The organism is Pelosinus sp. sgz500959 (assembly GCF_042610375.1).
Taxonomy (GTDB): domain Bacteria; phylum Bacillota; class Negativicutes; order DSM-13327; family DSM-13327; genus CTSoil-075.
In genome coordinates, this window is record NZ_JBGJZL010000007.1 from 115,344 (window position 1) to 173,014 (window position 57,671).

A 57,671-nucleotide genomic window follows, 5' to 3' on the forward strand; every position below is an offset into this window, starting at 1 on the left:
TACTGTCAAGTTGAGGTTTGTTGTAACGGATACAGGGGTTGGAATCGCTGATAATAAATTAGATAAACTTTTTAAACGCTTTAGCCAAGTGGATGATTCTCATACGAGACAATTTGGCGGTACAGGACTTGGTCTCGCCATTTCAAAAAAATTGATTGAGATAATGGATGGAGAAATAGGTGTAGAAAGCAAAGAAAATGTAGGAAGTCGTTTCTTTTTTACTGCTGTCTTTGGGTTTGGAGAAGAAAAAAATGTAAGAGAGGTTGTTCATAATGAGCTTATTGAACATCAAGTTCTAGAGAATAAAAAAATTCTACTTGCTGAAGATGATTTAGTGAGTCGGGATATTATGACAATTCTTCTAAAGCGAAAAGGTTTTGAGATTATTGCAGTGGAAAATGGAAAAGAAGCGATCACTGCTTTTGAAAAAGAGTCCTTTGATCTCATTTTCATGGATATTAATATGCCTTATTTAGACGGTTACGCTGCAACGAGTATCCTACGATTAAAAGAGAAGAATACACAGTTCTCCACACCAATTATTGCGATGACAGCCTACGCTTTGAAAGGAGATCGAGAAAAATGTTTGCAGGCTGGTATGGATGATTATATTTCAAAACCTATTGAGATTAATGAACTGAATCAGGTGATGAGTAAGTGGTTAGGTATTAAATAATTGTTTAAAATCTACAGCATTCAATAAAAGATCATTTCCCAATAATCTAACATATTGCATTTTGACCAGTAATGATATAATATCAATTCTTAGGTAATATCCCTCAGTCTTTAAAGAATGATTGTTATTGATTGTAATCAATGAGAAGATATCTAATAAATAGAGGGACTTTTGAATAGAGAAATAAATAAGATAGGGAGCGTTGGGATGAAAATAGGAACAAAAATCAGACTTGGTTTAGGGATTATTTTATTGTTGATATCAGTATTAGGGGGGAGTTTCTATTATACAGCCCATGAAAATGCAGTGAGTCTTACTGCCATTGAAGAGGCAAATGCAAAAGCCCTTCTTGCATCAAAAGCTGAAAATGTCTATACGGGAGCAGTGCTTGAGATTAGACGGTTTATTGCCGATGGCAATGAAAATAACCGTCAGGGTTTTATTGATCGCATGAATACTGTATTAGAACTAGAAAAACAGATTCTTGCTAAAGCAAAACCTGACCAAAAGCCAGCAATTGAAAAATTAATCGGTGATACAAATACATATTATACAGGTGTTAAGGACAGGCTTATTCCTAGCCTCAACGATGGACATACTGCGCGGAAAAGTGGCGATGGAATTAAACAGGCTCAAGCTGAAGCGGTAAGTAGTGCGACCACGAAAGAATTGACTCCTTTTGCACAAGAACTTCAAAAAGCATTATCAAAGATCGTAGATGAAAATTCTAAAATTGTAAATGAGCAAGTTCTACAATCTGAAAAAAATGCTTCAGTTGCTCGAAACTTGTCCATGACCTTGTCTAGTATTATACTTTTGATCGGTATAGCTCTAAGTTTATTCTTAACCAAGGTGATTACTGCACCGATAAAAAGAACAATTATCTCTCTTGATCGTATGGCGGAGGGGGATTATTGTGCAGTGATTGATCAGACGCTTATTTCTCGCAAAGATGAGTTCGGCGCAATCGGCCAATCGTTAGCCAGCTTGCGAAACAGTATGAGAACTTTGATTGGTAAAATATTGGAAGAATCAGAGCAACTGGCTGCATCAAGTGAAGAATTGACAGCGAGTGCAGAACAATCTTCCCAAGTTGCTAACCAAGTCGCGGCATCAATTAGTGATGTAGCTACCAGTGCAGAAGAACAATTGACTGCTGCCAATGAGACGACTATTGTTGTAGAGCAGATGTCAACTCGTATTCAGCAAGTCGTGGACACTACGAATGAAGTCGCTAAGCAATCGGAGCAGACTGCCAATAAAGCAAATGATGGTAGTGCGTCAATCAATCAAGCAGTTAGTCAAATGAACCAGATTGAAGAGACTGTTAATACTTCCGCTCAAGTCGTAGCTGAATTAGGTCAGAGATCGAAGGAAATTGGTCAGATTATTGATACGATATCAGGTATTGCTGGACAGACTAATCTATTAGCACTCAATGCTGCCATTGAAGCTGCGCGTGCTGGTGAGCAAGGGCGTGGATTTGCTGTGGTAGCAGAAGAAGTGCGTAAATTAGCTGAGCAATCTCAAGAAGCTGCAAAACAAATTGCCCTATTGATTGGTGAGATTCAAGGTGATACTGATAAAGCTGTATTGGCGATGAATCATGGTACGCGTGAAGTGAAACTTGGAGCAGAAGTTGTTACGATTGCTGGACAGGCTTTTAAAGAAATCGTAGCCTTAGTCAATCAAGTATCGCTACAGGGGAAGGAAATTTCAACTACTGTTGGTCAGATTTCAGTTGGTAATCAACAAATTGTAGCATCTGTACAACGTATTGATAATTTGAGTAAAACGACTGCTGGAGAAGCTCAAAACGTATCGGCAGCCACAGAAGAACAATCAGCATCTATGGAAGAAATTGCTATTTCAAGTCAAAGTCTTGCTAAATTAGCAGCAGATCTTCGAGAAATAGTTGGTCAGTTTAGCCTTTAGTGATTGTTTAGCTTCATTTCAATAGTATAATCCATCATAAAAAGGACGGTTAAAACATAAGGTTTTAACCGTCCTTTTTCGAAAGACAAAAATAGGATATATTTTTATACGACTCCTTGACGTAGTAAGTCAGTCAAATGAATCATACCAATGACATGCTCATGATGATCAACGACGGGGAGTACAGTGATAGGTTTTGGCTTATTACTTTCCATCATGTTTAGAGCTTGCGCTGCTAATTTATCGGCGCTGATGGTACGGGGACTTGTAGTCATTAATTTATCTACTTTTTCATTAAGGAAATCATGGCCTTTTTCTAAACTGCGCCGAATGTCACCATCGGTAATTAGTCCTAATAAACGATTATTTTCATCTACGATGGAAGTCGCGCCTAAGCCTTTCGCGGTGATAACAAATAAGGCTTCTTTGACAGTTTGATGTAAGGTAACTGTTGGATTTTCTTGTCCAGCATGCATAATATCTTCAACTTTGAGTAGTAACTTTCTGCCAAGAGCGCCGCCAGGATGAAAAACAGCAAAATCTTCAGGAGTAAATTTACGGGCAGACATTAAAACGACTGCTAAGGCATCTCCTAGCGCCAATTCAACAGTCGTACTTGTTGTTGGTGCAAGTCCGAGAGGACATGCTTCTTTTTCTACGAAAGCATCAAGAAAAATATCTGCATTTTGAGCCAATGTAGAATGTTCTCGACCGCAGATCGCAATGATTTTGGCTCCGATCCGACGAATGGGTGCTAAAATATTAACAATTTCAGTAGTTTCTCCGCTATTGGAGATAGCCAAGACAATATCGTCCTTCGTGACCATGCCCAAATCTCCGTGGATACCTTCTGCTGGATGTAAGAAAAAAGCTGGTGTACCAGTACTGAGTAATGTGGCGGTGATTTTTTGACCAATATGCCCAGGTTTACCCATACCTGTTACGATAACCCGACCTTTTCCTTCGAGGATCATATTAACAGCTTTGACAAACTGTTCATCAATGCGAGATATAAGGGTTTCTATAGCATCTGCTTCTATTCTTAATACTTGCTTTGCTTGTTCAATCATTAAGAAAACCTCCATCATACATGTTTATTTCTTCTCATCTATAGTATATAAAGTATTTACAAATTACAAGGTTTTTTACATAAAAACTCAACAAAGTTAAGAAGAAGTAGTTAAAAAAAGTATTACATTTACTATTGTTTATTTAAGGGAATGTATATAAAATGATCATTGAGAACATGAAAAGTAATATAATCTAGATTTAGTTGCAATGAAGGTGATGAATGGATTGGAAATTCGGCAATTAAAAACATTTATGAGTATTGTAAAATTAGGGAATTTCTCGCAAGCAGCCCAATACTTATCTTATACTCAATCGACAGTGACAACTCATATTCAACTGTTAGAAAAAGATTTGAATACTCTTCTTTTTGAACGATTTGGACAGCAATTGATGCTGACAACAGATGGGGAAAGATTGTATAATTATGCGGAAAAAATTATTAAATTAGCTGAAGATGCGAAAAATGAACTAGATACCTGTGTTGTACCAAAGGGGCCTATTATCATTGGAATGCCAGAGTCTTTGTGTATATCATCCTTAAATAATTTATTAGAAGAATATATATCGTTATATCCGGAAGTTGAGTTAAAGATTAAATTTAGTGTCGATCATGATTTTCGTAATTTATTGCGTAAGAATATGATGGACTTAGCTTTTTTTCTTGATCCTAACATGACGGATAAAGATTTAGTGAGTCAATTTTTGTGGTCGGAGCCCATTGCCATGGTTGCTTCACCAAACCATGTTTTGTCTAAACTTGGCAGTATAGAAATAAAGGATTTACAAGAACAAAGGCTTATTTTTAGTGATTCAGGAACCAGTTATCAACGGATCTTGATCGAAAGTTTGTCCAAAGCTGCTATTCAGCCAAAAGCTATTTTAGAAATATGTCATAGTGAGACCATCAAAAAATTTGTGATGAGTAATTTAGGGATTAGTTTATTACCAGTTTCTGTTGTAAAAGAAGAACTAAAAATCGGAGCGTTGATTGCATTGCCATGGAAGGGGCCTGATTTTCAAACCAATGCATATGTGGTTTATCATAAAGATAAGTGGATTTCTCATGCCATACGAGCATTTATCAAATTAATAGAAGATCGATTGCTTAAATAAGTTGTACCCCTTTTTTAAATGATTTTCTGCCAAAAATAAGGGATTGTTTTTGGGCGAAGGATATGTTAGAGTAATCTATAATTTTAAATAATGATATAGTAAAGAAGTTGACAGTTATAGTGTTAATTTGCCGAAGACATGGAATCAGGTTTAGATCGATCTTCCGTGTTTACTGTTCAAAATCTTTCATTTAGCATAGTTAGCAATGGGGCTATAGATGTGATGCATCTATATGCCTCTTTTTGGTTTATTTTAACTTATTTTTTAGTAGGGAAAATTTAATGAATCGAGTTGAAGTATACAATGAATCAGGATATCAATGGAGTGAAGCTGCTAGTTGCAGGTGAACATGGATTAATCCTTGAATTTGGGGCGACTATTTCCCCTGAAATCAATGCACTTGTTCAGCAATGTACTAGATTATTGAATAGGAAGAAGATCGCGGGGATTATTGAATTGGTACCGACCTATCGATCACTAGCCGTCTATTTTAACCCATTAGTCGTGACACGTCAGGAGTTATCACAGATTATTACAGAAATGATTAGTGAACTTCATCAACTCGATAAGGAGTGCTTAGGAGCTAAGATTGTTCAGATTCCTGTTTGCTATGGAGGTGTTTTAGGCCCAGATTTAGAATTCGTAGCTCGATCAGTTGGTTTATCAGCTCAGGAAGTCATTAAAATTCACACTTCAAAACCATATTTGGTTTATATGTTAGGTTTTACACCTGGATTTCCTTATCTAGGAGGGCTTCCAGATCAAATTGCCGTGCCACGGCAGGAAAAATTACGGATTAATATTCCAGCAGGATCTGTCGGGATTGGTGGTAATCAAACGGGCTTCTACCCGACGGAAAGTAAAGGAGAATGGTGGCTCATTGGGCGTACCCCTATTAAAGCTTTTAACTCTAAGGATAACAATCCTTTTTTAGTTTCCTCAGGTGATTATTTACATTTTGTTCATGTTGGAATTGATGAGTATTTTGCCATTCGCCAGGAAGTAGAAAAAGGAAACTACAAGCCTAAAATCAGTCAAATATAAGGGCGGTGACTAAGGATGATTACAACCATTCAACAAGGGGATTCTACAACCATTCAAGACCGAGGGCGTTTTGGGTATCAGGCTTATGGTATGCCTGTTGCTGGAGCAATGGATCAATATGCTTATGCTGTTGCCAATTTATTGGTTGGCAATCGAGACGATGCTGCCATGTTCGAGATGACTGGATTTGGAGGCGCATTCAAATTTGATGAGAAGCAATTTGTCGCTGTATGCGGTGCTGATATGCAAGGAGAATTAAACGGCGTTTCTATAAAAAATTGGTCATCCTTTATCATTCCTAAAGGCGGGGAAATTCGCTTTAATCGAACGATCATTGGCTATCGTACATATTTAGCTGTGGGCGGAGGGCTTGAGATTCCCATGATTTTAGGTAGCCGATCTACTTATGCACGGGCAAAGGTGGGAGGATATGAAGGCAGAACTTTGCGGCAAGGAGATGTATTTTATGTTGGAAATGATCAGGCTGGTCAGGTACAGCCACGTAATTTAGAAGTCGAATTTATTCCTCAATATACAGAGGAAATTAGGCTCAGAGTTTTATTAGGCCCTCAAGATGATCTGTTCACTGAAAGCATGATTCAGACTTTTTTACAAAGTGTTTATGTTGTATCAGAGCAAGCAGGGAGAACAGGTTACCGTCTTAAAGGTCCAATGATTAAGCCTAAAGGGAAAGCTGATATTGTATCTGATGCCATATGGCAAGGTGCGATTCAAATATCGGATAATGGTATGCCGTTTATTATGACAGCTGATCATCAAACGACAGGAGGGTTTGCCAAAATTGGATCAGTCATTCGTGTAGATTTATCAAAGTTAGCGCAGGCACGACCAGGTGATCGTATTTCTTTTATGCTAGTGACTGAGGAAGAAGCCATTCATGCATTACGCTATGAAAAACAGTCCTACTTGCGTATTGCAGCATCAATGAATTATTTATCCTAAAAAATCAGGAGAAAATATGCTCAATAGGGTACTTCAATAAAATTGAAGTACCCTATTGTTTTTTTCAAATTTACATCTGAAACCTTGGATGGTATTATGAGTTCAAGGTTCACACAACCATATAATAATAGGAAGCAAAGGCGCTTCAGGCAAAGAGAAATCTTTGTTTGAAGCGCCTTTTTACTGTAGGTACTAAACAAGGAGAAAAGAGGGATTTATATGTATCGGGTAGATTTGAACTGTGATTTGGGAGAAAGTTTTGGTGCTTATACCATCGGAGTCGATGAAGACATCCTACCTTTTTTGACGTCAGCAAATATTGCCTGTGGATTTCATGGAGGAGATCCCAGTGTTATGCGTAAAACTGTACAACTTGCTCTTCAAAATAAAGTGGCAATTGGAGCTCATCCAGGCTTTCCTGATCTCATTGGTTTTGGTCGGCGAAATATGGATGTTTCTCCTCAAGAGGTCTATGACATGGTTGTCTATCAAATTGGTGCCCTTGCTGGTTTTGTTAAATCTGAAGGGGGAACAATGCAACATGTAAAACCCCATGGTGCTCTCTATAATATGGCAGCCAAGAAACAAGATTTTGCTGAAGCCATTGCGCGAGCCGTTTATAAGGTTGATCCGAGTCTGATTTTATTTGGTCTTTCGGGAAGTGAACTCGTTTCTGCAGGAGAAAAAATCGGACTCACAACAGCTCATGAAGTATTTGCTGATCGTACCTATCAAATGGATGGAACCCTCACGCCGAGAACTCAATCAAATGCACTGATTACTGATGATGAACAAGCCGTTTCCCAAGTTGTTCGCATGATTAAAGAAGGCAAAGTCTTGTCTCAGCAAGGAAAAGATATTGTAATACAAGCAGATACAGTTTGTATTCATGGTGATGGTTCTCATGCCCTCATATTTGCTCGTCTCATTCGGCAATTTCTTGAGAAATCTAACATCGATCTTCAGGCAGTAGGTGCTAAATAAGAGAGAACTTTAAATTTTAATAGAATGAGGTAATGAAATTGAGCCAAATAAGTATTAATTTTGATTCTGATATAGAGATCATTCCCTTTGGTGAATCGGCTATTTTAATTGAATTCGGAAAAGGTATTGACCCGAAAATACACCAAAAAGTTAATGCATTAACCGAGTATCTTGACCGCCATCCCTTGCCGGGAATGATTGAATATATAGCAGCATTCTCAAGTGTAACCATCGTTTACGATCCAATTCAAGTTAAAAAGTTACAAGTTGATGCCGTTTTAGGTAAAGATCAACTTTCTTATACGATCCTTTCGACTAGCGTAAGGGAAATACTTGCTAAGCTCAGTCATAAAGTTGATCATACACCAAGAATTGTCGAGATTCCAGTCTGTTATGGTGGGGAATTTGGACCCGATTTAGAATATGTGGCCGAATATAATCAACTGCCTATCGATGAAGTCATTAAGATCCATACAAATGGTCAATATTTAGTGTATATGATTGGATTTGCTCCTGGATTTCCTTATGTAGGTGGTATGTCTGAAAAAATTTCGACTCCGAGGCGTCAATCACCTCGTATGTCAATTCCGGCGGGATCAGTAGGGATTGCTGGAATGCAAACAGGTGTCTATCCTATCGAAACGCCAGGTGGATGGCAGTTGATCGGTCGCACCCCTTTAGAGCTTTTTCGTCCCAATGATAATCCGCCAAGTCTTTTGCAATCAGGAGATGTCATTCGATTTTATCCCATTTCCCAGAAAGAATATACAGAATATAAGGGGGAAGAGCAATGAGCATAACCGTTCTTAGGCCAGGTCTTCTTACCAGTATTCAAGATTTAGGGAGATATGGATATCAAAAATACGGAGTAATCGTTAGTGGTGCTATGGATTCTTACGCTCTGCGTGTTGCCAATCTTTTAGTGGGTAATAAAGAGGGAGAGGCCACCCTGGAGATGACTTTAATGGGACCTTCGCTGCTTGTAGAAAAAGATATTCTCATTGCCATTACTGGGGGAGACTTATCGCCAACAATCAATGGAGAGCCAGTTCCCATGTGGAGACCAGTTTATGTAAAGAAAGGAACTATTCTGCAATTTGGAGCTTGTCAATCTGGTTGTCGTTCTTATTTGTCTGTTGCAGGTGGATATGAAATTCCTGAAGTGATGGGGAGTAAAAGTACCTATCTGCGGGCTGGAATCGGAGGCTTTCAAGGGCGGGCTATGGCGAAGGACGATGTCTTGAAATTGGGATCACCCCAAGAAATATCTCTTCGAATAGTGGAATCTCTTATGAAAAAATTGTCATCCCATTCATTTGCTTCAACAGCCTGGCATGCAGAAAAGATATCCATCCCTCATCATTCTCAGCCTAGTAAGATCCGGGTAACGGTGGGGAGTCAGTTTGAACATTTTACATCAGAGAGTAAAAGTCAATTTTTTCAATGTCCTTTTCAAGTCACAAACCAATCGGATCGAATGGGCTATCGCTTAACAGGGCCAAACTTACAGTTGGCAAAACCACTAGAAATGGTTTCTGAAGCCGTTACTCTTGGGACAATTCAAGTGCCGCCAGATGGAAATCCGATTCTATTACTCGCTGATCGACAAACCGTAGGTGGATATCCTAAGTTTGCTCAGGTGATTACAGTGGATAGTTCTATCGTTGCCCAAACTAAACCAGGAGGCACGATCCTCTTTCAAGAAATTTCTTTGGCAGAGGCTGAGCAGTTATATATTGCAAGAGAAAAAGAAATTAAAAACTTGGGAATTGCAATTCGTTTCAAAATGTCATAGTGAAGATTCAGCGTTAATCGAAGACTGTTTTTAAAGAGAAAAAGGAGTGGAAATGTCATGCTTACATTTGAAGAAATCAGAGAGATTATCAATCTAATCAATCAGTCATCGATACAACATTTTGAACTGGAACAGGAAGAAACCAAGATTGTTATCTCAAAAACGGCAAATCATCTTGGTCAAGAAGGATCACAGCAAAAAAAGAGTGCTAGTGATTTGAAAGTTGATTCTCTAACAACTGTTCCTTCAGTAGGAAAGGGGGAGCAAGTGATTGAAAAAATTGCTAACGATAATAAAAATTTACATGAAATCGTATCTCCAACAGTAGGCACCTTTTATTCGACTCCTGAGCCAGGAGCAGATGGGTTTGTCAAAATTGGTGAGCAGATTCAGCCAAATACCATTGTATGTGTATTAGAAGCCATGAAATTATTTAATGAAGTTGAAGCGGGCGTATGTGGAGAAGTGGTGGAGATGCTCGCCCACGATGGAGATTTTATTGAATATGGTCAACCTCTATTTCTGGTAAAAGTTAAATTATAAATAAAAATAGGTAAAGGGGGAATTGAATATGTTAACACTACTTGGTATTGCGGTCGTTATTGTTGGCTTTGTATTGAGGTTTAATCCATTACTTGTTGTGGTTGTAGCTGGAATTGTAACTGGTTTAGCAGGAAATATGCCAATGGAAAAAATACTGACCATTTTTGGTGAAGCATTTATTAAAAATCGTTATCTTTCTTTATTTATTCTGACTCTACCCGTTATTGGACTTTTAGAAAGAAATGGCTTAAAGGAACAAGCCCAGGAGTTAATTGGAAAAATAAAAGTTGCAACGACTGGACGTCTTTTGATTCTCTATCTTTTTATTCGTGAATTTGCAGCGGCGATCGGTTTAACGGCCTTAGGAGGCCATGCGCAAATGGTTCGACCACTCATTGCTCCGATGGCAGAAGCGGCGGCAGAAAATAGGCATGGAACCTTGCCAGAAAGTACACGTAATAAAATTAAAGCTTTTGCGGCATCAGCCGATAATGTAGGAGTATTTTTTGGTGAAGATATTTTTATTGCCTTTGGTGCAGTTTTACTCATGAAAGGTTTCTTTGAACAAAATGGAATTATACTTGAACCATTACAAATTGCCGTATGGGGTATTCCGACTGCAATTGCTGCCTTTATCATTCATGGTGTGAGATTATATTTACTTGATCGTATGATTGCTCGTGAAGTGCAGGGCGGAGTCGCTGAGCATGTACACGTAAAGGAGATGAAATAATATGATTGTCAGCTTAAATTATATTTATTACATTGCAGGTATTTTTATCGCACTGATTGCTTTGTTAGCATTTAGAGATAAAGGCAATCCAAAACGAATATTAACAGGAGCCTTTTGGGGATTTTATGCTATTTCATTTTTATTTGGTACGTCGATCGATCCTAAATATATGGGGATCATTGTAATCTTAATGGCTATCATTGCTGGATTTGGCGGTGTATGTATTGGTAAACATGATGAAGCAACGGTAAAACAACGTTTGGAAAAATCGAAAAAAATGGGAAACTGGTTATTCCTCCCTGCGCTCTTAATTCCCATCATTACTGTATTTGGAACAATTGGGCTCAAGGATATTAAGATTGCAGGCTTGGATTTATTAGATAAAGGAAATATCACTCTTGTTAGTTTAGGTGTTGCATGTATCATTGCATTAATAGCAGCAATGGTGTTGACCAAGGAAAAAGGAATACGTCCGATTAAAGAGTCTAGACGCTTGATTGATGCAATTGGTTGGGCGGCTGTTTTACCTCAATTATTAGCAACATTAGGAGCGTTATTCGCAGCTGCAGGTGTAGGGCAGGTCGTTTCTGATTTGGTCAGTGCAGCCATTCCTGTTGATAATCGATTTATGGTTGTTTTTGCTTATACTGTAGGCATGGCCTTATTTACCATGATTATGGGTAATGCTTTTGCGGCTTTTCCTGTGATGACTGCTGGAATTGGTTTACCTTTGATTGTTAAATTACATGGAGGAGATCCTGCCATTTTATCGGCCATTGGTATGTTTTCTGGTTATTGTGGTACGCTGATGACACCAATGGCTGCAAATTATAATATTGTACCTGCGGCATTGCTCGATTTACCTGATAAAAATGGTGTTATCAAAGCCCAAGTGCCGACGGCAATTATGTTGCTCATTGTAAATGTATTTTTAATGTACTTTCTTGTATTCTAAAAAATTCTTGATTCCAAGCAAGGACGTAGAAAGCTTGGCGTAAGCCAAGTTTTCTTTGATCCTAATTGGAATCACAAAGGGGAATAAAAAAATGTTTAAAAAAGTGCTGATTGCCAATCGAGGAGAAATTGCGGTAAGAATTATCAGAGCTTGTCGTGAAATGGGAATTGCAACAGTTGCTATTTATTCAGAAGCAGATCAGCATGCATTACACGTAAAAATGGCAGATGAATCTTATTGCATTGGACCTACGCCTTCTAAAGATAGCTATTTAAATGTAATCAATATACTAAGTGTTGCTCAAAAGACGCAAGCAGATGCCATTCATCCAGGGTATGGATTTCTTGCTGAAAATGCAGATTTTGCAGCAACTTGTGCTGAGTATGATATCACATATATTGGACCAACAGCTGATGCTATTAGTAAAATGGGTGCGAAAGCGATTGCCAGAGAAACCATGAAAAAAGCGGGCGTTCCCATTGTTCCTGGCACTGATGGACTTATTGATGATGTAGAAGTTGCAATCAAAGTTGCCCACCAAATTGGTTATCCCGTCATTGTAAAGGCAACAGCTGGTGGTGGCGGTAAAGGCATGCGGGTTGCAGTCGATGAAGGAGAACTGTTAAAAGCCATTCGTCAGGCACAGAAAGAAGCTGAACTTACTTTTGGTAATGCTGGCGTCTATTTAGAAAAATATTTAGAAGAGCCGAGGCATGTTGAGATTCAGCTTATGGCTGATCAACATGGACATGTCGTCTATCTTGGTGAAAGAGATTGCTCGATTCAACGTCGTCACCAAAAACTTGTGGAAGAAGCACCATCTCCTGCTCTTAATCAAGAATTGCGGGATAAGATGGGGCGTGCAGCAGTACTCGCTGCTCATGCTGTAACTTATCATGGAGCAGGAACGGTAGAATTTCTTCTCGATAAACATAATGAATTTTATTTCATGGAAATGAATACTCGAATCCAAGTTGAACATGGTGTCACTGAAATGGTAACAGGGATTGATTTGATCCAAGAGCAAATTTCTGTCGCCGCAGGAAACCCTCTATCCTTTGCACAAGATGATGTAAAAATGAATGGCTGGGCTATAGAATGTCGAATTAATGCAGAAAATCCAGCAATGAATTTTATGCCTTCACCAGGAAAAGTGGAAAAGTATCTTCCACCAGGTGGTTTTGGAGTAAGAATTGATAGTGCAGTTTATTCTGGATATGAGATTTTACCTTTTTATGATTCCATGGTGACAAAAGTCATTGTCTGGGGAAAAAATCGCCATGAAGCCATTCAAAAAATGAAACGAGTCCTAGATGAGTTTGTGATTGATGGAATCCATACGACCATCCCTTTTCACAAAAAATTATTTCTTCATGAAAATTTTAAAAGTGGAGACTTTAATACTGGTTTTTTAGATAAATATAGTCATATGTTTGATGAGAAAAAAGATCAGAGATAGGCTAGGGAGTAGAAAAATATGAACAAAAGTTCTGGACAGGAAATCATAAAGATGTTTACGGAACTGGCCCCTTATATTAATGAAATATTTGTGGAAGATGTCGGTATATCAGTTATCGAGAATGGGCTATATACAGCCTATGTACCAGGTAAGTCTTTTGATCTGGGCGTTAAGGCAGGAGAGCCGATGAAAGGCCAAGTTTGTGAACAATGCATAACGACGGGTAGCCGAGTTGTCCGTATGATATCAAAGAAAGAATCAGCCTTTGATATTCCATACATCGCCTGTGCACTTCCCATCAAAGAGGGAAATAAAGCAATTGGTTGTCTTATCACGACTCAGGCAGTGATGAATCAAGAAAAAGTTCATAGTATAGCTGGGAATCTTGCAGCTTCTTCTGAAGAGTTTACTGCGAGTATGGAGGAATTGGCAGCGAGCGCAAATGAGCTATCAACAATTTGTGCTGATTTAGGTGCACTGAGTAACGAATTAGCTGATACGATTCAACAGACAGATGAAATTGTTACTTTTATAAAAACCATATCGAATCAGACAAATTTGCTAGGCCTTAATGCTGCAATTGAAGCAGCCCGAGTAGGTGAGGCAGGTAGAGGTTTTGGCGTAGTCGCAGAAGAAATCCGAAAACTGGCAGCTGTAAGTGCTCAATCAGTAAAAAATATTAATTCTTCTTTGAAAAAAACTCAAGATTCTATTGGCAATATGAACAAAAAAGTAGTTACGATTGATAATACCGTTCAAAACCAAGAACACTCTATACAAGAAATGACAAAGGTAAGTCAAGAATTGGCAACGATGGCTGGAGAACTATCCAGCGTTTCTGACAGTATGATAAATGGCGCAAATGAAAAATAGTAAAAAAGTCCTGTTCAGATTTCTTCAGGAAATCTGGCAGGACTTTTGTCTGTCCGCACGGAAATTATAAGTAAGTACATGGACAGAAGAGGATTTTCTCATCAATGGATGGGGAAAATGCTTACGAGGTGAAAAATGATAAATCAATTTCTCAGAATTACGCAAACTAGAGTAAGGGCTCTAGGGTTAGACATGAGGTGCTATAGTGATTTTGAATGATGGAGTTGAAGGAAGTATGAAAAAAAATCAACGATGCTATTTAAAACTGTTATCAGGACAATATCCTTCGATTCAGGCAGCATCAAACGCAATTATTAGTTTATCGGCACAACTTGAGTTGCCAAAGGGAACCGAACATTTTCTCTCTGATTTGCATGGTGAATATGAAGCTTTTCAACATGTTGTAAAAAATGGTGCAGGATCAATTTGGCTTAAAATTAAAGAATTATTTGGGAGTACGCTCACAAAGCAAGAGCAACGCAACTTAGCGACTCTTATTTACTATCCTGAACAAAAAGTATCTTTGATGCTGCAAACTGTACCTGACCAAGGTGAATGGTGTCGTTTAACGTTGATGCGCCTGATCAAGCTTTGTCGTATGCTAACTTCCAAATATCAGCGTACAAAAGTTCAAACTTTTTTACCACCTGATGTAGCACCGATTATTGAAGCATTATTATATGAACGAGAAAACATTGCCAATAAGTCGGAATATTATCAAAATATGATTGAGACCATTGTTTCAACGGATAGTGCTCAAATTTTTATTATTACCCTCTCTGAACTCATCCAACGTTTAGCCATATCAAGACTTCATGTGATTGGCGATATCTATGACCGTGGTTATGGTTCACATTTGATTATGGATGCGTTGATGGAATATCACCAAGTTGATATACAATGGGGTAACCATGATATTCTATGGATGGGCGCAGCAACAGGGAGTGAAGCTTGTATTGCCAATGTTATTCGTATTTGTTTGCGTTATGGTAATATGGAAACCTTAGAAAATGGATATGGCGTTAGCCTACTCCCTTTGGCTTCATTCGCTCTTGAAACCTATGAAAATGATCCTTGCGACTGCTTTACACCGAAAGTGATGAATAAAGAAGATTTTACCGATCGTGAAATTCAGTTAATGGCTCAGATGCATAAAGCGATGGCGATTATACAATTTAAACTTGAAGGGCAGATGATCAAAAGGCGACCTCATTATCAGATGGAAGATCGATTATTGCTTGACAAGATCAACTATGAAAAAGGTACGATCATACTCGACAATATAGAATATCCTTTGATTGATCATCATTTTCCAACGATTGATCCAAATGAACCTTATGAGTTAAGCCCTGCGGAGCAGGTAGTGATGGAAAAGTTAAGAATATCCTTCATTAATAGTGAGAAACTGCAACAACATGTTCGTTTTCTCTATTCTAAAGGTAGTATTTATCTGATTCATGATGGTAATCTCCTCTATCATGGTTGCATTGCCATGAACGAAGATGGTTCTTTTCAATCTTTTAATGTAGATGGGCAAGCATACGCTGGGAAAGCCTTTATGGATCGCGTTGATCGTTTAGCTCGTCAAGCTTATTTTACTAAGGATAATATAGAAAAAAAACAATATGGTATGGATGCCATTTGGTACTTATGGTGCGCTGCTCAATCGCCACTGTTTGGTAAAGAAAAAATGGCGACCTTTGAACGTTATTTTCTTGCTGATCCAGCTACCCACAAGGAAAAACGCAATCCATACTATGTTTTTCAAGATAGAGAAGAAACAGCATGCAAAGTATTAGAAGAATTCGGTCTTGATCCAAGGACCGGTCACATCATCAATGGACATGTACCTGTAAAAGTCAAAAAAGGTGAACGACCAGTCAAAGCGAATGGCAAATTAATTGTTATTGATGGTGGCTTTTCTAGAGCTTATCAAAGGCAAACTGGGATTGCAGGATATACTTTGATTTCCAATTCTAAGTGTCTATTATTAGCATCTCATCATCCTTTTGAATCTATGAGCAATGCTCTATTAGAAGAAAGTAATCTTGATTCTGAAACGGAAATTATTGAGACCCATCCGATTCGAATGCGAGTAAAGGATACTGATCGTGGTCGTGAGATTCAACAACAGATTGATGCCTTACAAGACTTATTACAAGCTTATCGTGAGGGAATGATTAAAGAAGAGTAAATAGGATCACCACTCTTACAAGGCCTTCAAAATCCTACAGATTGTTATATCTGTAGGATTTATATATTGTCCGAATTTTGACAATATAATGCAGGAATCGCTCTACCGATCTAGAAATATTGTTTTAATATCCAAATAGCAAAGAGAGAGGTATATGCGATGAAAATTAGTACCAAGATTTATGGTGGTTTCAGCCTGATGCTAGTGATTATGCTTGTGATTGTTGGAACCTTTTATTATCAATATCAAATTGTTGAAAAACTTAATTCGAATATGATCAATTATCGCGCACCACTACAAAGTCATGCTCAAGACTTAGCTTTAGGAGCAGCGCGAGAAGCCGCCGCTATACGAGGATACTTAGCGACTGGTAATCCCAAGTTTAAAAAAGATCTTGATCAAGCAATGCAAGAAGTAGAGGCTAATCTTAGTTATTTAAATGAAAAAGGTAAAATAAAAGAAGTTCTGAAACCTGTCAATGATGCCAATACAAAATTTATCCCCCATTTGAAGAAAATGATCGAATTATATGATACCCAGGGACAATTTGCTGCAGCTGTATATATGTCAACTTATGCTGCTCCAGATAATGCTGCTTTTCTAGGGGAGATCGATAAATATGTAGATCGGCAAGAACAAAGTATTAATGATGATAAGAAAAAAATTACTGAACAAGAAGGTACGATGCTGACTTCTGTATTAACGATTTTATTCATCGGAATTTTCCTTGGAGGGGCCAGTTCGCTATTGATTACTAGGCCTATTTTAAAATCCATTGATCAAGGAGTGGATTATGCTCAAGCAATGGCCCAAGGACAATTCAATCAGCAATTAGAGGTTAAGAGCAATGATGAAATGGGAATTTTATTACAAAACCTTAATACTGCATCGGCTAGTTTACGTTCTTTGATTAAGCAGGTAGCAATTTCGGCGCAATCTGTTGCTGCATCTTCTGAAGAACTGAATGCGAGTGCAGAGCAATCAGCCCAAGCAGCCAATCAGGTGGCTATTACCATTACAGAAGTAGCAGACGGAACGGAAAAGCAAGTATATGCAATTAATATGACCACTGGGGTTGTAGAGACAATGTCAGCAAGTATTAAGAACATCGCAATGAATGCGAATGTCGTAGCAGGCATTTCGGGTCAAACCGCTGATTCAGCTCGTGAAGGAGGCAAAGCCATTCAGGCTGCTATGAACCAAATGAGCAATATTGAGCAAACCGTCATTAATTCGGCACAAGTGGTTTCCAAACTCGGAGAACGATCAAACCAAATAGGGCAGATTGTTGATACCATTTCTGGAATCGCCGGTCAAACGAATTTACTGGCTCTCAATGCGGCCATTGAAGCGGCGCGCGCTGGTGAAGAAGGTAGAGGGTTTGCTGTTGTAGCTGAGGAAGTACGTAAATTGGCTGAGCAGTCTCAAGAGGCTGCTAAACAAATTGCAACTCTTATTACAGAGATTCAGACAGATACAGATAAAGCTGTCATAGCAATGGGGGATGGGACACGTGAAGTTCAAGTTGGGACAGAGGTTGTAAATACAGCCGGATCTGCTTTCGAGCATATAACGATACTGATTAATCAAGTTTCTGATCAGATTAAGAACATTTCAGCAGCCATTCAAGAAATGGCATCAGGAAGTCAGCAAATTGTCGCTTCTGTTCATGATGTTGAGACGATTAGCAAAGAGAATGCGGGGCAAACTCAGACTGTATCTGCTGCAACAGAAGAACAATCTGCATCTATGGAGGAAATTGCTTCAGCTAGTCAAGCCTTAGCAAAAATGGCAGAGGAACTACAAACTGCTACTCGAAAGTTTACGATTTAGTCTTTTGGAGTGATAAAAAACTATCAAATTTTTAATTTGGTAGTTTTTTTATAAATAAAGTTTTTATAATTTATGTTAATCAGAAATGAGGTACATTACTATGAAAAGTGAAGAAAGAATCAGGAGATTTTTTTTCAACCCATTTGATTGGGAAGACTATTTAGTCAGTTTATTTTATATTGGATGCTCCCTCAGTCTTTTTTTGATTTTAGATCTATTTCAATCCTACAATCATTTACTTTTTCATTCTATTGCTGAAATGATGAGTATTAGTTCTTCATTGATCATTTTTATCGTTACATTGCACATGTGGAAACAATTAGATAATAATAATTATCTTTCTTTTTTGGGTATTGCATTTTTCTTCATTGGATTAACAGATACACTTCATATGCTTGCGTATAAAGGAATGCCGATTTTTTATGGCTTTGATTCAGATCTATCTACTCAATTATGGATGTTAGGACGTTATCTACAGGGCTTTTCCTTATTAATTGGTGCCTTATTGATTAAAAGAAATAAGCAAATCAATCAGTTGGCTATAGTTAGTGTGTATACTTTCATTGTTGGAGTTTCATTAATTTCAATTTTTGAATGGAAAATATTTCCTAAGTGTTTTATTGAAGGATATGGACTAACAAATTTTGCGATCATGAGTGAATATGTAATTTGTATTGTATTAATTGCAAGTGCCATAGTCATGTGGAAACAGAGGTTTTCTTTTACTCGAAAGATACTCATGCTATTGTTCTCTTCTATTTTGTTTCAAATCTGTGCTGAGCTGACGTTTATTATTTATAATCATATTTATGCATTTTCCAATTTGTTAGGTCATTATTTTAAAATTATATCTATAATGATTTTTTGTAAAGCGATCTTAATTACAGTAGTAAAAAGTCCTAATCATTTTTTCTATGCAAGATTAAAGAGAAAACAGGAACAACTAAAAGAAGCTCAACGCATCGGAAATATGGGAAGCTGGGAATTAAATATAGTAACGAATCATTTTAGATGTTCAAGTCAAACTGTACGCATTTTAGAATGGGACTATTGTAAAGGAGAAGTATCCTATGAGCTTTTTTTAGAAATGGTTCATCCTGAAGATCGGGAGCAACGTAACGATATATTTGCAGCAGCGATAAAAAGTAGAAAGATCTATGAAAATATTCATCGTTTGTTGCTGCCTAATGGATCGAGTAAGGTTGTCCATGAACGGGGAGAACTTTCTTATAGTGAAAGTTTTCATCCGATAAAAATGAATTGTATTATTAAAGATATTACTGAGAGTCGACGCGTGCATGAAAGGTTAGAAAAATATAAAATATTAGCTGAAAAAACCAATGATGCCATGCTGTTTGTTGACAAAGATGGAAGGATTCTTGAAGCGAATGACGCTGCGATAAAAATGTATGGATATACAGTTGAAAGTCTCTTATCCATGTCCATTTTTGATTTAAGGTGCAGTGAAAAAAATGCATGTGTAATTGAGCAGATGCAAATTGCAGATCATGAAGGAATTACTTTTGAAACGATACATTATCGGCAAAATGGCACTGCGATTCCTGTTGAAATTAGTTCCAAAGGGACTTTTCTAGGTGATCGAAAAGTTTTTCTTAGTATCATCCGTGATATTACCGATCGCAAAAAAGCTGAAGAAGAAATTTTGATTGCTCTAAAAAAGGCTGAAACAGCAAATGCTGCTAAAAGTCAATTTCTTGCTAACATGTCTCATGAGATTCGAACGCCTATGAATGGAATTATGGGTATGACAGATTTAGCACTGATGACAGAACTTAGCGAAGAACAAAGAGAATATTTGTCAATTATTAAGTCATCAACAAACTCTCTTTTGCGCGTAGTCAATGATATACTAGACTATTCAAAAATTGAAGCGGGGCAAATTGATATAGAGCAAGTACCCTTTGATTTGCGAAATACAATTCATGAAGTGATTGATTTATTTGCTATCGGTGCAAAAGAGAAGGGTCTTTCTATTCGATTAAACTTTAATGAGATGATACCTCGATATATCATTGGTGATTCAGTTCGATTACGACAAGTGCTTTCAAATTTAGTTGGCAATGGTATTAAGTTTACATCCGAAGGGGAAATTATCATTCATGTTGATCGAGAAGAACAAGACAGTCATAATGTGAAAATTAGGTTTGCGGTTAGCGACACAGGTATTGGTATTCCTGAAGACAAACGCGATAAGTTATTTAAACGTTTTAGTCAGGTTGATGACTCCAATACGAGACAATTTGGTGGGACTGGGCTTGGACTTGCAATTTCGAAAAAATTGATTGAAATGATGGGGGGTCTGATTGGTGTAGAAAGTGAAGAAAATGTAGGAAGTCATTTTTTCTTTGAAGTTGTATTTGGGATTCCAGTAAAAAAGGATGATTGTATCATAAGCAAGGATGTTATTTATAAACAATCACTTCAGTCTAAAAACACAGTTATGAAAAAAGTATTACTTGTTGAAGATGATACAGTGAGTCGAGATATGGTAACCATTATGCTGGAAAGAAAAGGTTTTACCGTACTTACAGCCGTAAATGGTAAAAAAGCTGTTTCTGCTTTTGAGAAGGAGCAATTTGACATCATCATCATGGATATCAATATGCCTGATTTAGATGGCTACGCAGCAACAGCTATGATTCGGTTAAAAGAAAGAACTCTAAAAACTCGGACGCCAATTATTGCAATGACTGCGTATGCATTGCAAGGTGATCGAGAGAAATGTTTGCAGTCTGGGATGGATGATTATATTAGTAAGCCGATTGATTTTAATCAAGTCATAGAAGTCCTTGATAAACATATAAAAATGGGATCTACTGAGAATTATGAAGTTCAAGATAAAGATACTTGAAAGTCGTTTTATTTTCAGTCAAACTTTGTCTAAAGAGAAAACTGTGATTTATCTTGTGGTTTATAATCCCATAAAAAAGTCTCTACCATGTAAAAATGGTAGAGATTTTTTAATTTATACCATTAATTATATATGAAGTGGAGGGATTTTAAATTGATATAAGCAAGAATTTCCAGTAGAATAAGAAATAGTAATAAAAAATATTTGTAGAAGTTTGTAATTTTATGTAGAGGATTGAAAGAAGTATGTTAAAAACAAAGTTAATTTTCGGAATTACGATTGGGATAGTATGTATCTCTTTTGGTGTATTGGCAGCAACACCTGAAGTTGACGGTGATATTCGTATTCGCATCCAAAGTCGTACTGGTGATGCTAACTCTCTAATGAAGGGGACAGTAACCATTACGCGGGTTCGGTTAAATGCTGATTTTCCAATACATGATCAAGTAAGTTTATATGGCCGTCTAGCAGTTGAGCAGGCAGGTGATAAGGTTCATAATAATGGATTATATGATACTGCTGGGGTGTTTGATCGCTGGGGAATGAATTGGAAATATAAAAATGGTATCGTGAAAATCGGTCGCCAGGATGTAGTGATTGGACAAGAAGGATTGGTGTTGACTACCCTCATTGATGCTGTCGGGGAAAATAATCAATTAACGGGTGTAACAGCCATCTGGAAAGAGGGGGAGAATTCTTTTAAGTTAGTAGGTGGTCGGTTGGGGGAAGGATTATTTCAGCCTTTGCCAAAAGTAAAAGCTAATCTCTATGCTCTGCAGGTAGATCATAAAGTAAATCAGAGGCTTAGCATTGGTGCTACTTATCGCCAAATTGCAACCATTGATCATTATTCATCCGCAATGGCAGGAGTTTATTTATCAGCTTATCCAGGTGTGATCAAGACCTATTCCTTATTAGGGAGTTACTATCTTGATCATAAAACTATAGGGTATACTGAATTTGGCTATTCAAATGCCCAGCAGTACAATGGTGGTTTTGGTCTTGGAGTCGCTCATATGATTGATAAAAAGAATAGTTACAGTATCAATTACTTTAATCAAGGTAAGAATTCAGGGTTATTCCGTAATTGGGGAGCACCAGATTTTGCTCGTAATATCTCCAATGCCAATACTTCCTGGATCGGGTATGCTTTATATTATCGTCATCAGATGAACCGCAAAACCCTATTAGAAATCAGTGATTATTATGAGCAAGGTAATGTTAATAGCGGAGCTAACCAGTTTCGTGTAGCGCTCTTGACTAATTTCTAATGTCTGCTATGAAGATCATTATAGTGAGTCAAGGATGTTTGGGTTAAACGTTGAGGAGACGATATCATGGCAATATGGGAGTATATAAGAAAGAAAAAAATTGGTCTGCAAATGATCGGTGTCGTAATGGCGGCCATGGGGTTATTGATTTATGTATGTCAAATTGATGATGTAGAGAAAGCACCTCAAGCTGTCCATGGGGTAATGGATCTCACGCAGTGGGATTTAGTCGATAAAGGTACAATCAAACTCGATGGTGAATGGGAATTTTATTGGGGAGAACTTCTAGAGCCCTCTGATTTTCTAGGAAATAAAAAGTTAAGAACGGATACTTATTTTTCAGTGCCGAATAAATGGAATAATTATAAACCTGGAGATAGTTCAACTGGTGATGGTTGTGCTACTTATCGATTGAATGTGAAACTTCAAGAAGCAGGCAAGTATTTAAGCATACAGATACCTGATGTGGCTACAGCCTATAAATTATATATTAATGGAAAATTATTAAGCGTAGTGGGGAGCGTAGGTCAGGAGGCAGCTACTAGTAAACCACGATATTTCCCTCAAATTGTGAGTTTCTATACTGATCAGCAAAATATTGAATTGGTTATTCAAGTATCTAATTTTGCTCATCAAAAAGGTGGTATTAAATCGAGTCTTTTATTAGGTCTGGATCAGAGTGGGCATAAGTGGCGAGAGAAACAAATGGGTTTTGAAATGTTTATATTAGGTATTTTTTTTATTATGTCCATCTATCATTTTGGACTTTATTTATTGCGTACAAAAGATAAAGCTGCACTCTATTTTGGATTGTTTTGTTTGCTCATTGCCATTCGAACTATAGTAACTGGTGAAATATTACTCATGTCCATCGTTCCTAGCTTAGATTGGCAATTATTAATTAAAATAGAATATCTATCTTATTATTTATCCGTTCCTGTTTTTGTAAAGTTTATTTATCATTTATATGCATCGAATACTTCGCCTAAAATTAGCAATAGTATTAAGAGTATGAGTTTAGTTTTTAGCGGCGTAGTTATTTTTATGCCAGTAAAAAACTTTGCTAAAACTTTAATATGGTATGATGTGATTACATTATTAGCGTGTATATACATTGGTATGATGTTGATTCGAGCTGTAAGGAGTAAGCAAGAAGGTGCAGGCCGTTTTATTTTTGGTGTATTTATTTTTTTAGGGACTGTTATTAATGATATGTTTTTTGCTCAAGGATTATTGCGAACTTGTGAGATGGTGCCGGTAGGATTATTTATATTTATCTTTTTTCAAGCCTTAGCGTTATCGACTAAATCTTCAAGAGCCTATGCAAAACTGGAAAAAGTATCAATGGAGTTACAGCAGAGCAATGATAAAGTCATTCATATTCTTGAAAGTATTATGGATGGATTTTTTGCTCTTGATAACCAAGCTCGATTTACTTATGTCAATCGGGAAGCGGAATTCTTATTGCAAAAATCTCAAGAGCAATTGTTAGGCAAAGTGATATGGGATGAATTTCCTGGATCTGATCAATCCTTAGCCTATGGACAGTATCGAAAAGTAATTATGAAAAAAATACCAGCCCATTTTGAAATTTTCTTGGATCGTTTAGGCTTATGGTTAGAGGTTAGTGCCTATCCTTTACAGGATGGACTATCTGTTTTTGTTCGTAATATTCAAGAACGTAAGCAGGCTGAAGATCAAATTAGAGACTATACTGAAAAGCTTAAAGAGCAAATCAGATTACTTGATCTTGATCCAGATTATACCTTTGAATGGAATTTGGATGGAATCATTGTTTTTTGGAATCATGGTGCGGAACTTGGATACCAGTGGACGAAGGATGAAGCTTTAGGGAAAAAAGCTTCTGTATTACTAGAGACTCAGTTTCCCCAACCTCTGCAGGAAATCAATGATGAATTAATGGCTAATGGACGTTGGATGGGGGAGATCATTCAAAGGAGACGCGATGGTACGACTGTGGTGGTGCGGAGTTGTCGGTTACTTAAACGAGGGGTAGATGGCAAACCGAGTGGAGTGCTGGAATTTAATAAAGATATTACAGAGCAAAAGAATATTGAAAAAGAGATGGCACGGTTGGATCGACTCAGCCTGATTGGACAGATGGCGGCAAGTATTAGCCATGAAGTTCGAAATCCAATGACGACAGTGAGGGGCTTTCTTCAATTGCTTGCTAAAAAAGAGTCTAATGTTAAATATGGAGAATACTATGAATTAATGTTGAGTGAACTAGATCGAGCCAATGAAATTTTGAATGAATATTTATCAGTAGCTAGGGGGCGGGAACCTAACTTTAGATTACAGTCTATGAATGAGATTTGTAGTTCTCTAAAACCTCTCTTAGAAGCTGATGCTTTTAAAGCCGGTAAGGATATAGAGTTTGATTTAGGGAATATACCAGACTTAGTACTTGATGGTGGTGAAATTCGTCAATTAATTTTAAATTTATGTCGCAATGGTTTAGAGGCCATGGTCGATGATGGTCACACCATGAGGATCGCTACTTTTCTTCAAGGAGAAAATGTCATCTTATCCGTTTGTGATGAAGGAGTGGGCATTCCAAAAGAAGTGATTGGCAGGCTAGGTACGCCATTTTTAACGACAAAAGATAAGGGAACAGGCCTAGGGCTGGCAGTTTGTTATGGTATTGCAACAAGGCATAAGGCGAGCATTGAAGTTTCTAGTCATTTAAAAGGTACAACATTTACTATCAAATTTAAAAAAAGTGCTCGTCATCTAGCGTAAGAAGAAACTCATCAGCCTAAATAGGGCAAATGAGTTTCTTTTTCTTGTAAAACAAATAATATAGAGTTTTTTAAACAGTAGGAAAAATTTATCTTATGTTCATTATAAACTGTAATGATAAGCATAATGAACATAAGAGATTGCAAAAAAATCTATTGACCTCTTAATTAATTCAGAAAATTATGTGATTGCATCCTAAAAAATAACAAAACAAGAAGGTATAGAAGGAATTGGTGTAGAATATTGAAAAAATAGCTCTACATAAGGGAGGAGATGAGGGTTAGGACAAAGCTCTATTAAGCGAAATAATTGCAATAATTAGACGATATGTTTATCCTTGTAAAAAATGTTGACTTGAATCGCCATAGGATCGAGATGTTCTGTGCTTAATCATGTTGGACGATTTAGGTATATACATAAATCCAGAGGAGGAATTTTAGATGTATACGATGGGTAATGTTACAAGAAACACGATAGCAATGGTTTTGGCAGGGGGCAAAGGAGAGCGACTCAGTCCTGTTACATTAAACAGACCGAAACCTTACGTTCCTTTCGGCGGAAAATATAAAATTATCGATTTCGTATTAAGCAATTTATTTAATTCAGGTCTTAAGAGAGTTTATATCCTAACTCAATATCGAGCTTATTCTTTAAACAAACATATTAAAGAATGTTGGTCTAAATGGACGGGACTCGGCGAGTTTTATGATACGATTTCACCAGAAACAAGTAGCGGCAGTGAAGCGTGGTTTAAAGGCACCGCTGACGCTATATTTCAATTTTTACGATTTATTGAAAATTCAGATGCTGAGTATGTAGCCATTTTCGGTGGAGATCATATTTATAAAATGGATATCAGCCAGATGATCAGTTATCATATTTTAACAAAGGCAGATATTACAATTGCTGCGATTGAGGTATCAGCAAGAGAGGCAAAAGAGTTTGGAATTATTTCTGTCGATAAAGAGTGCAGAGTGACTGAATTTATAGAAAAACCAAAAGAACCAACTCCAATTCCTGGTCGGAAAACTTGTTTTGCATCAATGGGTAATTATATTTTTTCTGTAAAGAAATTAATTGAAGTATTAAAAGAAGGTAAAAAGCTGCATGAAGATCTTGATTTTGGTAAACATGTCATTCCCATGATGCTTAATAACGGTGATCGGGTTTTTGCATATAATTTTATGGATAATTCCATACCAGGTATGAACGCAGAAGAAAAAGGTTATTGGAAGGATGTTGGAACTCTTGATTCTTATTATGAGGCCAATATGGATCTCATCAGAGTCGATCCCCAATTAAATCTTTATAATTATAAATGGCCAATTCTTACGAATCAGAGCAATTCTCCCCCTGCTAAAACTGTCTTTGAGGAAGGTGGTCGATGCGGAAAAAATATCAATTCGTATGTATGCGGTGGATGTATTAATAGCGGGGGTATTGTACGTAGATCGATTATTGGACCACGCAGTAAAGTTCATAGTTATAGCCTTATAGAGGACTCTATTCTATTTGAAAATGTTGAAGTTGGCCGAAGAGCAAAGATTAAAAAAGCCATTATCGATGAAAATGTTATTATTCCTGATGGTGCAGAAATTGGTTATGATCACGAAGCCGATCGACAGAATGGATACACAATTACTGATTCGGGAATTGTTATTGTAACAAATTAGTAAAATTTAGCAGGTAAATGAATACAATAGGTCGAAAATACCCATAACTTACTTTTAAAAGTAGATTATGGGTATTTTTACGTGAAAAATCTCATGTTAGTAAAAAAGCTGATTCACCTTAAAGGAGGTATTTATGCCGGAGATCATTCGTATTTTGGTTATCGACGATGATGAGATTGATCGAAAAAATTTGAAGAGACTTCTTAAAGGTGGAAATTTTACTGTTGAAGTTGTTGAAGCTGAGACTGGAGAAATTGGCCTTGAATTATTAGTGACTAAAATTTTTGATTGTATCTTTATTGACTATATGTTGCCTTATAAGGATGGAATACAAATATTACGTGAGGTTAGAGCGAGAGGTATATGTAATCCGATCATCATGTTGACTGGATATGGTGGCGATATGATCGCCACTGAAATGATGAAAGAAGGCGCAACGGACTATATTCCTAAGAATCTATTAACACGAGAGCTATTAGTAAAAACAATGCAAGCTGCTATGCAAGTGAGTGTGATTGAAGAGGGAAAGAAAAAAGTTCAGGCGAGTGAAGAACGATTTCGACGTGCGATTGCTAGTGCGCCATTTCCTCTTATGATTCATGCTGATGATGGCGAAATTATTCAGATTAGTAAGACATGGACAGAAATAACAGGCTATAGTCATGAAGAAATTCCAACGATCAAAAAATGGGTTGAAAAAGGATATGGAGAAAATTGGAGAAAAGTAGAGAGCAAAATTAAAGCTCTCTATACTATATCCGAAAGAGTCGAAGAGGGGGAGTTTCTTGTTCACACTGCGTATGATACCGTTCGTACATGGACATTCAGCTCTGCGCCGCTTGGTATCCTATCTGATGGACGCCGAGCAGTCATTAGTATGGCAATGGACGTTACTGAGCGCAAACGTCATGAGGAAGCACTACACAGAGCAAAGGAAGAAGCTGAACGAGCCAATGCTGCTAAAAGTCAATTTCTTGCTAATATGAGCCATGAAATTAGGACACCCATGACTGGGATCATAGGAATGACGGATCTGACTTTGATGACGGATTTGTCAGAGGAGCAAAGAGAATATCTGGAAATTGTACAATATTCGACTCAGTCCTTGCTTAGAATTCTAAATGATATACTTGAATATTCCAAGGTAGAAGCTGGTAAAATGAGTTTGGAAAAAATACCATTTCGAGTGACTGAAGTTGTTGACGAAGTGATTTCATTATTTTCAATTGTTGCTAAACAAAAAGGATTAGCCATTCATGTAAGAGTGAGCGAATCCATACCAGAAACTGTACTTGGTGATTCTTTTCGTCTTCGGCAAATTTTATCAAACTTGATTGGTAATGCTGTGAAGTTTACCAATCATGGTTATGTTCATGTAACGATTTCTTTGGAAGAGTTGAGTGAAAGCACTATTAAATTAAACTTTGCAGTACGTGATACGGGAATGGGGATTGCGGAGGATAAAATTGATCGTTTATTTAAAAGTTTTAGTCAAGTGGATGATTCGAGTGCGCGACAATTTGGCGGTACTGGACTTGGTCTTGCAATTTCAAAGAAATTAACTGAATTAATGGGTGGAGAAATAGGAGTTAACAGTACAATTGGAGAGGGGAGCCAATTCTATTTTACAGCCTTATTTGGAAGAACGGACAAAAAGAGTCTAGAGCAAAAGGATGAGTTAGAAAATACATTATTCGATGATCAAGGAAGTAAAAAAGTATTACTTGTGGAAGATGATGACGTAAGTCGCAAGATCGTTGAAATTATTTTGCGAAAAAAAGGTTTAGAAATATGGACTGCTCAAAATGGAAAAGAAGCCATTGAGATTTTTGATCAAGAAATTTTTGATTTAATTATTATGGACATTAATATGCCATATATGGATGGCTATTCAGCTGCTACATTATTGCGAGAGAAAGAGGTAAAAATGAATCGGCGTACAGCTATTATTGCAGTCACAGCATATGCAAGTAAAGATGATCGTGAAAAATGTTTAGCAATCGGCATGGATGACTATGTCTCTAAACCAATTGATATTCAGCAACTGAATATAGTGATCAACAAATGGCTTGGAATACCCAAAGAATAATTCAATAATAAAGGACTAATAACCAGTTAAGGCTATCAGTCCTTTGTCCAATCGGAAAATGCTCATGTTATTACTAAAAATCTTTTATGGAATAAAATAAAATAACTGTACTAAATCGCCACGGACTAAACAATCAAAACCGAAGTCGATATTCTCACCTTCGATACTATAAGTAGCTTTATATTGGAGGCGTCCATTTACGAAGACTTGAAATAGGCAATTAGTAGGATAATCTGCTTTTACAATGCTAATGCGCTCTGTAACGCGAAAGGCTTGTTCAACAATATTCATTTAATAACCCCCTTAGTTAATTCCACAATAAAAACTCAATCATGATACTTTATTCTTCATTTTTGAAAGAATTCCTCTTATAAGATTATTTTATTCTCTGTAAATCTATCATATACAAAAATGTATATGCTTATCAATCTTTGAAATTTTATCAATCATAAAAAAAATACATAAAAAGTATTGACGTATATAAAAAGCTCTGATATAATTAACTCTCGTCAGCAGTAATACAAATCGGGGCGTGGCTCAGCTTGGTAGAGCACCTGGCTTGGGACCAGGGGGTCGCAGGTTCGAATCCTGCCGCTCCGACCAAAATTTATGTTGAAGAGATGCGGGAATAGCTCAGCGGTAGAGCATCGCCTTGCCAAGGCGAGGGTCGGGAGTTCGAATCTCCTTTCCCGCTCCATTTTGTGGCGACATAGCCAAGTGGTAAGGCAGAGGTTTGCAAAACCTTCATCCCCTAGTTCAAATCTGGGTGTCGCCTCCAATTTATTTATGCCGGGGTGGTGGAACTGGCAGACACAAGGGACTTAAAATCCCTCGAAGAGTGATCTTCGTACCGGTTCGATTCCGGTCCTCGGCACCATTGAATGTAAGGCTTCGCAGTGATTGCGAAGCTTTTTTATTTTGTAGCTCATGAAAGTTTGATCACCTTTCAACAAAAAATGTTATCATTCACTTCAACAATAACTGGAAATGCTGCTGATGGCAGTATATGATGATCTTATGTGATTTAATTTTGAAAATATAGGTGTATTATGAATCAGACATATTCTGTGCAAGAAAAATTACGGCAATTGATGATTTTACTCATTCCTATTTTAATGACTCAATGCTCTTTATTTGGGATGACTTTTTTTGATACTATGATGTCAGGTCATGCTAGTTCTAATGATTTAGCTGGGGTTGGAATTGGGGCGAGTATTTGGATGCCTGTATTTACAGGTTTAAACGGTATTTTATTCGCATTAGTTCCGATAGTAGCTCAATTTTTGGGAGCCAAGCGTAAAGCTGATGTACCTTTTGCAGTCATTCAAGGAGTGTACCTAGCTCTTGCTATGTCAGCGGTCGTTATCATCTGTGGTACGGTTGTTGTGACTCCTATTTTAGATGGTATGAACATTAATACTGAGGTCTATCGCGTTGCTCGAGATTTTCTAAAGGGGATCTCTTTTGGCGTTATCCCTTTGTTTTTATCGACGATTTTTCGTTGCTTTATTGACACTCTTGGTTATACAAGGGTGACCATGATCATTACGATGGCTGCCTTGCCCATTAATATTATACTAAATTATCTATTGATATTTGGTAAGTTTGGTTTTCCTCGCTTAGGTGGAGTTGGAGCTGGCTATGCTTCAGCTCTTACTTATTGGTGTATTGCGTTGATTAGTTTTTATGTAATACAACGGATGAAACCTTTTCGTGATTATAATGTATTCAGCCGAGTGTATCCAATTTCTTTGCCTGCATGGAAGGAACAACTTAAAATTGGGATACCCATTGGTTTTGCGATTTTTTGTGAAACAAGTATTTTTGCAGTTGTTACTTTGCTCATGAGTCAATTTAATACAGTCACTGTAGCTGCTTACCAAATCGCTATTAATTTTGCTTCATTGCTCTACATGATACCATTGAGTATTTCCATGTCATTGACGATTGCCATCGGTTTTGAAGTCGGTGCAAAACGGTTTAAGGATGCTAGGCAGTATAGTTATGTTGGAATTGGTGTTGCGTTGATAATGGCTATCTTATGTGCAATTGGATTATCTATTTTTAGTGAACAGGTTGCGGGGATCTATACAGAAGACTTAGATGTTTTGAAGTTAACACAACAATTTTTGATTTATGCCATATTTTTTCAGTTATCAGATGCCATTGCTGCACCGATACAAGGTTCATTACGTGGCTACAAGGATGTAAGAGTTACATTTATCATGGCTTTAATTTCTTACTGGGTCGTAGGGTTGCCTCTAGGATATATTTTGGCTGGCTATGGTCAGTTTGGTGCTGTTGGCTATTGGATTGGTTTGATTTTGGGATTAGCTTTTGGTGCGATTTCCTTATCGGTTAGGCTGATTGCTGTACAACGAAAAAATAAGTAAGAAAAACCCCGGCCTGAGTGAATGCTAACACTCGTCGGGGTTTTTACGTTAGAAAGAATAGTGACTTATAGAGTTTCACTAATGATAGCAGACCAATTTTTCCCTTTGTAGGCATTGTAGCCTCTCGTATGAGCATAACCATAAATTTTTCCATTGCCACGTTGATCGACTTCTAACGTATAACCATAGGTTTCGCCTTTCATACAACGTTTGGCTGCTTCTAGATTTTTTAGGTTATCAACTAAGATGCCTTTGCGACTGCGACAGGCAATCACATAACCGTCTTTATTGACAAGAAAAATATCTCCATTTTGGCCAATGCGCGCCGAATCTAAAATATCGTAGATAAAATCCCAATTAAAGCGGGATGAAAAGTAACCAAGAATTTGTCCGTTTTCACTGCGGATTGGACAAGAATAGGCGACAGTATGACGATTTTCAATGGCTGAAAAGTATAAATCTGTAACGGAAATTGTATTGTTTGCTTTTACTTCTTTAAACCAGTCGCGGTCAGCTAAATTTTTACCAATCAGTTCTTGATGTACCCCAGCTGCTACGATTGTTCCTTCCGTATCAAGGACATAAAGATCAAAATACACTTCGTATATAGCGACAAGGGTTCTGAGCAGTTCATTGGCTTCTTGAATGTTGCCTGGATTTGTAGAAGTAAAACAGTTTTTTACCTTATCAAAACTGGCCCAGGCCTGGGCATCACAATTGCGTTCAAACAGATTACGATCCACTTTGTCGATGGTGTCATAGGCCATATCCGCTGTGCGGGCAGCCATGACTTCATTTGCTTTATTTTGAATGTTCTCAATAATTTTTGCACTTTCTTTTGTAGAGTCAAAACTACGTGTTGCCAGTTTTTTGATTTCATCAGCGACAACACTGAAACCTCGACCGGCTTCACCAGCTCTCGCCGCCTCAATTGCTGAGTTTAGCGAGAGGAGATTTGTTTGTTTGGCAATTTCTTGAATGGCAGTAACGACTTGGCGCATCTCGTGATTGGCAGCTTTGAGTTCGCTGAGTAAAATAGAAGCATCAATAATAGTTGTATTGTTATTCGACATTTTTACCACCTTAGTTAGGTAGAAGCCTATGTGAGAATGCATCGACTTCGTTACCATAGATTCCTTAAATATTATAGTAATAGGTTGAGATTGTTGTCAATGTATTTGTCAAGAGGACTAATTTATTCCACTTATAGGGGGCAATTTCTGCAATCTGTCGATTGTTTGTGGTAAAATATCTGTAAGATAAAAAATAGGTATTGTAAAGATTTATTTTGATTGTGAGGTAGATGTATGGCGGGAAGTAGTATTCAGGTTTTTGAATATTTATTAGCGTTGAAAAATATAACCGTTCCTATTGTCAGGGAATTTGAAGATTATAAGGATGTATACTGGTGGCAAAAGGAATTACCAGTTGATGAGGGGTGTTTGCTCAGCCCAGATACAAAGTCATCAGAAGCATGGCTAGAAGTCTATAGGCAAGGTTCTTCACCTATAACAGAAGAACTTTCTTCAATGCCGATTCAAGGATTATATGGGGATTTATTTGCTCTTTATCAACGCTTGCAGCGCGAAGGAGACAGTATTGAACTCGTTTGGGGCCATGGGCTATTAGTCTGGAATTTAAATGGAACGCAGGTTTGCCGCCCTGTATTTACGACAAGGCTTGAACTGTTATTTGATTCTAAAAAAGGCCTTTTTACTCTAAGTCCTACAAGTAGTGGAACGACCTTCGAACTTGATATGTTAAATAATAATGAATTACCTGATCCAGCACATATCCTAGGAATGGAACGTTTTATTCAAGATGCAGGAATAAACCCGTGGGATGAAGTGAGTATAAAGCCTTTTTTAAAAGAATTAATCGAAAGTTTATCACCAGAAGGCAAAGTCATTGATGAACTTATGTCAGGTCGTGATGTATCAGCAATGCCTTATCCTACTATTTATAATGCCCCAATCATCTTTGTACGTAGTATGTCTGGACGACAATGGCATACTGAACTGCAGGCCGTGATTGAAGCGATACGCAATGAACATTATGTTCCTGAGTCTATAGAGGCTTTGGTCTCTATGGATTTATCCAGTCATTGGGGGCCGCGGCAGGAACAGGAACGGTTAGAGTGGCAAGGGATCAGTGATGATATTTTATTTCCTCTTCCTGCCAATGAAGAACAAAAAGATATCTTATGTAAATTAAGTAAAAATATTGGCGTGGTTGTGCAAGGCCCGCCGGGAACAGGTAAAAGCCATACTATTGTCAATCTCATTGCTCATCTTTTGGCTCACGGTAAGCGAGTGCTGATTACGAGCCAAACTGAGCGAGCTTTGCGGGTTTTGGGTGAAATGATTCGAACGAAGCTACCTGATATTGCACCTCTTTGTGTCAGTGTAATGGGGGGAGATGCTCGATCAGTACAAGAGCTTGAATTGTCAGTGACAAAAATATCAGAGGGCTTAGATCAAGTGAATGTTGACACCATTGCCATTGAAATTGCCAGGTTGCGTCAGGATTTGAGTGAATGCAAAGAAAAAATTGCTAAGTTTAAATCTGAATTAGGCCGCGCAAGCCAAGCGGAAAATCTTAAGGTTCATTTCGCAGAGCAAGATTTATCTCCTTTAGAATTAGCAGAATGGTTGGCGACAAATCAGCTAGAGTATGGATGGTTTCCTGATGAATTAGATGAATCCATGGAATTGCCATTATCTGATGGTGAGATGATTAAATTATATAAATTATTACAAGAACTTAACAAAGAAGATATCAATCAAGTGATGCAGAAACGTCCGGAATTAGAAAATCTTCCAAGTGTAGAAGAGATCCTTAGTTTAAAAAATCGACTGAGTGAGCTAGAGAATGAATTATCCATTCACAAGGAAAACATTAAAGGCTGGGCTTTTTCAAACAAAGCAAATAGTAAAGCTCCAGAAGCTCTTCAGATTATTGAGAATGCTGTAGAAGCTTTAACCTTATTTTCAAATGAGTGGCTCATTCGATTATTAGATGATATTGTATATGGTGAAAATCGGACTCACTATTGGCAGAGGCTCATTATTGATTGTAAAGCCAAAATTCGTGGCATTCGTGATCTTGAACATCGGTTGGCGGAAGTTTCTTTTAAACTTCCTACCCATTTTGATTTGCGCCAAGTGAGGGTTGATGCCGAACTTCTTAGAGCTGAATTACTGGGAAATCAAAAGCCTAGTTTTATGTTTAAAATGTTTAATGGTAAGAAGACTCTCTATCTATTAGAAGAAGTAATGATGAATGGTTCTACCCTTCGTACAGCAGATGACTTAAGTTTATTACTGCATTATATTACCATGATCGAAGCGCAGACACGCCTTGTGTTAAAATGGAATCATAGTATTTCGATTGTAAATGGACCATTATTAGAAGCAACTGATCCTAGTATGACTCAGACGATCGAAAAAAATATTGAATTCATTCACAGTGCTTTCAATTGGAAGGCAGAACATTTAACATTGCTAGTCCAAGTCGCTGAAGATAGTCACCCTTGTGGGGGCAAAGAATGGACAAAATTATCTTGGCTTCAAAGTTTTGCGCAAGGGATAATTTCCCGTGCTCAATTAGTAGAATATAATGTGCTGCATCAAGAGTTTGAAAAGTTCTCCATTGTACTTAAAAATGGGCTAGGATTAGAAAACCCACATTCTTCATGGGGGAAGCTCTATGATGCTTATCGCTTAGGTGACGGCGACATGTGGCAGGAAATTTTATTAGAATTACGCAAACTTCAGGCTTTGGAACATAAAGTATATGAAATGTTAGAGTTTAGAAATGCATTGAATGAATATGCACCTCGTTTTGTGGCGCAAATTGAAAGTGCAGTGTTGGCGCCAACCCATAGCCAGCCACCAACGACCTGGCGAGGAGCTTGGGAGTGGAAAAGAGCAGATGTTTGGCTTCGAAAACATTTTATAAAAGTGCGCTTAGAACAATTGTATGAAGGATTAAATAAGGCGCGAAATCAAGAAGCAAGATTAATACAAACAATTGTCTCGAAATCGACTTGGCTAGAGCAAAATCAACGAACAACAGAAGTACAAAGAAGAAGCCTGCGTTCTTGGGCACAAACAATTCGGAAGATTGGTAAGGGAACAGGAAAGTATGCTGCCAAGCATCAAGCTGATGCGAAAAAAGAAATGGCAGTTTGCCGTGGAGCTGTACCAGTCTGGATCATGCCTCTTAACCGCGTGATTGAAAATTTTAAACCCTCAGAAGAAGCTTTTGATGTTGTTATTGTGGATGAGAGTAGTCAAAGTGATCTATTTGCCCTCAGTGCCTTGTTTAGAGGAAAACGTGCGATTGTGGTAGGGGATGATCGGCAGATTAGCCCAGAAGCTGTAGGGAAAGATCAAGGTGAAGTCAACGAGTTAATCGATCGCTATCTTTTAGATGTTCCTCAACGGGAACGATTTACCTTACAAGATAGTTTATATGATACGGCACTGCGGATATTCCCTGGGCAGCAAATTATGCTCAAAGAACATTTCCGCTCAGTTCCGGAAATTATTCAATTTAGTAATGAAGAATTCTACGGAGGAATCATTGAGCCACTGCGAGTTCCGACTTCTGACCGTTTAATGCCACCGATTGCTACTGTGCGTGTGGATGGGTATCGAGATGAAGGGTCTGTTGCAGTCAATCAACCAGAAGCTCTTGCATTAGTAACAAAAATTATTGAACTTTGCAGTAAAGATGAATATGGGAATAAAACCATGGGGGTTATTTCCTTACAAGGAAAAGATCAAGCCTACATCATTGAACAGCAACTTCGCGAAAAACTTGGAGAGAGTGAAATGTTTGATCGCAAAATAATTTGTGGTGATGCCTATTCTTTTCAAGGCGATGAACGAGATGTCATTTTTATTTCTATGGTCGCTGCGCCGAATGTACGCAGTGGGGTATTGAATAAAAGTACAGATGAACAACGGTTTAATGTTGCTGCCAGTAGGGCGCGGGAACAACTATGGCTTTTCCACTCTGTGGATGTAGACGACTTACATCCTACTTGTATGAGATATCGCTTACTGAAATATTGTCAGAAACCGCAAAAAAATCAATGGAAGTTAAGAACGGCCATAGAAAGTTTCGAGAAATATGGCTCTAGCCAATTTCATCAAGATGTATATCAGATGATTATTGAGCGAGGATATCAAGCAATTCCGGAATTTAAGGTCGGTACTCATCCTTATCGCATTGGGATTGTGGTAGAGGGGACCAATACGCGACTAGCAGTGGAGTGTGATGGTGATGCTTGGCATGGTCTTGAACGGTGGGAAGAAGAATTAGATCGACAGAGAGTGCTGGAACGAGTGGGTTGGAAGTTTTGGCGAATCAGAGGAAGTTATTTCTATCGTGAACGAGAAAAAGCATTAGAGCCTCTATGGGCTACTCTTGCTGCAATGGGCATTGAACCGCAAACAAAACAATAAGAAAGATGAAAGTCCTGTGCAAAATAGTACAGGGCTTTTAGCTTTCTTCAAAAAGAATACAATAAACATTGACTGAAAAAAAAGAAAATTTAAAAAAATAATTGACAAAATATGTAGTGTTTTGTATATTAAGGGTAAGTTAGGACTAACCATACCAGGAGGTGCTTATGCATAACGATATTTTAAAGAGAAAGGAAAAAATCATTATTACAGCCATCGATTTGTTTAACGAGGCTGGAATTAATGGTCTGACGACCAAAGAAATTGCTAGGCGTCAGAATATAACGGAACCTGCTATCTACAAGCAATTTGATAGTAAAAAAGATATCTTGATGGCCATTTTAGAGAGATGTGCTAGTTTTGATGAGTTAATTAAAAATACAATCATAGATAACAAAATGGTAGGGAAAGAGGGGATATTGTACTTTTCTAGAGTCTATGGAGAGTATTATCAAAACTACCCTCAAATAACCACAGCCATGTTTTCTTTTGATATGTTTAGATATGATGTTGATTTGCTAGAAAAAATGAATCATATTGTAAATGAAAGGTTAAAAGTAATATTTGACCTTGTTACAAATGGATCTGAAAATCAGGAATTTTCCACAGGTATAGATAAGCAAGCTTTAGCTGATACACTCTTTGGCGTCATCTGGTCGACTACATTTATCTGGCAAATGGGTGGGTGTATTTTTAATTTGAAAGATAGAATTATAAAAGCTGTGGAAATGATTTTGGACTGCTAGTTTTTTTGTTAAATGATAGTAAAACTTAGAATTTTTCTTAAAAGAAGGTGTCCGTGCAAATGAAAAGTGTACTCATTGTTGATGATACGATGTTTATGAGATTAAGTCTAAAAACCATGTTGGTGAAAAATGGATTTAACGTAGTTGGTGAAGCTGAGAATGGTGCCATCGCTGTGGAAAAATATCAACAGCTCAATCCTGATATTGTAACAATGGACATTACCATGCCTGAAGTTGATGGCGTTGAAGCTTTGAAAAGGATCAGAGCCATTGATGGGCAGGCTAAAGTGGTCATGGTCAGTGCCATGGGGCAAGAGGCGATGATTAGAAATGCTGTAATGGCAGGAGCTAAAAACTTTATTGTTAAACCTTTCACAGAAGAGACTGTGATGAAAGTACTGAGTAAATTATAAATTGATTGATCTGTTCAGACTGTAAAATTCGGAAGATGATGCTAGGAAAGGGGGATGATTATGTCGGATGATGGAATGAGCAGAGAACCTATGCTGGAAATGTATCTTTTTGAAGGAAATCAGCTTGTAGAACAACTAGAAGAAATCATTATCAAATGTGAGAAAGATAAAAAGTTTGAAATGGGCGCCATCAACGAAATCTTCAGGATCATGCATACAGTTAAAGGTTCATCAGCGATGATGATGTTTAATCAAATTGGGTCAGTCGCCCATTCAATGGAAGATCTATTTTTCTTTATTAGAGCAAATCAGAATGTTGAAATTGATTTTGGAGGATTATCCGATCTAGTATTATCAGGGATTGATTTTATAAAAGCTGAAATGAATAAAATCGAACAAGGAAATGCAGCAGATGGTATAGGGGATGGCCTGATTGAAGAGATTAATGCACTGCTCACACAAATGAAAAACTCCTATGAAGATCAAAACATGATTCCTGCTGTTGTTTCCAATTCGCCACCAGAGGGGCCTAATACCAAATATTATATTAGCTCTTACCAAAAGCCTCCTGAAGAGAAAGAAAAAAATACTAAATATTGTGTGAAAGTTTTTTTTGAAGAAGATTGTCAAATGGAGAATATCAGGGCCTATATGGTTGTTAATAATCTGCAAGACATTGTAACTGAAATGTATTATATTCCTTCTGATGTGATTGATAATGGAGAGAGTGCTGACATTATCCGAGAAAATGGTTTCTTGATTTGCTTTAATACAATCGTTTCTCACGCAGAAGTAGAAAGCACTCTCAATCAAACAGCTTTTTTGCGCAAAATGGAAATCAGTCAAGTTGATCAATATCCTGATGAAATCAAAGTTTTACATCGTAAAATTGATATTTTATTAGAGGATATACCAGAAGTTGATCAACCAATTCAAACTGAAAATATAGAAATTGTAAGAGATGGAGATTCTGGAACTATAAATAATCGGCAACAGAATATTATTAGTGTATCCGTCTCCAAATTGGATATGCTCATGGATATTGTAGGTGAGATTGTTATTTCGGAAGCCATGGTCACTAAAAATCCAGATTTAGCAGGACTGAGCCTAGAAGGGTTTAGTAAAGCCGCGAGGCAGCTACGCAAGCTGACTGATGAACTACAAGACATTGTCATGTCGATCCGCATGGTGCCAGTATCCATGGTTTTTCAAAAAATGAATCGAATTGTGCGAGATATGAGTAAAAGACTTGGCAAAGAGGCAGATCTAGAAATTATCGGTGAGACGACAGAAGTAGATAAAAATATCATTGATCATCTTTCTGATCCGCTGATGCATCTCATTCGAAATGCCATGGATCATGGATTGGAAAGCAAGGAAGAAAGGCTAAGGTCTGGCAAGCCTTCGAAAGGTAAAATAACCTTAGAAGCTAAAAATGCGGGTGGCGATGTTTTAATTATCGTTCGGGATGATGGTAAGGGGCTTAACAGGGATAAAATTTTAAACAAAGCTAAAGAACGAGGATTGGTTAATAAACCAGATCATGAACTGACAGATAAAGAAGTTTTCTCTTATATCCTTCTTGCTGGTTTCTCAACAAATGAACAAGTGACAGAATTTTCTGGACGCGGTGTAGGTATGGATGTTGTCAGCAAGAATATTGAAAAGATAGGTGGCAGTATTACCATTGAGAGCACATTTGGAAAGGGGACAGAGATATTTGTGAAAATACCCCTGACCTTAGCCATTATTGATGGAATTGAGGTTGGTGTTGGAAAATCACGGTATACTATACCGACGATTTCCATTCGCGAATCATTTAGAATCGATGAAAATGATGTGACTAGCGATGGGGATGGTAATGAGATGATTATGATCAGGGGACAGTGTTATCCTGTTCTGAGAATTCATCGCATGTTTAATATTAAAAATCCTGTCACTCGGATTAGTGAGGGAATTATGGTGATGATTGAGAGTGATTCAAAAGTGGCATGTCTCTTTGTCGATCGATTAGTTGGTGAGCAGCAAGTTGTTGTAAAGGCATTACCGCGATATTTGAAAAAGGTACAAGGTATTGCAGGTTGCACTATACTAGGTGATGGTGGAATCAGCCTTATTCTTGATATAAATGGTATTTTAGAAAGGCAATTATCATAAAGGAAAGGACGGTGGCTGAGAATGGCGGAAGTGCTGAGTGATTATATTGAAACTGCTGAAGATACACAACGCGGTAAATTTCTTACTTTTTCCATAGGCAAAGAATTTTATGGTTTTGAAATTAAGTATGTGACAGAAATCATTGGTATCCAAGAAATTACTGAAGTTCCTGAATTGCCTAATTATGTGAAAGGAATTATTAATTTAAGAGGTAAAATTATTCCCGTCATGGATGTGCGCCTAAGATTTAAAAAAGAATCTAGAGAATACAATGACCGAACGTGTATTGTCGTCATTGATATTCGAGATATTTCCATTGGACTGATTGTGGATCATGTTGCCGAGGTATTAGTAATCGCCCCAGAAAATATTGTACCACCGCCAGCGATTAAAACTGGTTTTCATAATCGTTATATCAAAGGTATTGGCAAGGTAGGAGCTGAAGTTAAGTTACTGCTCGATTGCGATAAACTGCTCAATGATGAAGAATTGGAAGTACTAAATGGAACTGCCGGGTTGTAAATTGTAAAAAAATGTATTACTGCTCCGAAATGAAAAAGGGGGAAGAAAAATATGCAATGGTTTAATAATATGAAAATCATGCCTAAACTTTTAACTGGATTTATGTTGGTGGCCTTATTGACTGGTTTAGTAGGTTATATCGGTGTACGAAGCATTAATACGATTAATGATAATGATACCTTATTGTATGAAAAAATGACGGTTCCCATTGCGACACTTCAGGATATGACAGATAATTTTCAAAGACTGCGTAATAACCTATTGGAATTAACGGTGGTCGAAACGGCAGAAGAACGTACGATGCTGATGAAGACTATTGCCGATCGTCGAATTGATTTAGCAAAAGATTCTGAAGAATTTTCTAAAACCATTGTTCTTCAAGAGGTCAGAAATCAATATTTAAAATATCAAGAATCTCGTAAACAGTATAACCAGATGTCAGACCAAGTCGTTAACATGGTCAATGCAGGAAATATTACTGGCGCCAGAGCATTATTGAAGGGCGAGGGAGAGCGAGTTAGAAAAATCTATCAAGAAGATTTAGACGTTTTGGTTAAATTAAAATTAGATAATGCTAAGAGAACTTCTACAAACAATGATGCTCAGGCAAATTCAGCAATTCATACCATGCTTATCTTAATTGCTGTCTCCATGGTGGTGGCCATAGGTTTGGGGTGGTTTATTGCTCGTAAGATTAGTCATCCTGTAGCGAATTTAGTAGAAGTCGCTGGGAGATTGGCTGTAGGTGATGTTGATGTAAGTATAGAATCTACGAATAAAGATGAAATTGGTAGATTGTCTGAGGCTTTTAGCTTGATGGCTGCTAACATTCGTAACTCCGCTCAAGCGGCACAACGTGTTGCAGCAGGGGATTTGACCGTTGCAGTTACGATTCAATCAGATAAAGATGTCTTAGGGCGAAGTTTGCAAAATTGTATCGATGTCATAAGAGGATTATTAAAAGAAACAGGAGAACTCGTTCAGGCCACTAAAAATGGGCAACTAGATCGTCGAGGCAATGGGGCAGACTTTGCTGGTGGTTGGGGCCAGTTAGTTGAGGGAATCAATCAATTAATCAATGCCTTTGTTGGACCGATCAATGTGACAGCTCAGTATGTAGAACGGATTTCTAAAGGTGATATCCCACCCAAAATTACTGCCAATTATAATGGTGACTTTAATGAAATCAAAAAAAATCTGAACAATTGTATTGATAATATTAGTATGTTAGTCACTGATACCAATCTTTTGGTTCAGGCCGCTATAGATGGCAAGCTGAGCACTCGGGCTGATGCTAGTAAACATGATGGAGATTATCGTAAAATTGTAGAAGGGGTCAATAAAACGTTGGATGCGGTCATCGAACCAGTCAAAGAGGCGGCTGCAGTATTAGAGGAAATGGCCAATGGTAATCTGCAGCTACGCGTCAGAGGCGATTATAAAGGTGATCATGCTGATATTAAGAATGCGATGAATGATACTCTTGAAGCCCTATCTGCCTATGTAAGTGAAATCACTGAAGTTCTTAGTGAAATGGCAAATTCTAATCTTGATGTAGCAATCAATAATGACTATAAAGGTGATTTTACCCAGATGAAGGATGCTCTAAATTTGATTATTCAATCCTTCAATAATGTATTTGGTGATATTAATAATGCTTCTGATCAAGTTGCTTCTGGTTCGCGCCAAGTCTCTGATGGCAGCCAAGCTCTGTCTCAAGGGGCGACAGAACAGGCCAGTGCGATAGAAGAATTGACTGTATCCATTAGTCAGGTAGCAAGCCAAACAAAAGAAAATGCCATCAATGCAAATAAAGCTAATGAATTGGCAGTCAGGGCTAAAGAAAATGCTGAGCAAGGTAATCAACAAATGAACAAGATGCTGAGGTCCATGGAAGAAATCAACGAATCATCTTCGAAAATATCGAAAATTATTAAAGTGATTGATGAAATTGCTTTCCAAACTAATATTTTAGCCCTGAATGCAGCTGTAGAAGCAGCCCGGGCAGGACAACATGGTAAAGGGTTTGCTGTTGTGGCAGAAGAAGTTAGAAACCTCGCTGCACGAAGTGCTAATGCAGCGAAAGAAACGACAGCTCTGATTGAAGGTTCGGTCAAGAATGTGGTCGATGGAACACAAACGGCCAATGGAACAGCTAAAGCCTTAGAAGAAATTGTGAGCGGCGTAACGATTGCGGCGAGTCTTGTTGGCGATATTGCAGAAGCTTCCAATGAACAGGCAACTGCCATTGCTCAAATCAATAAAGGTATTGAACAAGTCGCTCAAGTTGTACAAACAAATTCGGCAACAGCTGAACAAAGCGCGGCAGCAAGTGAAGAACTTTCAGGACAAGCTGATATGCTCAAAGAGATGATTAGTAAATTTAACTTGCAAAAGGATTCAGCATCTTATGCACGGTATGAAACCAGTGAATATCCTGGTGATAGTAAAAAAACAAAACCAGTGAAAAACCTAGGTTTCGGACGTGCTGAAGTTGCTGCGACAAAAAGTAAACCTAGAATTGCCCTGAGTGACAAGGAGTTCGGTAAGTATTAATAACAGGGAAAATAAGCATAAGGCTATGGAAGGTTGCCTAGCCTTATGCCTATTTTATAGGTGGTAACATGATAGAAATAAGTGATCATGACTTTAAAAAATTAATTACATACATTCAAAAAAATTACGGTATTAATTTGTCTCAAAAAAAGAATCTAATTGAAGGTAGATTAAGTAATTTATTGATTGAAAAAGGTTTTGATAATTTTTCTGAATACTTAGAGTATGTTTTTACCGATACCACTAATTTGGAAATTACAAGTCTTGTGAACAAACTTACAACGAATCATACTTTCTTTATGCGTGAAACTGCTCATTTTACTTATTTTGAAAAACAAGTCTTACCATATCTGAAAATAAAGAATAAAGAAAAAGATCTAAGAATATGGAGTGCGGGCTGTTCGACGGGGGAAGAACCCTATACACTGGCAATGATTATTGCAGAGTATTTTGGCAAAGAAAAGATGTTTTGGGACACTAAATTATTGGCGACTGATATATCTGTGAATGCACTAGGAATAGCGGAAGAAGGGGTTTATCTATTCGACACATTGAATACCTTGCCTAAAAGCTGGAAGTTAAAGTATTTTCGACAAGTAAACAAAGACAATTATCAAGTGTTAGATGAAATTAAAAGAGAAGTTATCTTTAGGGTGTTTAATTTAATGGACGAATGCTTTCCCTTTAAACAGAAATTTCACGTAATCTTTTGTAGAAATGTGATGATCTATTTTGATCATGCCACAAAGATGCGACTTATAAACAAATTTTATGAAATAACTGAACCAGGAGGTTACCTATTTATTGGACATTCTGAGTCGATTGGCAGGGATGAGACACGTTATAGTTATGTTATGCCTGCAGTGTATCGCAAAGGGTAGGGGGAGTAGATATGGGGAAAAGGATAAAGGTATTAGTGATTGATGACTCCTTACTATTTCGAGAAACGGTAGCAAGGGGACTTGCCAATGATCGTGGAATTGAAGTAGTTGGAACGGCTAACGATGTTTTTATTGCACGAGATAAAATATTAGATTTAGAACCGGATGTTTTAACTCTTGATGTGGAGATGCCACGCATGAATGGTATTGAGTTTTTAAAAAGACTTATGCCACAATATCCGCTACCTGTTGTCATGGTCAGCTCAATCAGTCATCATGTTTTTGATGCTTTAGACGCTGGTGCTGTTGATTTTGTAACTAAACCAGATATGAAAGGACAGCGAAGTTTAGATTCCTTTATTAATGAATTAATTATCAAAATAAAAATTGCATCCATGGCTAAAGTTGGTCATTTGAAGAAAGACTATGTAGCTGAGCAACTGACGGGGAATATTGATTCTAGAAATACGAATATGGTGATTGCAATTGGTGCATCAACAGGCGGTACTGAGGCGATCTATGAAGTGATCCATGCTTTGCCGCGGGATATGCCTGGAATTGTTGTCGTTCAACATATGCCACCGGTCTTTACTGCAATGTATGCTCAAAGGCTTAATAATTCATGCCGTATGGAGGTTAAGGAAGCGCAAAGTGGTGATATCATTACACCAGGAAAAGTGTTGATTGCTCCTGGTGGAGATTACCACATGCGAATCAATCGCAAGGGGAATTCCTATATTGTAGAATGCATCAAAGGTGAAAAAACAAATGGACATTGTCCATCTGTCGATGTACTATTTAATTCTGTTGCTGAAAAAGCTGGTGCAAATGCCATTGGTGTCATTTTAACAGGTATGGGCTACGATGGTGCGAAAGGGTTATTAAAGATGAGAAAAGCTGGGGCAATGACCATTGGACAGGATGAACAATCTAGCGTCGTGTATGGTATGCCGAAGGTTGCTTATGATATTGGGGCTGTCGGTAAGCAAGTAACATTGAAAAATATTCCTCAGTTATTGCACTCCGTTATCTCAGGTAAAGCTAGAGAGTCGTCATAGACCACTAGATGAATGCTGCCAATCAATAATGGCTATAAATAGTTAATGGTGATGGGGGACTGTATAAATGAATAATATTGATGTAGTGACATTTAGTGCCCCTACTCAAGGGGGGGATAATGAAAAAATAATAAAACAAGTCGATTACTTAGCGACACTACCTGTATTTAAAGACGTATTTGATGCAACGAATAGTATCATTTTAATCATAAATTCTTGTCTGCAAGTTGTATTTGCGAATAAGGCATTTTTAAATATGATCAATGTGAAGAGTATTTCAGATATTTGTGGAAAAAGTGCAGGAGAAATGATCAAATGCATTCGTGCTTTCAATGGAATAAATCATTGTGATATGTTAGGAGGATGTCGATTCTGTGATGTAGTGGAGAAGGTATTGAAAAGAATGGAGAAAAAAGAGGAGAAAATAAGTGAATTTACTGATGCGAATCGATTACATAGTTATGAAAAAAATGTAAATTTATCCGTTCACGTAGAACCTCTACAAATTCAAGAAGACAATTTTTATGTAGTCACATTTACTGATAAAAGTGATTGGACTCGGAAAAGAATGTTAGAACGAATTTTTTTTCATGATATTATTAATACGGCAGGTGCCTTAAAAGGTATTATGGGGCTTTTGAAAGAGGATGTACCTGACAAGATAAAACCAGAATTAGAATTTGTTGAAGAGTCCTTTCTCTATTTAATTGAAGAAATACAAACTCAAAAATATATGATGGATGCCGAAGATAATCAACTGATATTAGAGATTACTAACATGGAGACGACTGACATTCTCAAATCTGTCTGTAAATTATATGAGGGTCATGATCTTGCTGCCAAGAAAACCATTACATTAGATCATCAGTATATAAAAAGAAATCTTTACACAGATCATAGGATTTTACGGCGGATACTCGGTAACATGATCAAAAATGCCCTTGAAGCAACTGAGCAAGGAGGCATCATTACTCTTGGTTGTGGTATGGAGGATGATGATGATGAGTGGATAACCTTTTGGGTGCATAATGATCAATATATGGATGCCCAGATTCAAAGTTTGATTTTCCATCGTTCATTCTCAAAGAAAGGCGATGGGCGGGGACTCGGTACCTACAGTATCAAACTATTCGGAGAACGATTTTTAAAGGGAAACGTTAGCTTTTTGTCAAGTGAAGAGGAGGGGACTTGGTTCTATATAAAATTGCCGCTTCATTTACAAGTTGATGAAAGAAGATGATGAAAGGTTGGATGAATTTTGAGAATTTTGATTGCAGAAGATGATTTAGTAAGTCGTATTTTTATGAGGAAATTTCTTTCTCGCTATGGAGAGTGTGATGTAGCTGTCAATGGATTAGAGGCGATTGATGCTTTTTTAGGAGCATTAAAAGAAGAACGACCATATCATCTCATTTGTATGGATGTGATGATGCCTAAATTTGATGGACTTAAAGCGTTAAAGACGATCCGTGACATTGAAAAACAAAAGGGCATTGAAGAGAGTAAAGGCGTAAAAATTATCATGACAACAGCATTGAATGATAAGGATACCATTACCAATGCCTATGATTCAGGATGCGAAGCCTATGCTTGGAAACCAATTGAAATTGATAAATTTGTTATTGTAATGCGTAAATTAGGGCTGATTGAATGAATCATAAAAAAATATCCTCCAGCAATTCACGCAGGAGGATATTTTTTTTATGATTTGATAATCAGTTATGAACTAAAGTCTTTTTGTAAAATATGAGGAAGGAAATGACAGTAATTTGTCGAATATTATTCAATTAATGTAGAATCAAGCTAAGCAAGCTGAAATACTTTACATTAAAGGAATTAATATTGATATGCAGATACAAGATATTCAGTATTTTTTACATAGTACTAATATAATTTTAGGAGGTGGATAGTATGTATTACTTTTCGTCATTGGCGGAATTTGCCACCTTACGAGAAACGATTAAAGAAGAATTAGCACGTGCATCGGAAAAGGATGCCTTGCATATTTTTGTTGCGATTAATGAAGGTGTTAATAATGCAATTTTTCATGGCAACAAAGAAGATCGTAGTAAGAAAGTACATTTAATGATTGAAGAATTACCTTATGAAATTAAAATTATCATCCGTGATGAAGGCAAGGGGTTTGCGAATCAAGGAAAACGTGAGCAAGTTGAGTGGTCAGCAGAGAGTGGCCGAGGTTTTGAGATCATACAACACTGTGTAGATTCTTATCATTTAAATGAACTGGGAAATGAGTTAACGCTGATTAAAAAGTTTGCTGATGCTTAGTCATTTCAAAGGGTGGCTCTATGTAGATTGATTGGATGGAAAGGGGATTATTATGAAAATTGATACAGTAAATGAAAATGGGAAAATTATGGTGAATCTATCAGGCAGTATGTATGTGGAAGAGGCAGCAGTTCTTCGTGAAAAATTAATTGTTTTGATGGAATCAGGGCATAAACAATTTGTCATTAAACTCAATCATGTTGAATATATTGACAGTTCGGGATTGGGTGTACTTGTCGCCATACAAAAAAGAGCATTGCAAATACAAGGGAGCGTAACACTTGTCGGTGCCAGTGGTCTTGTCAAGGAGCTATTTGAATTAACAAGATTGAATAAAGTATTTACAATGCAATAATTTTTCGAAGATAAGGAGCTAAATAAATGAGTTGTGCGGAGCCTTCTATTTCGGAACGGGTTTTTTTGGGCGATACCTGTCATTATTGCCAACGATTTGATCTTTTAAATATGATGAACGATGCATTGGTGTTGATTGATTCCCAAAATGGCAATATTATTTTTATGAATGAAAATGCATTAGAAATGTATCAGTATACAATTGAAGAAGTAACTAAACTATCAATTGAAGATATTAGTCATGATTCAGCTAACTCAACTCGCGAAAACTTGAAGATCGCTAAGCGATACACCAAGGGATATATTTTTGCGAGTAACCACATTAAGAAAGATGGTTCGATTTTTCAAGTGGAAGTGAGTACTCGTTATATGGCTTTTCACGGAGCGAATATTTTTGCATCAGTTGTGAGAAATCTAACTCCCCAGTTGAAGATGCGAAGTGAAGTTGAACTTGCGGGTAAGGTACAACGGCGGTTATTGCCTCGTGATTTTAAAGATGATTTATTTCAGATACATTCTATTTATCAACCTTATAGTTACGTGAGCGGCGATTTATACGATTTTATCTTCGAAAAAGATAAAAAGGTACTACATGGTATTTTAATTGATGTAATGGGGCATGGTATGGCGGCAACGGCTCAGACGAGTGTTCTAAAATATCTTTTTATGCAATCGAAAGAAAAAAAAATTCCTCTACATGCTAGGCTTGGATGGATCAATCGAGAAGTAATGACTTTTTTTGAAGGTGGTGGTTTTGCTGCTGCATTTCTCTTCGAATTTGATTTTGTATCCAAGACATTGACTTACTCTGCTGGTGGAATCAATTATTTTATTGTAATAAAAGAAAACGGACCAGAAATTATAAAAGTTCCTGGACTCTTTTTGGGAATTAATGAACAAGAGGTCTTTGATCAAAATACCTTAAACTTTAAATCCGGTGAAAGTTTCTTATTCTTAACAGATGGGTTATTTGAATTACTACCCAAATTCATGAGCAGTGAACTTGATTTTGAAGGTATGCAAAAACTTTGTAAGAATCTTGCTAGGAATGGAGAACATCGGGATGATGCTTCTTTAGTGGGAATTAATATTCACTAAATGAAATAATATGAAAAGGTGGTAAGTTATGAAACTAAAAGTTGGTGCGAAGATTGCTCTGAGTTTTGGAGTCATTATTGTGCTCATTATGACAATGGGTATTTACTCTCTTTCCTCCCTTCGTAGTGCGAATGAAGACTTGACTAAAATCAATGACGCAAATGCACGCATGAATCTTGCTAATGATATTGTGATTCAATATAAATTAACAGTGTCAGAGATTCGTGCCTATGTCGCATATGGAGATGAAGTTAGATTCAATAATGTAGAGGGTAACTTTAACAAAGTCTTGACTCTTGAGAATGAGTTGGTACAGATGGCTAGACCTGAGAAAAAAGAAGCTGTCCAAGCTCTTGTTGATAAAACTGTAAAATATAAAAATACCATTATGACTGAGTATATGCCAATTGCTAAGGCTTATAATGCGGAACTCTTAGCAGGTAATTTTGTAAAATCGGAAGAATATCGGCAAAAACTTACGCAGATTGCAAAAAAAGTTGGTCCTCAGGCCGCTGAAATTGAAAAAATAACGGATGAATTCTCTAATAATAATGTAGCCGATGCAAAAGGGTTGATTAAAGACAGTATTGCACGAGCAAATAATGTCATGATGAGTTCGACGGTCATTAGCTTATTTGTCTTATTATTTGGCATTACAATTGCCATTATTTTGACCAATATGATTCGTCGCCCTGTCATTGCACTAACAGAAGTGGCAAAGCAATATGCACAGGGAGATTTGCGTAGTCATGTAGAGGTTAAGACTTCTGACGAAATTGGAGAATTAGCTGATTCACTACGTACCATGCATACGAGTTTTGTTGATATGATTTCAAATATCCGCTCAGCTTCTGAACAGTTGGCAGCTACATCAGAAGAAATGGCAGCATCAACAGAAGAAGTCACAGCAACTAGTGGTGAAATCTCTGATAATATGCGCAATTTAGCGATAGAAGCTGAAACTGGTAATCAATCCATGCTTGACGCTTCTCAAGCTCTTGTACAGTTATCAAGTCTGATACAGATCGCTAAAGCAAAGGCTGAACATACTTGTGAAAACTCAGAACAGACCTTGAGTGCTGCTGAAAATGGACGACTGAAGGTTGATGAATCAGTGAGTAAAATGGATCATATCAAAGACCAAGCCGAAAAATCTAGTCAAATTATTGGTGAACTCAATGAGTATTCTCAACAAATATCTCATATTACGGATACCATTACCAATTTAGCCAAGCAAACCAATCTATTAGCTTTAAATGCTGCCATTGAGGCTGCGCGAGCGGGAGAGCATGGGCGTGGTTTTGCAGTTGTTGCTGAAGAAGTACGCAAATTAGCTGAGCAATCTGATCAGGGAGCTCAAGAAATTACTTCATTAGTGAAGATGGTTACAGAAAAAACAAATGTGGCCGTTTATGCAATGGCACAAAATGTGTTGGAAGTTGAACATGGAGTTTCTACAGCGAATGAAGCTGGACTAGCGTTAGATCGAATTTTACAGGCTGTTAAGCAAACAACAGCTGAAGCGCAGGAAATTGGTCATTTAACTTCCGAAGAAGTTGCTAGTTCAGAGCAAATTGTAAAAGTGATTGATCAATTGGCGACGGTTATTGAAACTGTTGCTACCCATGGTGAAGAGGTTTCGGCTTCCGCTGAAGAACAATCTGCAGCCATGCAGACTGTAGCAGCAAGTGCAGAACAAACAAGTGCAATGGCTCATCAATTAAAAAATTCTGTTGAAAAATTTATGATCTAAAAAATGGTTTATGATTGAGATTTAGCTTAGGCTAAGTCTCTTTTTTCACCATAAAAATGATGATAATTATTATCATTGAAGCTGCAGATATGATATAATTAATCTAAGAATAGGTATACTAGATCATGATAGATCTATTCTAATATTGATTTATTGCACAATGGGAGGTTAGAAATGGAAGAAGTTATGAATGCTGTCACACATGGTGTTGGTACTTTGCTTGCAGTCGTTGGTTTAGTGCTATTAACTGTATTCGCTTATCTTTATGGTGAGATCTGGCATGTCCTTAGTTTTAGTATTTATGGTACGACGTTGGTGCTTCTTTATTTAGCATCGACTCTATACCATAGTTTTAGGAATGAACGGTTAAAATATAAATTTAAAATTCTTGATCATTCAGCGATTTATTTGCTCATTGCAGGAACATATACCCCTTTTACATTAGTACCTTTGCATGGTGTATTGGGGTGGACTGTTTTTAGTATTGTTTGGGGTCTTGCCGTACTAGGAATTGTTTTGAAGATTTTTTTTGTTGGACGCTTTAAAGTCATATCGACCCTTTGCTATCTTCTAATGGGGTGGATGATTGTCGTTGCGATAAAACCTTTGATTGCAACAGTGGCGGTGCCAGGAGTCATATGGTTGATCGTTGGCGGTTTGTTTTATACACTAGGCAGTGTTTTTTATCTATGGAATAAAATTCCTTATAATCATGCTATATGGCATTTATTTGTTTTGGCAGGGAGTATTTCTCATTTTATTGCCGTATTTTTCTATGTACTTCCCATTCATTTAAGTGTATGAAAAATCAAGTGATAGTATGAGGAAAGAAACGTTACAGACTTTTTGTCATTCTCTTAAGATTGAGCATATGGGCATAGCAGGAATTGGACCTTACTTGGAATTAGAGCAGATTATACAATCTAGGAATGCAAAAAATCAATACACTGAATTTGAAGAAAAATGTATAAATAAAAGGATTGATCCGCGACTGACTATGGAAGATGTTCAGTCGGTGATTGTTTGCTTATTCCCTTATTATACGGGTGAAAAGATTGAAGGCAATCTAGCTAAATATGCTCATGCTCTTGATTACCATAGGATTGTAAAAGACAAATTAGATAATATTGGTAAATTTTGCGCAGGAGAAATACCTGGTTTTCATTATAGTGCCTTTGTAGATACTGGTCCTTTGGTTGATCGGTATCTGGCATATTTAGCAGGACTGGGATTTTACGGACGAAATAATCACATTATCACTGAACAGTATGGTTCCTATGTATCAATTGGCTATCTGCTTACGAATTATCCTTTTGAAATTGATAAACCTCTCGAAGGTTCTTGCTTACAATGTGGTCGATGCATTGCAGCATGTCCAGGGCAAGCTATTCTAGATGATTATACAATTGATCCCAATCGTTGCCGTTCTTATTTGACACAGAAAAAGGGAGAGTTAACAGAGGCTGAAATCAATATTATTAAGAAGAATAAGCTGGTATTTGGTTGCGATATCTGCCAAGATGTCTGCCCGCATAATGAAAAGATTGCTGTAACACAGTTAACAGAATTCCAAGAAGAGATTGTATCTGAATTAAACTATGAAGAGTTAGTAACAATCTCTAATAAAGAATTCATGAGAAGATATGGTAATCGTGCTTTTAGTTGGCGCGGTCGAAAATTAATTGTACGAAATTTTGAGTATTTACTACGGAATCGATAATCATAAAAAGCAGGTTACTTTTCATAAGAGAAGTAACCTGCTTTTTCTTAGGGAGTAGGGACTGTGGACTCGGATAGTATAGGGGTCGTCTTTGAGTGATTAAGGACGACAATATTTTGTTTCATAAGAATAGTTGCTACAGCGATTAGATCTTCAGGTGTTGCCTCGGGAATATCTTCTAGAGTGTACTTCATCTTCAAAGCCTGCCATTTTTGTCGACCATAGGTATGATAACCTAGTAATTCAACGGGAACAGGTTTTGGTAAGGAATGAACTAGGTGGGTGAGTGATTCTATATCCTCAGGTAAATTTGTTACACCTGGAATGACGACATAACGCAGAGTGACTGGGATATGCTGAACCATGTAGTGGAGATTTTTAATGATTTGCTGATTATCAAAACCTGCCAGCCATTGATGTTTTTGTGGATCAACGGCTTTAATACTGAATAAAGCGGCATCTGTATAGGGTAAAATCGCTGTAATATTATCCTGGTCATAGTAGCCAGCAGTGTCAATGGTGGTATGGATACCATGAGAGCGACAAGCGGCTAATAGTTCGGCAACAAATTGTGGCTGTAAGAGGGGTTCACCGCCACTGAGAGTGATTCCGCCGTGAGAGGCATCGTAGAAATGTCGGTAACGGAGTAGGTCCGCAAGTACTTTCTCTGTGGTAATGGTTTGATTGCCTTTGAGCCAAGTGTCAGGGTTATGGCAAAAACGGCAACGGAGTTGACAACCTGATAAAAATAGTACATAGCGAATGCCAATGCCATCTACTGTTCCAAATCGTTCGATCGAATGATAATAACCTTGCATCATGTTTACCTCCAGTATCCCCCTCTTACGTCTCCAATTATAATGCTTGGTAAAAGGTACGTTCAATGACTTCTGCTTGTTGAGCAGGAGTGAGTTTAATAAAGTTGACAGCATAACCAGATACACGAATTGTGAGTTGAGGATAGTTTTCAGGATGTTTACGAGCATCTTCTAAGATGGAAATATCAAGAGCATTCACGTTAATATGGTGTCCTGTACCTGCCGCATAACCATCGAGTATACCTGCTAAATTTTGAATTCTCGCATCACTCGCTTTTCCTAAGGTTGCAGGAAGAATCGAGAATGTATAAGAAATACCATCGCGACAATCATCATAGGATAATTTGCAAATGGACTGCATGGCAGCAAGAGCACCATTTTTATCGCGACCATGCATAGGGTTAGCACCAGGGGCAAAGGCTTGTTTGGCTTTGCGACCATCAGGAGTGGCTCCTGTTTTTGAACCATACATGACGTTGGAGGTAATGGTAAGTATAGATAAGGTGTGTTCAGCATTGCGGTAGGTTGCATGTTCTTTTAGATTCTTGCTGAATTCATGGCTAAGCTCAACTGCTAACTGATCCACCGTATCATCATCATTGCCGAAGAATGGGAAATCTCCATCAATAGCAAAGTCTTTGGCGATACCATTTTCATCACGAAGGGCTTTAACGCGAGCATAACGGATCGCACTTAGTGAATCAGTAGCGACGGATAGACCAGCGACACCAAAGGCCATTGTTCTATCTACCTTGGTATCATGTAAGGCCATTTGTGACCGTTCGTATGCATATTTATCATGGCTAAAATGGATGAGATTCATGGTATTGACATAAAGGCCAGTCAGCCAAGTGAGAACCTTTGATAAATTCTGTCGTACAACATCATAATCTAAATATTCTCCTTCTGGGATTGGCATAAGAGGAGCTAATTGCTCTCCTGTATTTTCGTCACGACCACCGTTGATGGCAAGAAGTAAGGCTTTTGCTAAATTTGCTCGGGCTCCAAAAAATTGCATTTGCTGACCAATTCTCATGGCTGATACGCAACATGCGATGGCATAATCGTCACCATATATGGGACGCATAATATCATCATTTTCATATTGAATAGCGCTGGTATCGAGAGAAACTTTTGCACAAAACTTCTTAAAGTCAGCAGGCATATCAACTGACCATAAAATAGTTAAGTTCGGTTCAGGAGCAGGGCCAAGAGTGTAAAGTGTGTGGAGTATGCGGTAGGATGTACGGGTTACGAGCGTTCGTCCATCATTACCCATGCCGCCAATTGACTCTGTCACCCATAATGGATCACCGGCGAAAAGTTCATTATAGTCAGGTGTACGCAAATGGCGAGCCAAACGAAGTTTGATGACCATTTGATCGATGAGTTCTTGAGCTGTCGTTTCTGTAAGGGTGCCATTTTGCAAATCTCGATGTAAGTAAATATCTAAGAAAGTAGAAATACGGCCTAGGGACATAGCAGCTCCATTTTGTTCTTTAATGGCGGCCAAGTATGCAAAATAGATCCATTGTACTGCTTCCTTGGAATTTTCGGCTGGCTGACTGATATCAAAGCCATAGGATTTAGCCATGGTTGCGATATCTTTCAAGGCTGCAATTTGTGCAGATACTTCTTCGCGTAGGCGGAGAACTTCTTCATTCATTGGTTGACCAGCAAGAGCGCTCATATCTTCTTTTTTGCTTGCAATGAGTTTATTGATACCATATAAAGCGACACGACGGTAATCTCCAATAATTCGTCCCCGTCCATAGCCATCAGGTAATCCTGTAATAATACCTAATTTACGAGCTTTTTTCATCTCATCCGTATACATATTAAAAACAGCCGTATTATGCGTCGTGACATGGTTATGATAAATGTTGCTGATTTCTGGATTTAATTGATAGCCATAAGCTTCACAAGCTTGCTCAGCCATGCGTACACCACCATTTGGAATAACGCTGCGTTTAAGAGGAGCATCAGTTTGGAGTCCAACAATAATTTCTAAACTTTGATCAATATAGCCAGGCTTATGTGAAGTAATTGTGGAAACGGTATCTGTATCGATGTCTAAGACGCCGCCCTTGCTGCGTTCTTGAGCCAGAAGCGCGCTACACTTATCCCAAAGTTTTTTCGTGTTAGGCGTTACCTCAGCTAAAAAATCACTATTGTTTTCATAGGGTAGATAGTTATTTTGAATAAAATCCCGTACATCAATGGCTGTCTGCCATTTTCCAGGTTTAAAAGTATTCCATGCGTTCATCATTCATATCCTCCTCTAATTCTGTGATAATTATTATCATTTAGTATCATTATAAATCTATTATATTGTTTTGCCTGTGACACAAATCATATACCTTAAAGTTTAATTCTTATTTTAATTCTAGATTTTTTATAAGAATGTGTCAATAGTGATTTTTATAGGATAATAAATATTAATTAATAAAATTTTCTAAACATAAAAAACCACCTGGATATAACAAATAATGTTATGCCCAGGCGGTCGGCGTTTATCAGATACAATCCCTTGTGGTTATTCCACTATCCGCCAGTCTTGTATCTGTTTTTATTACTTTGTAAATCCGATTCTATCTTGTTTTTATACGATTGTCAATATGGAATAAATAAATAATAAAGGAGGATAGTCAGAGAAAAAAAAGAATAGTAATGATTAAATCATTGTAAAAATTAGTTAGTAAAACGATAAGCTAGGAGAGTTCTTTGGCTCACTTCAAAGGGTAGAACGAATACTCATAGTCTTATGGAAAGAAGGCATTCTTGTTTTTTTGAGGTAATATTTAGAAAAAGTAGGGATGATAGGAGGAAAAAGTAATGTTTAAAAAAATACATAATTTTTTGCATGTAGATGAAGATATTAATAGTAAAGCGCGAGAAATATTGCGTTATATCGGCCCAGGAATCTTGGTAACGGTAGGATTTATTGATCCTGGTAATTGGGCTGCGAATATGGCAGCCGGTGCAGATTATGGATATAAATTATTATGGATGGTCACATTATCCACTATCATGCTCATTGTCCTTCAACATAACGTGGCTCATTTGGGAATTGTTACGGGGCAATGCTTATCTGAGGCGGCCACAGAACATTTACCAACTTTTGTATCACGGGGAGTATTATTTTCAGCCATTGCAGCCTCTGTGGCTACGGGACTGGCGGAAATATTAGGTTCAGCCATTGGACTTAATATGTTGTTTCACATTCCTTTAAAGCTCGGGGCTGTATGTGCTGCTGTTGGTTGTGGCTGGATGTTATGGGTTAATTCCTATCAAAAATTAGAAAAATGGATTATGGGTTTTGTTTCGATCATTGGATTGGCCTTTTTGTTCGAGTTAAGTTTGGTTCAGATTGATTGGACTGAAGCTGCTGTTGGCTGGGTGACACCTGTGATTCCAGATGGTTCACTGCTCATTATTATGAGTGTTTTAGGTGCTGTCGTTATGCCACATAATTTATTTTTACATTCAGAAATTATTCAGAGTCGACAGTGGAATTTAGAGGATGAAGTGGTCATCCAAAAGCAATTAAAATATGAATTTGCAGATACTTTATTGTCCATGTGCATTGGTTGGGCCATTAATAGTGCGATGATATTAATTGCAGCAGCGGTATTCTTTAGTAATCAAGTAGAAGTCGATGAATTGCAGCAAGCTGAAGTGATGTTAAGGCCCCTACTCGGTAATGCCGCCGCCATGGTTTTTGCTATTGCTTTACTGTTTTCTGGAATTTCATCGACGGTGACTGCAGGTATGGCTGGTGGGAGTATTTTTGCAGGAATATTTAAAGAACCTTATGACATTAAAGATCGCCATTCTTGGCTTGGGGTTGCTATTACCTATGTATTAGCAGTGGTGATTATCTTGTTTATTGAAAGTCCTTTTGAGGGCTTGGTGTATTCTCAAATGTTTTTAAGTATTCAATTACCATGGACGATTTTTTTACAAATCTATCTCACTTCATCGAAGAAAGTAATGGGTAAATATGCAAATACTGGTTTGCAGCAAGTTTTATTGTGGACGATTGGTGGTATTGTATCCATCCTTAATATGATGTTGTTATGGGATTTCATCAAATAGTAGTAAATAAAGAAGCCTAACATCTTGCATTATGCGAAATGTTAGGCTTCTTTGTTTAGTTTATAGATTTTCGATTGACTACGATCCCTATGATATGTATTTTGTGCCTGGCAAAGTAAAACCACGACCCATCACTTCAGCTGCATCTTGGACGATCATAAAGGCATGAGGATCAACGTCTTGCACAAGAAGTTTGATTTTAGCGATTTGTGTAAGACTGACAACGACAAATATGATGCGTTTTTCCTGCCTAGTAAAGGCACCTTCGCCGCGTAAAATAGTAGCACCCCGCCCAACTTCTTTGAGGATGGCTTCTGTAATTTTTTCTGTGTTATATGAAATGATAAACAGAGTCTTCTTACGATTAAATCCTTCAACGACCTTATCTGTAAGATTAGCACTAACGAACATTGAAATAAGAGTTAAAACCGCTAATTTAAGCCCAAAAAAGGTAGCTGCAATCATCATGATCACTAAATTAATTGCAAAACTGACAACACCA

44 protein-coding genes, 4 tRNA genes and 1 riboswitch (2 of these 49 cut by a window edge) are annotated in these 57,671 nt (G+C 37.5%); of the genes, 42 read left to right on the forward strand and 6 right to left on the reverse strand.

Annotation, left to right across the window (positions count from 1 at the left end; all coding sequences use genetic code 11):
- Both ACAN52_RS12630 and ACAN52_RS12635 read left to right on the forward strand, forming a co-directional pair.
- Nucleotides 1–676 carry the 3' portion of an ATP-binding protein gene (locus ACAN52_RS12630; RefSeq protein ID WP_378955230.1) on the forward strand. Its footprint begins 2,174 nt before the window's first position, so only the last 676 of its 2,850 coding nucleotides appear in the window; the start codon falls outside the window, past its left edge; it ends in the stop codon at nucleotides 674–676.
- A 207-nt stretch (nucleotides 677–883) separates the two neighbouring features.
- Nucleotides 884–2,611: a methyl-accepting chemotaxis protein gene (locus tag ACAN52_RS12635; RefSeq protein ID WP_378955231.1), complete on the forward strand. Its 1,728-nt coding sequence runs from the start codon at nucleotides 884–886 to the stop codon at nucleotides 2,609–2,611.
- Between the two features lie 104 nt (nucleotides 2,612–2,715).
- On the opposite strand, the gene ACAN52_RS12640 is transcribed toward ACAN52_RS12635, so the two are convergent.
- Nucleotides 2,716–3,681, reverse strand: a complete 966-nt coding sequence (locus ACAN52_RS12640) for an SIS domain-containing protein (protein ID WP_378955233.1) — start codon at nucleotides 3,679–3,681, stop codon at nucleotides 2,716–2,718.
- Nucleotides 3,682–3,898: 217 nt separating this feature from the next.
- On the opposite strand from ACAN52_RS12640, the gene ACAN52_RS12645 reads away from it, so the two are divergent.
- The 18 genes from ACAN52_RS12645 (at nucleotide 3,899) to ACAN52_RS12730 (ending at nucleotide 28,839) form a co-directional block, all read left to right on the forward strand.
- Nucleotides 3,899–4,795 carry a LysR family transcriptional regulator gene (locus tag ACAN52_RS12645; RefSeq protein WP_378955234.1) on the forward strand — a complete coding sequence of 299 codons (897 nt, stop codon included), beginning with the start codon at nucleotides 3,899–3,901 and terminating at the stop codon, nucleotides 4,793–4,795.
- Nucleotides 4,796–5,098: 303 nt separating this feature from the next.
- The gene (pxpB, locus tag ACAN52_RS12650; RefSeq protein ID WP_378955235.1) at nucleotides 5,099–5,839 is read left to right on the forward strand and encodes a 5-oxoprolinase subunit PxpB; all 741 of its coding nucleotides are present in this window, start codon (nucleotides 5,099–5,101) and stop codon (nucleotides 5,837–5,839) included.
- 15 nt (nucleotides 5,840–5,854) lie between these two features.
- Nucleotides 5,855–6,802: a biotin-dependent carboxyltransferase family protein gene (locus ACAN52_RS12655; RefSeq protein ID WP_378955236.1), complete on the forward strand. Its 948-nt coding sequence runs from the start codon at nucleotides 5,855–5,857 to the stop codon at nucleotides 6,800–6,802.
- 219 nt (nucleotides 6,803–7,021) lie between these two features.
- On the forward strand, nucleotides 7,022–7,786 hold the full coding sequence (gene pxpA / locus ACAN52_RS12660) for a 5-oxoprolinase subunit PxpA (protein ID WP_378955238.1): 765 nt from the start codon (nucleotides 7,022–7,024) through the stop codon (nucleotides 7,784–7,786).
- Between the two features lie 32 nt (nucleotides 7,787–7,818).
- Nucleotides 7,819–8,580, forward strand: coding sequence for a 5-oxoprolinase subunit PxpB (gene pxpB / locus ACAN52_RS12665; protein ID WP_378955240.1), 762 nt, complete (start codon nucleotides 7,819–7,821; stop codon nucleotides 8,578–8,580).
- Entirely contained in the window at nucleotides 8,577–9,581 is a 1,005-nt protein-coding gene (locus tag ACAN52_RS12670) for a biotin-dependent carboxyltransferase family protein (RefSeq protein WP_378955241.1), read from the forward strand. The genes pxpB (ACAN52_RS12665) and ACAN52_RS12670 overlap by 4 nt, the downstream gene beginning before the upstream one ends.
- A 57-nt stretch (nucleotides 9,582–9,638) precedes the next feature.
- The gene (gene accB / locus ACAN52_RS12675) at nucleotides 9,639–10,124 is read left to right on the forward strand and encodes an acetyl-CoA carboxylase biotin carboxyl carrier protein (RefSeq protein WP_378955242.1); all 486 of its coding nucleotides are present in this window, start codon (nucleotides 9,639–9,641) and stop codon (nucleotides 10,122–10,124) included.
- Nucleotides 10,125–10,152: 28 nt separating this feature from the next.
- Nucleotides 10,153–10,857, forward strand: a complete 705-nt coding sequence (locus ACAN52_RS12680; RefSeq protein WP_378955243.1) for a DUF969 domain-containing protein — start codon at nucleotides 10,153–10,155, stop codon at nucleotides 10,855–10,857.
- Nucleotide 10,858: 1 nt separating this feature from the next.
- Nucleotides 10,859–11,812 carry a DUF979 domain-containing protein gene (locus ACAN52_RS12685; protein WP_378955244.1) on the forward strand — a complete coding sequence of 318 codons (954 nt, stop codon included), beginning with the start codon at nucleotides 10,859–10,861 and terminating at the stop codon, nucleotides 11,810–11,812.
- A gap of 91 nt (nucleotides 11,813–11,903) precedes the next feature.
- A complete protein-coding gene (accC, locus tag ACAN52_RS12690; RefSeq protein ID WP_378955245.1) occupies nucleotides 11,904–13,271 on the forward strand; it encodes an acetyl-CoA carboxylase biotin carboxylase subunit in 1,368 nt (455 codons plus the stop codon).
- An 18-nt stretch (nucleotides 13,272–13,289) separates the two neighbouring features.
- A complete protein-coding gene (locus ACAN52_RS12695; protein WP_378955247.1) occupies nucleotides 13,290–14,144 on the forward strand; it encodes a methyl-accepting chemotaxis protein in 855 nt (284 codons plus the stop codon).
- A gap of 205 nt (nucleotides 14,145–14,349) precedes the next feature.
- On the forward strand, nucleotides 14,350–16,338 hold the full coding sequence (locus ACAN52_RS12700) for a fructose-1,6-bisphosphatase (protein ID WP_378955248.1): 1,989 nt from the start codon (nucleotides 14,350–14,352) through the stop codon (nucleotides 16,336–16,338).
- A 159-nt stretch (nucleotides 16,339–16,497) separates the two neighbouring features.
- Entirely contained in the window at nucleotides 16,498–18,171 is a 1,674-nt protein-coding gene (locus ACAN52_RS12705) for a methyl-accepting chemotaxis protein (protein ID WP_378955249.1), read from the forward strand.
- Nucleotides 18,172–18,271: 100 nt separating this feature from the next.
- Nucleotides 18,272–21,043 (forward strand): MASE3 domain-containing protein, encoded by a 2,772-nt coding sequence (locus tag ACAN52_RS12710; RefSeq protein ID WP_378955250.1) that lies wholly within the window; start codon nucleotides 18,272–18,274, stop codon nucleotides 21,041–21,043.
- 245 nt (nucleotides 21,044–21,288) lie between these two features.
- A complete protein-coding gene (locus tag ACAN52_RS12715; protein WP_378955251.1) occupies nucleotides 21,289–22,314 on the forward strand; it encodes a hypothetical protein in 1,026 nt (341 codons plus the stop codon).
- Nucleotides 22,315–22,380: 66 nt separating this feature from the next.
- Nucleotides 22,381–25,077 (forward strand): 7TM diverse intracellular signaling domain-containing protein, encoded by a 2,697-nt coding sequence (locus ACAN52_RS12720; protein ID WP_378955252.1) that lies wholly within the window; start codon nucleotides 22,381–22,383, stop codon nucleotides 25,075–25,077.
- Nucleotides 25,078–25,517: 440 nt separating this feature from the next.
- Nucleotides 25,518–26,750, forward strand: a complete 1,233-nt coding sequence (gene glgC / locus ACAN52_RS12725) for a glucose-1-phosphate adenylyltransferase (protein ID WP_378955253.1) — start codon at nucleotides 25,518–25,520, stop codon at nucleotides 26,748–26,750.
- A 133-nt stretch (nucleotides 26,751–26,883) separates the two neighbouring features.
- Nucleotides 26,884–28,839, forward strand: coding sequence for a response regulator (locus tag ACAN52_RS12730; RefSeq protein WP_378955255.1), 1,956 nt, complete (start codon nucleotides 26,884–26,886; stop codon nucleotides 28,837–28,839).
- Between the two features lie 84 nt (nucleotides 28,840–28,923).
- Here the strand turns inward: ACAN52_RS12730 and ACAN52_RS12735 are convergent, their stop codons facing one another.
- Nucleotides 28,924–29,130 carry a hypothetical protein gene (locus ACAN52_RS12735; protein ID WP_378955256.1) on the reverse strand — a complete coding sequence of 69 codons (207 nt, stop codon included), beginning with the start codon at nucleotides 29,128–29,130 and terminating at the stop codon, nucleotides 28,924–28,926.
- Between the two features lie 235 nt (nucleotides 29,131–29,365).
- Here ACAN52_RS12735 and ACAN52_RS12740 point away from each other — a divergent pair.
- The 5 genes from ACAN52_RS12740 (at nucleotide 29,366) to ACAN52_RS12760 (ending at nucleotide 31,232) form a co-directional block, all read left to right on the forward strand.
- Nucleotides 29,366–29,442 (forward strand) — tRNA-Pro (locus ACAN52_RS12740).
- Nucleotides 29,443–29,461: 19 nt separating this feature from the next.
- Nucleotides 29,462–29,536: transfer RNA gene (locus ACAN52_RS12745), tRNA-Gly, on the forward strand.
- 6 nt (nucleotides 29,537–29,542) lie between these two features.
- A tRNA-Cys gene (locus ACAN52_RS12750) sits at nucleotides 29,543–29,617 on the forward strand.
- A 10-nt stretch (nucleotides 29,618–29,627) separates the two neighbouring features.
- Nucleotides 29,628–29,716, forward strand: a tRNA-Leu gene (locus ACAN52_RS12755).
- A gap of 172 nt (nucleotides 29,717–29,888) precedes the next feature.
- Nucleotides 29,889–31,232: an MATE family efflux transporter gene (locus tag ACAN52_RS12760; protein WP_378955257.1), complete on the forward strand. Its 1,344-nt coding sequence runs from the start codon at nucleotides 29,889–29,891 to the stop codon at nucleotides 31,230–31,232.
- Nucleotides 31,233–31,297: 65 nt separating this feature from the next.
- Here the strand turns inward: ACAN52_RS12760 and ACAN52_RS12765 are convergent, their stop codons facing one another.
- Nucleotides 31,298–32,305, reverse strand: a complete 1,008-nt coding sequence (locus tag ACAN52_RS12765) for a methyl-accepting chemotaxis protein (protein WP_378955258.1) — start codon at nucleotides 32,303–32,305, stop codon at nucleotides 31,298–31,300.
- A gap of 234 nt (nucleotides 32,306–32,539) precedes the next feature.
- Between ACAN52_RS12765 and ACAN52_RS12770 the strand changes: the two genes are divergently transcribed.
- The 16 genes from ACAN52_RS12770 to queG all read left to right on the forward strand — a co-directional run bounded on the left by ACAN52_RS12770 (nucleotide 32,540) and on the right by queG (nucleotide 52,253).
- Nucleotides 32,540–36,706 (forward strand): AAA domain-containing protein, encoded by a 4,167-nt coding sequence (locus ACAN52_RS12770; protein WP_378955259.1) that lies wholly within the window; start codon nucleotides 32,540–32,542, stop codon nucleotides 36,704–36,706.
- Nucleotides 36,707–36,873: 167 nt separating this feature from the next.
- Nucleotides 36,874–37,452 carry a TetR/AcrR family transcriptional regulator gene (locus ACAN52_RS12775; protein ID WP_378955260.1) on the forward strand — a complete coding sequence of 193 codons (579 nt, stop codon included), beginning with the start codon at nucleotides 36,874–36,876 and terminating at the stop codon, nucleotides 37,450–37,452.
- A gap of 59 nt (nucleotides 37,453–37,511) precedes the next feature.
- Nucleotides 37,512–37,865, forward strand: coding sequence for a response regulator (locus ACAN52_RS12780; protein WP_378955262.1), 354 nt, complete (start codon nucleotides 37,512–37,514; stop codon nucleotides 37,863–37,865).
- Between the two features lie 60 nt (nucleotides 37,866–37,925).
- Nucleotides 37,926–40,022, forward strand: a complete 2,097-nt coding sequence (locus ACAN52_RS12785; protein ID WP_378955263.1) for a chemotaxis protein CheW — start codon at nucleotides 37,926–37,928, stop codon at nucleotides 40,020–40,022.
- A 21-nt stretch (nucleotides 40,023–40,043) separates the two neighbouring features.
- On the forward strand, nucleotides 40,044–40,544 hold the full coding sequence (locus ACAN52_RS12790) for a chemotaxis protein CheW (protein ID WP_378955264.1): 501 nt from the start codon (nucleotides 40,044–40,046) through the stop codon (nucleotides 40,542–40,544).
- Nucleotides 40,545–40,595: 51 nt separating this feature from the next.
- Nucleotides 40,596–43,100 carry a methyl-accepting chemotaxis protein gene (locus tag ACAN52_RS12795; protein ID WP_378955265.1) on the forward strand — a complete coding sequence of 835 codons (2,505 nt, stop codon included), beginning with the start codon at nucleotides 40,596–40,598 and terminating at the stop codon, nucleotides 43,098–43,100.
- Between the two features lie 68 nt (nucleotides 43,101–43,168).
- On the forward strand, nucleotides 43,169–43,981 hold the full coding sequence (locus ACAN52_RS12800; RefSeq protein WP_378955266.1) for a CheR family methyltransferase: 813 nt from the start codon (nucleotides 43,169–43,171) through the stop codon (nucleotides 43,979–43,981).
- An 11-nt stretch (nucleotides 43,982–43,992) separates the two neighbouring features.
- A complete protein-coding gene (locus tag ACAN52_RS12805; RefSeq protein ID WP_378955267.1) occupies nucleotides 43,993–45,039 on the forward strand; it encodes a chemotaxis response regulator protein-glutamate methylesterase in 1,047 nt (348 codons plus the stop codon).
- A 67-nt stretch (nucleotides 45,040–45,106) separates the two neighbouring features.
- A complete protein-coding gene (locus ACAN52_RS12810; protein WP_378955268.1) occupies nucleotides 45,107–46,279 on the forward strand; it encodes a sensor histidine kinase in 1,173 nt (390 codons plus the stop codon).
- A gap of 18 nt (nucleotides 46,280–46,297) precedes the next feature.
- Nucleotides 46,298–46,693, forward strand: coding sequence for a response regulator (locus ACAN52_RS12815; protein ID WP_378955269.1), 396 nt, complete (start codon nucleotides 46,298–46,300; stop codon nucleotides 46,691–46,693).
- 257 nt (nucleotides 46,694–46,950) lie between these two features.
- Nucleotides 46,951–47,328: an ATP-binding protein gene (locus tag ACAN52_RS12820; RefSeq protein WP_378955270.1), complete on the forward strand. Its 378-nt coding sequence runs from the start codon at nucleotides 46,951–46,953 to the stop codon at nucleotides 47,326–47,328.
- Between the two features lie 52 nt (nucleotides 47,329–47,380).
- On the forward strand, nucleotides 47,381–47,683 hold the full coding sequence (locus ACAN52_RS12825) for an STAS domain-containing protein (protein ID WP_378955271.1): 303 nt from the start codon (nucleotides 47,381–47,383) through the stop codon (nucleotides 47,681–47,683).
- 26 nt (nucleotides 47,684–47,709) lie between these two features.
- On the forward strand, nucleotides 47,710–48,780 hold the full coding sequence (locus ACAN52_RS12830; protein WP_378955272.1) for a SpoIIE family protein phosphatase: 1,071 nt from the start codon (nucleotides 47,710–47,712) through the stop codon (nucleotides 48,778–48,780).
- A 28-nt stretch (nucleotides 48,781–48,808) separates the two neighbouring features.
- A complete protein-coding gene (locus ACAN52_RS12835) occupies nucleotides 48,809–50,533 on the forward strand; it encodes a methyl-accepting chemotaxis protein (RefSeq protein ID WP_378955273.1) in 1,725 nt (574 codons plus the stop codon).
- A 174-nt stretch (nucleotides 50,534–50,707) separates the two neighbouring features.
- Nucleotides 50,708–51,337: a hemolysin III family protein gene (locus ACAN52_RS12840; protein WP_378955274.1), complete on the forward strand. Its 630-nt coding sequence runs from the start codon at nucleotides 50,708–50,710 to the stop codon at nucleotides 51,335–51,337.
- Between the two features lie 16 nt (nucleotides 51,338–51,353).
- On the forward strand, nucleotides 51,354–52,253 hold the full coding sequence (queG, locus tag ACAN52_RS12845) for a tRNA epoxyqueuosine(34) reductase QueG (RefSeq protein WP_378955276.1): 900 nt from the start codon (nucleotides 51,354–51,356) through the stop codon (nucleotides 52,251–52,253).
- A 47-nt stretch (nucleotides 52,254–52,300) separates the two neighbouring features.
- Here queG and pflA read toward each other — a convergent pair whose 3' ends face one another.
- A complete protein-coding gene (pflA, locus tag ACAN52_RS12850; RefSeq protein WP_378955277.1) occupies nucleotides 52,301–53,074 on the reverse strand; it encodes a pyruvate formate-lyase-activating protein in 774 nt (257 codons plus the stop codon).
- A 34-nt stretch (nucleotides 53,075–53,108) separates the two neighbouring features.
- Nucleotides 53,109–55,340, reverse strand: coding sequence for a formate C-acetyltransferase (pflB, locus tag ACAN52_RS12855; RefSeq protein ID WP_378955278.1), 2,232 nt, complete (start codon nucleotides 55,338–55,340; stop codon nucleotides 53,109–53,111).
- A gap of 220 nt (nucleotides 55,341–55,560) precedes the next feature.
- Nucleotides 55,561–55,640, reverse strand: a riboswitch (ZMP/ZTP riboswitch).
- A gap of 266 nt (nucleotides 55,641–55,906) precedes the next feature.
- Between pflB and ACAN52_RS12860 the strand changes: the two genes are divergently transcribed.
- On the forward strand, nucleotides 55,907–57,169 hold the full coding sequence (locus ACAN52_RS12860) for an Nramp family divalent metal transporter (protein ID WP_378955279.1): 1,263 nt from the start codon (nucleotides 55,907–55,909) through the stop codon (nucleotides 57,167–57,169).
- Nucleotides 57,170–57,256: 87 nt separating this feature from the next.
- Here the strand turns inward: ACAN52_RS12860 and ACAN52_RS12865 are convergent, their stop codons facing one another.
- Nucleotides 57,257–57,671, reverse strand: partial view of a YitT family protein gene (locus ACAN52_RS12865; RefSeq protein ID WP_378955280.1) — the 3' portion only. 440 nt of this gene lie beyond the right edge of the window; 415 of the gene's 855 nt are visible here — the last part of the coding sequence; its start codon lies off the right edge, out of view — the gene reads right to left on this strand; it ends in the stop codon at nucleotides 57,257–57,259.

Excerpts from the sequence above, each read along its gene's own strand:
- ACAN52_RS12635 (WP_378955231.1), top strand. The coding sequence starts at position 884 with ATGAAAATAGGAACAAAAATCAGACTTGGTTTAGGGATTATTTTATTG.
- ACAN52_RS12640 (WP_378955233.1), bottom strand. The coding sequence starts at position 3,681 with ATGATTGAACAAGCAAAGCAAGTATTAAGAATAGAAGCAGATGCTATA.
- ACAN52_RS12645 (WP_378955234.1), top strand. The coding sequence starts at position 3,899 with ATGAATGGATTGGAAATTCGGCAATTAAAAACATTTATGAGTATTGTA.
- pxpB (WP_378955235.1), top strand. The coding sequence starts at position 5,099 with ATGAATCAGGATATCAATGGAGTGAAGCTGCTAGTTGCAGGTGAACAT.
- ACAN52_RS12655 (WP_378955236.1), top strand. The coding sequence starts at position 5,855 with ATGATTACAACCATTCAACAAGGGGATTCTACAACCATTCAAGACCGA.
- pxpA (WP_378955238.1), top strand. The coding sequence starts at position 7,022 with ATGTATCGGGTAGATTTGAACTGTGATTTGGGAGAAAGTTTTGGTGCT.
- pxpB (WP_378955240.1), top strand. The coding sequence starts at position 7,819 with ATGAAATTGAGCCAAATAAGTATTAATTTTGATTCTGATATAGAGATC.
- ACAN52_RS12670 (WP_378955241.1), top strand. The coding sequence starts at position 8,577 with ATGAGCATAACCGTTCTTAGGCCAGGTCTTCTTACCAGTATTCAAGAT.
- accB (WP_378955242.1), top strand. The coding sequence starts at position 9,639 with ATGCTTACATTTGAAGAAATCAGAGAGATTATCAATCTAATCAATCAG.
- ACAN52_RS12680 (WP_378955243.1), top strand. The coding sequence starts at position 10,153 with ATGTTAACACTACTTGGTATTGCGGTCGTTATTGTTGGCTTTGTATTG.
- ACAN52_RS12685 (WP_378955244.1), top strand. The coding sequence starts at position 10,859 with ATGATTGTCAGCTTAAATTATATTTATTACATTGCAGGTATTTTTATC.
- accC (WP_378955245.1), top strand. The coding sequence starts at position 11,904 with ATGTTTAAAAAAGTGCTGATTGCCAATCGAGGAGAAATTGCGGTAAGA.
- ACAN52_RS12695 (WP_378955247.1), top strand. The coding sequence starts at position 13,290 with ATGAACAAAAGTTCTGGACAGGAAATCATAAAGATGTTTACGGAACTG.
- ACAN52_RS12705 (WP_378955249.1), top strand. The coding sequence starts at position 16,498 with ATGAAAATTAGTACCAAGATTTATGGTGGTTTCAGCCTGATGCTAGTG.
- ACAN52_RS12710 (WP_378955250.1), top strand. The coding sequence starts at position 18,272 with ATGAAAAGTGAAGAAAGAATCAGGAGATTTTTTTTCAACCCATTTGAT.
- ACAN52_RS12715 (WP_378955251.1), top strand. The coding sequence starts at position 21,289 with ATGTTAAAAACAAAGTTAATTTTCGGAATTACGATTGGGATAGTATGT.
- ACAN52_RS12720 (WP_378955252.1), top strand. The coding sequence starts at position 22,381 with ATGGCAATATGGGAGTATATAAGAAAGAAAAAAATTGGTCTGCAAATG.
- glgC (WP_378955253.1), top strand. The coding sequence starts at position 25,518 with ATGTATACGATGGGTAATGTTACAAGAAACACGATAGCAATGGTTTTG.
- ACAN52_RS12730 (WP_378955255.1), top strand. The coding sequence starts at position 26,884 with ATGCCGGAGATCATTCGTATTTTGGTTATCGACGATGATGAGATTGAT.
- ACAN52_RS12735 (WP_378955256.1), bottom strand. The coding sequence starts at position 29,130 with ATGAATATTGTTGAACAAGCCTTTCGCGTTACAGAGCGCATTAGCATT.
- ACAN52_RS12760 (WP_378955257.1), top strand. The coding sequence starts at position 29,889 with ATGAATCAGACATATTCTGTGCAAGAAAAATTACGGCAATTGATGATT.
- ACAN52_RS12765 (WP_378955258.1), bottom strand. The coding sequence starts at position 32,305 with ATGTCGAATAACAATACAACTATTATTGATGCTTCTATTTTACTCAGC.
- ACAN52_RS12770 (WP_378955259.1), top strand. The coding sequence starts at position 32,540 with ATGGCGGGAAGTAGTATTCAGGTTTTTGAATATTTATTAGCGTTGAAA.
- ACAN52_RS12775 (WP_378955260.1), top strand. The coding sequence starts at position 36,874 with ATGCATAACGATATTTTAAAGAGAAAGGAAAAAATCATTATTACAGCC.
- ACAN52_RS12780 (WP_378955262.1), top strand. The coding sequence starts at position 37,512 with ATGAAAAGTGTACTCATTGTTGATGATACGATGTTTATGAGATTAAGT.
- ACAN52_RS12785 (WP_378955263.1), top strand. The coding sequence starts at position 37,926 with ATGTCGGATGATGGAATGAGCAGAGAACCTATGCTGGAAATGTATCTT.
- ACAN52_RS12790 (WP_378955264.1), top strand. The coding sequence starts at position 40,044 with ATGGCGGAAGTGCTGAGTGATTATATTGAAACTGCTGAAGATACACAA.
- ACAN52_RS12795 (WP_378955265.1), top strand. The coding sequence starts at position 40,596 with ATGCAATGGTTTAATAATATGAAAATCATGCCTAAACTTTTAACTGGA.
- ACAN52_RS12800 (WP_378955266.1), top strand. The coding sequence starts at position 43,169 with ATGATAGAAATAAGTGATCATGACTTTAAAAAATTAATTACATACATT.
- ACAN52_RS12805 (WP_378955267.1), top strand. The coding sequence starts at position 43,993 with ATGGGGAAAAGGATAAAGGTATTAGTGATTGATGACTCCTTACTATTT.
- ACAN52_RS12810 (WP_378955268.1), top strand. The coding sequence starts at position 45,107 with ATGAATAATATTGATGTAGTGACATTTAGTGCCCCTACTCAAGGGGGG.
- ACAN52_RS12820 (WP_378955270.1), top strand. The coding sequence starts at position 46,951 with ATGTATTACTTTTCGTCATTGGCGGAATTTGCCACCTTACGAGAAACG.
- ACAN52_RS12825 (WP_378955271.1), top strand. The coding sequence starts at position 47,381 with ATGAAAATTGATACAGTAAATGAAAATGGGAAAATTATGGTGAATCTA.
- ACAN52_RS12830 (WP_378955272.1), top strand. The coding sequence starts at position 47,710 with ATGAGTTGTGCGGAGCCTTCTATTTCGGAACGGGTTTTTTTGGGCGAT.
- ACAN52_RS12835 (WP_378955273.1), top strand. The coding sequence starts at position 48,809 with ATGAAACTAAAAGTTGGTGCGAAGATTGCTCTGAGTTTTGGAGTCATT.
- ACAN52_RS12840 (WP_378955274.1), top strand. The coding sequence starts at position 50,708 with ATGGAAGAAGTTATGAATGCTGTCACACATGGTGTTGGTACTTTGCTT.
- queG (WP_378955276.1), top strand. The coding sequence starts at position 51,354 with ATGAGGAAAGAAACGTTACAGACTTTTTGTCATTCTCTTAAGATTGAG.
- pflA (WP_378955277.1), bottom strand. The coding sequence starts at position 53,074 with ATGATGCAAGGTTATTATCATTCGATCGAACGATTTGGAACAGTAGAT.
- pflB (WP_378955278.1), bottom strand. The coding sequence starts at position 55,340 with ATGATGAACGCATGGAATACTTTTAAACCTGGAAAATGGCAGACAGCC.
- ACAN52_RS12860 (WP_378955279.1), top strand. The coding sequence starts at position 55,907 with ATGTTTAAAAAAATACATAATTTTTTGCATGTAGATGAAGATATTAAT.